52 protein-coding genes and 1 tRNA gene (1 of these 53 running past the window's edge) are annotated in these 57003 nt (G+C 61.4%); 29 read left to right on the top strand and 24 right to left on the bottom strand.

Annotated features, from left to right (window positions below):
• Together FD715_RS15630 and FD715_RS15625 are read left to right on the top strand one after the other, a co-directional pair.
• Positions 1–251: the end of a hydroxypyruvate isomerase family protein gene (locus tag FD715_RS15630; RefSeq protein ID WP_147111752.1), read on the top strand. The gene continues 502 nt to the left of window position 1, outside the view; the window shows 251 of its 753 coding nt (coding positions 503–753); its start codon lies off the left edge, out of view; it ends in the stop codon at positions 249–251.
• A 73-nt stretch (positions 252–324) separates the two neighbouring features.
• A complete protein-coding gene (locus FD715_RS15625) occupies positions 325–552 on the top strand; it encodes a DUF2798 domain-containing protein (RefSeq protein ID WP_147111748.1) in 228 nt (75 codons plus the stop codon).
• A 177-nt stretch (positions 553–729) separates the two neighbouring features.
• Here FD715_RS15625 and FD715_RS15620 read toward each other — a convergent pair whose 3' ends face one another.
• Positions 730–1152 (bottom strand): hypothetical protein, encoded by a 423-nt coding sequence (locus tag FD715_RS15620; protein WP_223274916.1) that lies wholly within the window; start codon positions 1150–1152, stop codon positions 730–732.
• Positions 1153–1169: 17 nt separating this feature from the next.
• The gene (gene polA / locus FD715_RS15615) at positions 1170–3956 is read right to left on the bottom strand and encodes a DNA polymerase I (RefSeq protein WP_147111745.1); all 2787 of its coding nucleotides are present in this window, start codon (positions 3954–3956) and stop codon (positions 1170–1172) included.
• Between the two features lie 103 nt (positions 3957–4059).
• On the opposite strand from polA, the gene FD715_RS15610 reads away from it, so the two are divergent.
• Positions 4060–4809 carry a methyl-accepting chemotaxis protein gene (locus FD715_RS15610; RefSeq protein WP_189799511.1) on the top strand — a complete coding sequence of 250 codons (750 nt, stop codon included), beginning with the start codon at positions 4060–4062 and terminating at the stop codon, positions 4807–4809.
• 114 nt (positions 4810–4923) lie between these two features.
• Positions 4924–5376: a hypothetical protein gene (locus tag FD715_RS15605; protein ID WP_147111740.1), complete on the top strand. Its 453-nt coding sequence runs from the start codon at positions 4924–4926 to the stop codon at positions 5374–5376.
• A gap of 5 nt (positions 5377–5381) precedes the next feature.
• Here FD715_RS15605 and FD715_RS15600 read toward each other — a convergent pair whose 3' ends face one another.
• Positions 5382–5555, bottom strand: coding sequence for a zinc-finger domain-containing protein (locus FD715_RS15600; RefSeq protein ID WP_147111737.1), 174 nt, complete (start codon positions 5553–5555; stop codon positions 5382–5384).
• Positions 5556–5624: 69 nt separating this feature from the next.
• Complete coding sequence (locus FD715_RS15595; RefSeq protein WP_147111734.1) at positions 5625–6092, bottom strand: DUF1203 domain-containing protein; 468 nt, start codon at positions 6090–6092, stop codon at positions 5625–5627.
• A gap of 263 nt (positions 6093–6355) precedes the next feature.
• Here FD715_RS15595 and FD715_RS15590 point away from each other — a divergent pair, with 263 nt between their 5' ends.
• Both FD715_RS15590 and FD715_RS15585 read left to right on the top strand, forming a co-directional pair.
• Positions 6356–9328 carry an error-prone DNA polymerase gene (locus tag FD715_RS15590; protein ID WP_147111731.1) on the top strand — a complete coding sequence of 991 codons (2973 nt, stop codon included), beginning with the start codon at positions 6356–6358 and terminating at the stop codon, positions 9326–9328.
• 10 nt (positions 9329–9338) lie between these two features.
• The gene (locus FD715_RS15585; RefSeq protein WP_223274915.1) at positions 9339–9794 is read left to right on the top strand and encodes a hypothetical protein; all 456 of its coding nucleotides are present in this window, start codon (positions 9339–9341) and stop codon (positions 9792–9794) included.
• An 87-nt stretch (positions 9795–9881) separates the two neighbouring features.
• Here the strand turns inward: FD715_RS15585 and FD715_RS15580 are convergent, their stop codons facing one another.
• Positions 9882–10376 carry a DUF3291 domain-containing protein gene (locus FD715_RS15580; RefSeq protein WP_147111727.1) on the bottom strand — a complete coding sequence of 165 codons (495 nt, stop codon included), beginning with the start codon at positions 10374–10376 and terminating at the stop codon, positions 9882–9884.
• A 118-nt stretch (positions 10377–10494) separates the two neighbouring features.
• Between FD715_RS15580 and gpmI the strand changes: the two genes are divergently transcribed.
• The 3 genes from gpmI to FD715_RS15565 are packed head-to-tail and all read left to right on the top strand — an operon-like array spanning position 10495 to position 14498.
• A complete protein-coding gene (gene gpmI / locus FD715_RS15575) occupies positions 10495–12006 on the top strand; it encodes a 2,3-bisphosphoglycerate-independent phosphoglycerate mutase (RefSeq protein WP_147111724.1) in 1512 nt (503 codons plus the stop codon).
• A complete protein-coding gene (locus tag FD715_RS15570; RefSeq protein ID WP_147111720.1) occupies positions 12003–13127 on the top strand; it encodes a murein hydrolase activator EnvC in 1125 nt (374 codons plus the stop codon). Before gpmI ends, FD715_RS15570 begins: the two co-directional genes overlap by 4 nt.
• Before the next feature lie 6 nt (positions 13128–13133).
• On the top strand, positions 13134–14498 hold the full coding sequence (locus tag FD715_RS15565; protein WP_147111717.1) for a S41 family peptidase: 1365 nt from the start codon (positions 13134–13136) through the stop codon (positions 14496–14498).
• 274 nt (positions 14499–14772) lie between these two features.
• Here FD715_RS15565 and FD715_RS15560 read toward each other — a convergent pair whose 3' ends face one another.
• The 5 genes from FD715_RS15560 to FD715_RS15540 are packed head-to-tail and all read right to left on the bottom strand — an operon-like array spanning position 14773 to position 20177.
• Positions 14773–15861 carry a mandelate racemase/muconate lactonizing enzyme family protein gene (locus FD715_RS15560; protein WP_147111713.1) on the bottom strand — a complete coding sequence of 363 codons (1089 nt, stop codon included), beginning with the start codon at positions 15859–15861 and terminating at the stop codon, positions 14773–14775.
• The gene (locus FD715_RS15555; protein ID WP_147111710.1) at positions 15854–16786 is read right to left on the bottom strand and encodes a 2-hydroxyacid dehydrogenase; all 933 of its coding nucleotides are present in this window, start codon (positions 16784–16786) and stop codon (positions 15854–15856) included. Before FD715_RS15555 ends, FD715_RS15560 begins: the two co-directional genes overlap by 8 nt.
• Positions 16779–17621 carry a fumarylacetoacetate hydrolase family protein gene (locus FD715_RS15550; protein ID WP_147111707.1) on the bottom strand — a complete coding sequence of 281 codons (843 nt, stop codon included), beginning with the start codon at positions 17619–17621 and terminating at the stop codon, positions 16779–16781. The genes FD715_RS15555 and FD715_RS15550 overlap by 8 nt, the downstream gene beginning before the upstream one ends.
• A 10-nt stretch (positions 17622–17631) precedes the next feature.
• Positions 17632–19434 carry an IlvD/Edd family dehydratase gene (locus FD715_RS15545; protein WP_147111704.1) on the bottom strand — a complete coding sequence of 601 codons (1803 nt, stop codon included), beginning with the start codon at positions 19432–19434 and terminating at the stop codon, positions 17632–17634.
• The gene (locus FD715_RS15540; RefSeq protein WP_147111701.1) at positions 19431–20177 is read right to left on the bottom strand and encodes an SDR family oxidoreductase; all 747 of its coding nucleotides are present in this window, start codon (positions 20175–20177) and stop codon (positions 19431–19433) included. The genes FD715_RS15545 and FD715_RS15540 overlap by 4 nt, the downstream gene beginning before the upstream one ends.
• 116 nt (positions 20178–20293) lie before the next feature.
• Between FD715_RS15540 and FD715_RS15535 the strand changes: the two genes are divergently transcribed.
• The 3 genes from FD715_RS15535 (at position 20294) to FD715_RS15525 (ending at position 23097) form a co-directional block, all read left to right on the top strand.
• Entirely contained in the window at positions 20294–21172 is an 879-nt protein-coding gene (locus tag FD715_RS15535; RefSeq protein WP_147111698.1) for an NAD(P)-dependent oxidoreductase, read from the top strand.
• The gene (gene denD / locus FD715_RS15530) at positions 21169–22143 is read left to right on the top strand and encodes a D-erythronate dehydrogenase (RefSeq protein WP_147111696.1); all 975 of its coding nucleotides are present in this window, start codon (positions 21169–21171) and stop codon (positions 22141–22143) included. The genes FD715_RS15535 and denD overlap by 4 nt, the downstream gene beginning before the upstream one ends.
• Positions 22144–22224: 81 nt before the next feature.
• Complete coding sequence (locus tag FD715_RS15525; protein WP_147111693.1) at positions 22225–23097, top strand: hypothetical protein; 873 nt, start codon at positions 22225–22227, stop codon at positions 23095–23097.
• Between the two features lie 6 nt (positions 23098–23103).
• Here the strand turns inward: FD715_RS15525 and FD715_RS15520 are convergent, their stop codons facing one another.
• Entirely contained in the window at positions 23104–23760 is a 657-nt protein-coding gene (locus FD715_RS15520) for a GntR family transcriptional regulator (protein ID WP_147111691.1), read from the bottom strand.
• Between the two features lie 199 nt (positions 23761–23959).
• On the opposite strand from FD715_RS15520, the gene FD715_RS15515 reads away from it, so the two are divergent.
• From FD715_RS15515 to FD715_RS15480, 8 genes are all read left to right on the top strand, one after another.
• On the top strand, positions 23960–24985 hold the full coding sequence (locus FD715_RS15515; RefSeq protein WP_147111688.1) for a TRAP transporter substrate-binding protein: 1026 nt from the start codon (positions 23960–23962) through the stop codon (positions 24983–24985).
• A gap of 101 nt (positions 24986–25086) precedes the next feature.
• A complete protein-coding gene (locus tag FD715_RS15510; RefSeq protein WP_147111686.1) occupies positions 25087–25977 on the top strand; it encodes a TRAP transporter small permease subunit in 891 nt (296 codons plus the stop codon).
• 4 nt (positions 25978–25981) lie between these two features.
• Positions 25982–27604 (top strand): TRAP transporter large permease subunit, encoded by a 1623-nt coding sequence (locus FD715_RS15505; RefSeq protein ID WP_147111684.1) that lies wholly within the window; start codon positions 25982–25984, stop codon positions 27602–27604.
• Positions 27605–27613: 9 nt separating this feature from the next.
• Positions 27614–29113 carry a UxaA family hydrolase gene (locus FD715_RS15500; protein WP_147111681.1) on the top strand — a complete coding sequence of 500 codons (1500 nt, stop codon included), beginning with the start codon at positions 27614–27616 and terminating at the stop codon, positions 29111–29113.
• Positions 29113–30009, top strand: a complete 897-nt coding sequence (locus tag FD715_RS15495; RefSeq protein ID WP_147111679.1) for a phytanoyl-CoA dioxygenase family protein — start codon at positions 29113–29115, stop codon at positions 30007–30009. The genes FD715_RS15500 and FD715_RS15495 overlap by 1 nt, the downstream gene beginning before the upstream one ends.
• A 1-nt stretch (position 30010) precedes the next feature.
• A complete protein-coding gene (locus tag FD715_RS15490; RefSeq protein WP_147111676.1) occupies positions 30011–30898 on the top strand; it encodes an NAD(P)-dependent oxidoreductase in 888 nt (295 codons plus the stop codon).
• A gap of 3 nt (positions 30899–30901) precedes the next feature.
• The gene (locus FD715_RS15485) at positions 30902–31795 is read left to right on the top strand and encodes a DMT family transporter (RefSeq protein ID WP_223274913.1); all 894 of its coding nucleotides are present in this window, start codon (positions 30902–30904) and stop codon (positions 31793–31795) included.
• A complete protein-coding gene (locus tag FD715_RS15480; RefSeq protein ID WP_147111673.1) occupies positions 31792–32670 on the top strand; it encodes a sugar kinase in 879 nt (292 codons plus the stop codon). The genes FD715_RS15485 and FD715_RS15480 overlap by 4 nt, the downstream gene beginning before the upstream one ends.
• Here FD715_RS15480 and FD715_RS15475 read toward each other — a convergent pair.
• Positions 32667–33854: a mannitol dehydrogenase family protein gene (locus tag FD715_RS15475; RefSeq protein ID WP_147111670.1), complete on the bottom strand. Its 1188-nt coding sequence runs from the start codon at positions 33852–33854 to the stop codon at positions 32667–32669. The two genes, FD715_RS15480 and FD715_RS15475, sit on opposite strands and share 4 nt — an antisense overlap.
• Positions 33855–33857: 3 nt before the next feature.
• Positions 33858–35213 (bottom strand): glucuronate isomerase, encoded by a 1356-nt coding sequence (gene uxaC, locus FD715_RS15470; RefSeq protein ID WP_147111667.1) that lies wholly within the window; start codon positions 35211–35213, stop codon positions 33858–33860.
• Positions 35214–35304: 91 nt separating this feature from the next.
• Here uxaC and FD715_RS15465 point away from each other — a divergent pair, with 91 nt between their 5' ends.
• The 6 genes from FD715_RS15465 to FD715_RS15440 all read left to right on the top strand — a co-directional run bounded on the left by FD715_RS15465 (position 35305) and on the right by FD715_RS15440 (position 41989).
• Positions 35305–36342, top strand: coding sequence for a Gfo/Idh/MocA family protein (locus FD715_RS15465; RefSeq protein ID WP_147111665.1), 1038 nt, complete (start codon positions 35305–35307; stop codon positions 36340–36342).
• Entirely contained in the window at positions 36339–37346 is a 1008-nt protein-coding gene (locus FD715_RS15460; RefSeq protein WP_147111662.1) for a Gfo/Idh/MocA family protein, read from the top strand. Before FD715_RS15465 ends, FD715_RS15460 begins: the two co-directional genes overlap by 4 nt.
• Positions 37343–38386 carry a Gfo/Idh/MocA family protein gene (locus FD715_RS15455; RefSeq protein ID WP_147111659.1) on the top strand — a complete coding sequence of 348 codons (1044 nt, stop codon included), beginning with the start codon at positions 37343–37345 and terminating at the stop codon, positions 38384–38386. The genes FD715_RS15460 and FD715_RS15455 overlap by 4 nt, the downstream gene beginning before the upstream one ends.
• The gene (gene uxuA / locus FD715_RS15450; protein WP_147111655.1) at positions 38383–39576 is read left to right on the top strand and encodes a mannonate dehydratase; all 1194 of its coding nucleotides are present in this window, start codon (positions 38383–38385) and stop codon (positions 39574–39576) included. Before FD715_RS15455 ends, uxuA begins: the two co-directional genes overlap by 4 nt.
• Positions 39573–40580 carry a Gfo/Idh/MocA family protein gene (locus FD715_RS15445; RefSeq protein WP_147111652.1) on the top strand — a complete coding sequence of 336 codons (1008 nt, stop codon included), beginning with the start codon at positions 39573–39575 and terminating at the stop codon, positions 40578–40580. The genes uxuA and FD715_RS15445 overlap by 4 nt, the downstream gene beginning before the upstream one ends.
• Before the next feature lie 119 nt (positions 40581–40699).
• Positions 40700–41989, top strand: a complete 1290-nt coding sequence (locus FD715_RS15440; RefSeq protein ID WP_304649944.1) for a nucleotide sugar dehydrogenase — start codon at positions 40700–40702, stop codon at positions 41987–41989.
• Here FD715_RS15440 and FD715_RS15435 read toward each other — a convergent pair.
• Positions 41986–43038 carry an NAD(P)/FAD-dependent oxidoreductase gene (locus FD715_RS15435; RefSeq protein ID WP_189799510.1) on the bottom strand — a complete coding sequence of 351 codons (1053 nt, stop codon included), beginning with the start codon at positions 43036–43038 and terminating at the stop codon, positions 41986–41988. The two genes, FD715_RS15440 and FD715_RS15435, sit on opposite strands and share 4 nt — an antisense overlap.
• Positions 43035–43706, bottom strand: a complete 672-nt coding sequence (locus FD715_RS15430) for a cupin domain-containing protein (RefSeq protein ID WP_147111646.1) — start codon at positions 43704–43706, stop codon at positions 43035–43037. The genes FD715_RS15435 and FD715_RS15430 overlap by 4 nt, the downstream gene beginning before the upstream one ends.
• A 52-nt stretch (positions 43707–43758) precedes the next feature.
• On the opposite strand from FD715_RS15430, the gene FD715_RS15425 reads away from it, so the two are divergent.
• Positions 43759–44388 (top strand): TetR/AcrR family transcriptional regulator, encoded by a 630-nt coding sequence (locus FD715_RS15425; protein WP_147111643.1) that lies wholly within the window; start codon positions 43759–43761, stop codon positions 44386–44388.
• 12 nt (positions 44389–44400) lie between these two features.
• Here the strand turns inward: FD715_RS15425 and FD715_RS15420 are convergent, their stop codons facing one another.
• Genes FD715_RS15420 through FD715_RS15400 form a run of 5 tightly spaced genes read right to left on the bottom strand, consistent with a single transcriptional unit; the run spans position 44401 to position 49218 of the window.
• A complete protein-coding gene (locus tag FD715_RS15420) occupies positions 44401–45168 on the bottom strand; it encodes a LamB/YcsF family protein (RefSeq protein ID WP_147111640.1) in 768 nt (255 codons plus the stop codon).
• Positions 45169–45172: 4 nt separating this feature from the next.
• Positions 45173–46195 (bottom strand): biotin-dependent carboxyltransferase family protein, encoded by a 1023-nt coding sequence (locus tag FD715_RS15415; RefSeq protein ID WP_147111636.1) that lies wholly within the window; start codon positions 46193–46195, stop codon positions 45173–45175.
• Positions 46192–46941, bottom strand: coding sequence for an allophanate hydrolase subunit 1 (locus tag FD715_RS15410; protein ID WP_147111633.1), 750 nt, complete (start codon positions 46939–46941; stop codon positions 46192–46194). The genes FD715_RS15415 and FD715_RS15410 overlap by 4 nt, the downstream gene beginning before the upstream one ends.
• Positions 46942–46978: 37 nt before the next feature.
• Complete coding sequence (locus FD715_RS15405) at positions 46979–48187, bottom strand: winged helix-turn-helix domain-containing protein (protein ID WP_147111630.1); 1209 nt, start codon at positions 48185–48187, stop codon at positions 46979–46981.
• Positions 48184–49218 (bottom strand): LacI family DNA-binding transcriptional regulator, encoded by a 1035-nt coding sequence (locus tag FD715_RS15400; protein ID WP_147111627.1) that lies wholly within the window; start codon positions 49216–49218, stop codon positions 48184–48186. The genes FD715_RS15405 and FD715_RS15400 overlap by 4 nt, the downstream gene beginning before the upstream one ends.
• A 128-nt stretch (positions 49219–49346) precedes the next feature.
• Between FD715_RS15400 and FD715_RS15395 the strand changes: the two genes are divergently transcribed.
• Positions 49347–49423: transfer RNA gene (locus tag FD715_RS15395), tRNA-Arg, on the top strand.
• 20 nt (positions 49424–49443) lie between these two features.
• On the opposite strand, the gene pobA is transcribed toward FD715_RS15395, so the two are convergent.
• Genes pobA through FD715_RS15375 form a run of 4 tightly spaced genes read right to left on the bottom strand, consistent with a single transcriptional unit; the run spans position 49444 to position 55263 of the window.
• The gene (gene pobA, locus FD715_RS15390) at positions 49444–50613 is read right to left on the bottom strand and encodes a 4-hydroxybenzoate 3-monooxygenase (RefSeq protein ID WP_147111624.1); all 1170 of its coding nucleotides are present in this window, start codon (positions 50611–50613) and stop codon (positions 49444–49446) included.
• Between the two features lie 44 nt (positions 50614–50657).
• Positions 50658–51335, bottom strand: a complete 678-nt coding sequence (locus tag FD715_RS15385; protein WP_147111621.1) for a TetR/AcrR family transcriptional regulator — start codon at positions 51333–51335, stop codon at positions 50658–50660.
• Entirely contained in the window at positions 51332–52861 is a 1530-nt protein-coding gene (locus tag FD715_RS15380; RefSeq protein WP_147111618.1) for a trimethylamine methyltransferase family protein, read from the bottom strand. Before FD715_RS15380 ends, FD715_RS15385 begins: the two co-directional genes overlap by 4 nt.
• Positions 52858–55263 (bottom strand): FAD-dependent oxidoreductase, encoded by a 2406-nt coding sequence (locus tag FD715_RS15375; protein WP_147111614.1) that lies wholly within the window; start codon positions 55261–55263, stop codon positions 52858–52860. The genes FD715_RS15380 and FD715_RS15375 overlap by 4 nt, the downstream gene beginning before the upstream one ends.
• A 156-nt stretch (positions 55264–55419) precedes the next feature.
• On the opposite strand from FD715_RS15375, the gene FD715_RS15370 reads away from it, so the two are divergent.
• Positions 55420–56853, top strand: coding sequence for an FAD/NAD(P)-binding protein (locus FD715_RS15370; RefSeq protein ID WP_147111611.1), 1434 nt, complete (start codon positions 55420–55422; stop codon positions 56851–56853).
• Positions 56854–57003 lie beyond the last annotated feature (150 nt).

Genomic DNA, 57003 nt, shown 5'->3' with positions numbered 1-57003 from the left:
TAGGGCTCCAATTCGACAGTTATCATGCGCAGGAGATCACCGGTGATGCCTTGGCTACATTCGAAGCCATGCAACCCCTGATCCGCCATATCCAGATCGGTGACGCGCCGGGGCGCACGCCGCCGTGGACGGGAGATGTAGACTTTCCCGCCCTGTTTGCGGCCATTGATGAGAGCGGCTATGCCGGTTGGGTCAGCGCCGAATACCGGACTGACGGGCGCACGGACAAGACGCTGGATTGGATGCGCTGAATCTGTGCGGCGGTGCAGATTGCGCGCCGTTGCCAATCCGGTATCTCTGGACAGCACAACGAAGGAGCCCGCCATGATCCCTGCCCGCTATGCCCATATCGCGTTCGGCTTTGTTCTGAGCGGGATGATGTCGTTTCTGGTGTCGGGCATTTCGACCTTTCTGACGGTCGGACTGGTGACCGGGTTTGTGGCCCAGTGGATCGGGGCTTGGCTGCCCAGTTGGGCGGTTGCGTTTCCGGTTGTGCTGGTCGTGGCGCCCATCGCGCGGCGGCTTGTGGGCGCCATGACGCGACCGGATTGAGGATTTGTCCCCGCGGGGACAAGCTGTTCGGCGAGTTTATGTGATATTAGCCAGTCTGTTATTGTACTGGCGTTTCAACGCGGTAGAACGGCGCACGCTCCGGTAGCGCAAATTAACCAAGCGAAACGCACCATCGTGCCCGACGGGGCGCGGTTTTCAAATCAGGTGGTGAATGGATCAAGCTGCGGGCGGGATCGGTTGCAGGTCGGGTGCCACGAAACCCGCACGCGCTGCATCTGAAAAGAGCGTGTCCTTGCGGTAGTGGCTGAGCATGATACCGGTGTCGAGCAGGCGGTCGTCCTGCGCGATGAAGCTGTTGAAGGATCGCGCCGCCGCTGCCTTGTTCATGAAGTACCGCACAGCCAGAAGCCACGAGCGTGTGAGCGTTTCGTGGTACTTGTCCGCAGGCACATTGTTGCGCTTCAGAAAGCTGCGCAAAGCGGTGCGCATGCGCGGCACGGCGGTGTCCACGGCCCCCTCGCACAGGTAGACATAGGCCAGCCGCAGGTGGGCGCGGTGATTGAAGTCATCCGGTGTCACCTGCCCTGCTTCGAACCGGTTGCGGAAGGTCAGGTCATCGGGGCTGGGCATCATGGTCATTACTGCGTTCCTTGGCTTCAGTGCGCTTCGGCCCAATTCTGCCCCTGACCTGCGTCCACCGTCAACTTGACGTCCAGATGCACAACGGGGTCGTTGGCGCTTTCCATGACATCTTTGGCCACGCCGATCAGGTCATCGACTGCCGCATCGTCCACCTCGAATAGCAGTTCGTCATGGACTTGCAGCAGCATGGCGGCGGGCAGGTCCTTGATCGCATCCGGCATCCGGATCATCGCGCGGCGGATGACGTCTGCTGCCGTGCCCTGAATGGGCGCGTTGATCGCGGCGCGGGCGGCGAAGCCTGCGCGGGGGCCTTTGGAGGCGATTTCGGGTGTGTGGATTTTACGTCCGAACAGCGTCTGAACGTAGCCGTGTTCCTTGGCGAACGCCTTGGTGTTGTCCATGTAGGTGCGGATGCCGGGGAAGCGTTCGAAGTAGCGGTCGATAAAGCCCTGCGCCTCGCTACGCGGGATGCGCAGGTTGCGAGCGAGGCCGAAGCCCGAGATGCCGTAGATGACGCCAAAGTTGATCGCCTTGGCCTGGCGGCGGATTTCGGGGGTCATTTCATCCAGTGGGACGTCGAACATCTCTGACGCCGTAAGCGCGTGGATGTCGATGCCGTCCTTGAACGCTTGTTTCAGTTCCGGAATGTCGGCGATGTGGGCGAGGATGCGCAGCTCGATCTGGGAGTAGTCGAGGGCGACGAGGGTTTTACCTGGCTCGGAGACGAACGCTTCGCGGATACGGCGCCCTTCCTCCGTACGGATTGGTATGTTTTGCAGATTGGGGTCGGTGGACGCGAGGCGGCCCGTGGAGGCGCCTGCGATGGAATAGGACGTGTGAACGCGGCCGGTTTCGGCGTTGATGTGGTCCTGAAGTGCGTCGGTGTAGGTGGACTTCAGCTTGCTGATTTGCCGCCAGTCGAGCACGCGACCGGGGAGCTCGTGCTCGGTCGCGAGGTCTTCGAGCACGTCGGCACCCGTGGCGTAAGCGCCTGTTTTACCTTTCTTTCCGCCCTCGATCCCCATTTCGTCGAAGAGGATTTCGCCAAGCTGCTTGGGGGAGCCGACGTTGAATTTGCGGCCTGCGAGTTCGTAGATTTCATCCTCAAGCCCCGCCATTTTCTGGGCGAAGGCGTTGGACATGCGGGAGAGCGTGTCGCGGTCGACTTTGATGCCGGACCGCTCCATAGACGCTAGCGTATGGACCATGGGCCGTTCGAGGGTTTCGTAGACTTTGGTGACCTGCACGCGGTGCAGTTGCGGCTTGAACAGTTGCCAGAGGCGGAGGGTGATGTCGGCGTCCTCGGCGGCGTACTTCACAGCGTCTTCAACGGGGACCTGATCGAAGGTCTTGGCCGACTTGCCAGACCCGAGCAGCGGTTTGATCGGGATCGGTGTGTGGCCGAGATAGCGTTCGCTGAGGGTGTCCATGCCGTGATTGTGCAGCCCGCCGTGCATAGCGTAGGACATCAGCATCGTGTCGTCGATGGGGGCGACATGGATGTTCAGACGCGCAAAGATCTTGGCGTCGTATTTCATGTTCTGGCCGATTTTGACGATGCTGTTGTCTTCGAGCACCGGCCTGAGCATCTCTAGCGCCTGCTCCAGCGGCATCTGACCCTCAGCCAGATCGTCCGAGCCAAAGAGGTCATCGCCGCCTTGCTTGTGGGTCAGCGGGATGTAGCAGGCGTGGCCGGGGTTCACCGCCAGCGAGATGCCCACCAGATCGGCGGTCATTTCGTTGAGGCCAGTGGTTTCGGTATCCACGGCAATCCAGCCCCGTTCATAGATCAGGTCGATCCAGGTTTGGAGCTGCTCCGCGTTCTGGACGTGTTCATAGGTGGCCTCTTCGAAGCTGGGCGCTTCGGGGGCGTCCTGGGCCGCAGGAGCCGGTTCCTTGATCTCGGGTGCTTCGACCCCAAGCTGGTCGGCGATGCGCTTGGTGAGGGTGCGGAACTCCATCTCGGCCAGGAAGGGCATGAGTTGGTCGGGCTTGGGGTCCTGCACTTCAAGGTCATCTAGCGTGAAGTCGAGTGGTGTGTTTTCGTCCAACCGTACGAGGTCGCGCGACAGGCGGATCTGGTCGGCGTGGTCGATGAGCGTCTGGCGGCGCTTGGGCTGCTTGATCTCCTCGGCGCGTTCCAGCAGCGCATCCAGGTCGCCGTATTCGTTGATCAGAAGGGCGGCGGTTTTTACGCCGATGCCGGGCGCGCCGGGAACATTGTCGACAGAGTCGCCAGCCAGCGCCTGCACATCCACCACCCGGTTGGGATAGACACCGAATTTCTCGAACACGCCGTCGCGGTCGATACGGCTGTTCTTCATTGCATCCAGCATTTCGACACCATCGCCGACAAGCTGCATCAGGTCCTTGTCGGAACTGATGATGGTCACACGGCCCCCAGCCTCGCGCGCCTGCACGGACAGGGTGGCGATGATGTCGTCGGCCTCGTACCCTTCCTTCTCTTTGCAGGCGATGTTGAAGGCTTCGGTGGCTTGGCGGGTCAGCGGAATCTGCGGGCGCAGGTCTTCTGGCATCGCTTCACGGTTGGCCTTGTACTGGTCGTACATGTCGTTGCGGAAGGTTTGGCTGCCTTTGTCAAAGATCACCGCCACGTGGGTGGGCGCGTCGGGGCCGTGGTTCCCCTCAACATACTTGTAAAGCATGTTGCAGAAGCCCGAGACTGCCCCGATAGGCAGCCCATCCGACTTGCGCGTCAGAGGCGGTAGCGCGTGGTAGGCGCGGAAGATGAACGCCGAGCCGTCGATCAGATGCAGGTGACATCCCTTACCAAAGCCCATGTGATCCGCCCCCTTGTCTGTCCGCGTCCCGGTGATGTGCCACGAATCCCGAAAAGGTAAAAGCACAAGCGTTTTGTTAACTTCGTTTTGCCAGAACGGGCGCATGAGCGCGATGAACCGCCTGGGCGATGTGACTGATGTATTGGGCCAGCAATCCGGGGCAACCGGGATTGCGGCGCGGGTTGAGCTGCTGCGCGCGGTGGACATGATCCGCTCGCATTGCGCGCGGGCAACGTTGTATTGCGCTGCTGGCATGCTGTTTGACAGTCCTGAAGACCGCCAGAAATGCCTGGAGGGGATTCAGCGAGCCATGCCCGGCGCCCATTCGGGGGTGCGCATTCTGGCGGGGGGGCAGCCCGAGCAGGGCATTGATCCCGATGCGCTGAACTGGCTGCGCCAAACGGTGGCTGACATGCCCGAAAGCATTGAGGCCATGCGCACATTCGTCTCCATCGTTACCGATCTGGTCCGCAATTTTGAGCAGGGCACATGTGACACGGACCGGTTGCGCGGCATGACCCGATTTGCTGCGACCGCGTTCAATGAGCACTTTGCCAAGCTGGTCAACAAGTTGAGTGCCGAATTGCACGGCGACCGCGTGGCGCGGCGGGCAACGGCCACCCAGACTGGCAATGACGCCCGCAGCGCCCTGCACGAGATCAGTGAAATATCGCAGAATGTCGGTCTGATCGCGATCAACGCCTCGATCGAGGCGGCGCATGTGGGCGAGCAGGGCCGCGGCTTTGCCATCATCGCGACCGAGATCCGGGAGCTGTCGGAGAAGATCGAGCAGGCCAATGCGCGGGTGCAGACGCAGGTGGATGCGCTGATCCGGCAGGTGATTGATGATTAGCGGCAGGTTGGCACGGATGCGGCCGTGACGGTATCGCCGGCCCCTCCATAGCATGGTCGATCTTCGGAAATGGTGGTGCTAAGCCAAACACGACTTTGCAAGACGGAGGCGCAGATGCGTTGGCTCACACTTTTATCTGTGTTCGTTTTCTTTGCCCTGCCAGCGCGCGCGGATGACAACTGCACGCTCAAGAACAATTATTGCGTACCGTTCATTGGCTGCACGCTTGATGGCCAGGACTTCTATGTGGGCCGCACCTTTGGGCGCGAAAGTGGTGTGCTTGAGGCGCGCGGCCTGTCCGGTGCGACCTGTTCGGGAACGTGGAGGCGCACGGCGCTGGGGATCGGACGCGCAGAGTTTTCCTGTTCCGATGGCATGAGCGGGCGCGCCACATACACGTATTTCGACCGCTCATCCGGGACAGCCAAAGGGCGCGGCCGCACCCAAGGTGGGGATCGGCTGCAATTCTGGGCCGGGCATCGGATCGGAGCATTTATTCTGACGGATGGCGGCCTAGACCCCGACATTGCGGCCTGCGTGGCGCAGGCGATGCGCGCTCAAGGCTGACGCGGTCAGGTGTTCCTGTCAGCATAAATGTATTTGCAATCGCAATAGGGGCACTCGACCCAGCCTGTATCCTCTGGGATCTGCAACCAAACCCGTGGGTGGCCCAACGGCCCCTCGCCGCCATCACATGCGATCCGACGCGTGTGGACAGTCTTGGTTTCCGGCGCGTCGATGGGCATGTTGGCTATCCTTGGCTTGGTGCGCGTGCGGACGCGTTTATGGGCCAACGGGATAACACAGACAAGGGGTTATGGTGCGCGGTCAATGCGCGCCTGATAGCAGTTGTTGCGGGCAGAGCGCACATGGATGTAAGCGACGTCCGGATTGGCAAAAATGGCGGCAATCCGATCGCCCATTTCTGGCATTGGTGTCACCGCGCCGGTGCCATAGATGATCCTATCGTTCGCCCCGTATCCCTTGAGCAGATAGTCCGGCGAAGTGGTCAGAATCGGCGGCAGGTCATCGCCGCCCCCGCGCGGGCAAGGATCGGCACAAAGAAAGATCGGTCCGACCTCGGCGTATGGGTGCGTGCCCTCAAACGGCTTGTGGGCCAACACCAGCATCTCGGCACCTTTTGGCACATTGCGCAGGCAGTGTCGGCACGGGTTGCCGGATCCGTTCGAGATGTGGCGCTCGGGCGGGTTGCCGAAAGCGTCGGGGGCACCAGCGCGGTAGGCCTCAACGACATCGGTAGGCAGTGCAGAAAATGTGGGCATGGTGTGTCTCCTTTCCACGATGTTTCCATTCTTGCCTGACCGGACGCGACCCGAATGATGCGCAACCGTTCTCTGACTCCGCCCATTCGGACCTCAAACACTCCCCCGGCGTGTTTGCCGCTGTGCGGACCGGTCCGAATTCCCTGTTTCAAAAAATCCCGGGGGGTCCGAAGGACGGGGCAGAGCCCCAGAAATTCGACCGTTCAAATGAGAACAAAAAGTGAATATACTGACACCCTGCTGCCACCGAATCTGCTGTTTCCATGTTCGCCGAACTGTCGATCACGTCGAATTTCACCTTCCTCACCGGGGCCTCGCACCCCGAGGAGTATGTGAACCGTGCCGCCCTGATCGGCATGGAGGCGATTGCGATTGCCGACGACAATTCGGTGGCAGGGATCGTGCGGGCGCATACCCAGGCCAAGGTGATTGCCCGCAGCGTTAAGGAGCGGCGCGATTTCGATACTGTGCACGGCCTGATCGGCCCGCCAAGGCCCGCGCATATCCCCGCCCCGCCAAGTGCGCCCATCACCGTAGTCCCCCGCCTGATCCCTGCCGCACGGCTGATGTTTTCCGATGCCCCGCCCATCACCGTCTTACCCATCAACCGGCAAGGGTGGCGGTCGCTCTGCAGGATTATTTCCAAGGGTCGCCTGGATGCCGAAAAGGGCGAGTGCAATCTGCACCTCAGCGATCTTGAAGATTTTGCCGATGGTTTGCATCTGCTCCTTTGGCCACAGGCGCAGACGGTGCAGGGCGGCGCGTGCGATTGGATGCAAACCGCGCGACGGCTGACGCGCCGCTTTGCCGGGAAGATTCACGTGCTCATGCACCCTCGCTATGACGGTCGCGACACGCCGCGCTTTGACTTGATCGCGGACCAGGCGCGCGCACTTGGCTTGCCCACCATCGCCTCTGCCGCGCCGCGGATGCATCACGGCGCGCGGCGCAAGCTCGCGGATGTGGTCAGCGCCATTCGCCTCAAATGCCGCGTCGATGCGCTGGGCCGAGCCGCGCTCAGCAACGGGGAGGGGCGGCTGCGCAGTGAGGCGGAGATGCTGCGCCTGTTCGCAGGGCATCAAGACGCCGTGCACAGGTCCGGTGAATTGGCCGCTCGCCTCGATTTCTCGCTTGATCAGCTGCGATACGAATACCCATCCGAGATCACCGAGAACGAAACCCCCAGCCAGCGCCTCGAACGCCTTGCTTATGAGGGATTGGAATGGCGCTACCCCTCGGGCGCACCGGAAAAGGCAAAGACCCTGCTGCGTCACGAACTCGCCCTGATCGCCAAGCTGAAATACGAACCCTATTTCCTGACCGTCCGTGACATCGTCCACTTCGCCCGGTCCCGCGGCATTCTGTGCCAAGGGCGGGGCTCAGCGGCGAACTCAGTGGTGTGCTATTGCATGGGCATCACCAGCGTCAGCCCCGAGATGGGGACCATGGTGTTCGAGCGTTTTGTGTCCGAGGCACGCGATGAGCCGCCGGACATCGACGTCGACTTCGAACACGAGCGACGCGAAGAAGTGATCCAGCACATCTACAAGACCTATGGCCGGGAACGCGCGGGCCTGTGCGCCACGGTGGTTCATTACCGGGGCAAGCGTGCCATTCGCGAGGTGGGCCGCGCCATGGGCCTGACAGAGGACACCATTTCCGCGCTGTCGTCTCAGCTCTGGGGCTTTTTCTCGACCAAGGGGCTGGAGGCGGAGCGGATGGCCGAGATCGGTCTCGATTTTCGCGACCGCCGCCTGCAGCAGACCATCGAACTGGTTTATGAGATCAACGGCTTTCCAAGGCATCTCAGCCAGCATGTGGGCGGTTTCATCATCACCGAGGGGCGGCTGGACGAGTTGGTGCCCATCGAAAACGCTACGATGGAGGGCCGCACCGTTATCTGCTGGGACAAGGATGACATCGACAGCCTTGGCATCCTGAAAGTGGATGTGCTGAGCCTTGGGATGCTGACATGCATCCGTAAGGCCTTTGACCTGCTTACAATGCATCATCAGCAAAGCTACACTCTTGCGACTCTGCCCAAAGAGGATCCGCGCGTATACGACATGCTGTGCAAAGCCGACAGCATCGGGGTGTTTCAGGTGGAAAGCCGGGCGCAGATGAACTTCCTGCCCCGGATGCGGCCGCGCAACTTTTATGATCTGGTGATTGAGGTGGCCATCATCCGTCCTGGTCCCATTCAGGGCGACATGGTGCACCCCTATATCCGTCGTCGCAACGGGGAGGAGGAGGTCAGCTTCCCCTCGGACGAATTGGGCGCGGTGCTGGGCAAGACGCTGGGCGTGCCGCTCTTTCAGGAACAGGCGATGCAGATTGCCATCGTGGGGGCGGGGTTCACCCCCGATCAGGCGGATCGGTTGCGACGGTCGCTGGCGACGTTCAAAAAACACGGGTCTGTCAGCGAGTTTCGCGCGCTGTTCCTGCACGGCATGCGCAAGAACGGCTATGACGATGATTTTGCCGAGCGGTGTTTTTCGCAGATCGAAGGCTTTGGTTCCTACGGGTTCCCCGAAAGCCACGCGGCGAGCTTTGCGCTGCTGGTCTATGCCTCAAGCTGGATCAAGTGCCACCATCCCGGCATTTTCGCCTGCGCGCTCCTCAACTCGCAGCCCATGGGGTTCTACGCCCCGGCCCAGATCGTGCGGGACGCGCGCGAGCACGGGGTCGAGGTGCGCCCGATCTGTGTGAATGCGAGTTTTTGGGACAACGTGATGGAGCCGGACGGGAAGGGGGGCCTCGCCCTGCGTCTCGGTTTCCGGCAGATCAAAGGGCTGAACGAAGAGGATGCCGAGTGGATTACGGTCGCCCGTGGCAATGGCTACCAGTCGGTGCAGGACATTTGGCGTCGTGCCGGGGTGGGCGTGACGGTGATCGAACGGCTGGCCGAGGCAGATGCCTTTGCCGGGGCGGGCATCAACCGGCGCGATGCGTTGTGGCAGGCCAAGGCCATCGCGCCCGGCCCTGCACTGCCGCTTTTTGCCAAGGATCTGGATGGTGAGGTGGTGGACGAGCCTGCAGCACTCTTGCCCGAGATGACGTTGGGCGAAGAGGTGGTCGAAGATTACGTGTCCACCCGCCTGACCCTGCGCGCCCATCCCGTGGGCCTGTTGCGCCATATCCTGACGCCGGGTGCGGCAGCGGTGGAGGTGTTGCCAGCAACGCAACAGGCCCCTGACCTGTCAAAGATCAGTTTCACCCGTGGCAATCCGGATTGAGAGGATGCGCATGACACTCGACACCTACAAGGCCCGGTCGGGCACATTCATCCCGGTTTGGACGCTCGAAATACAGACACTGCCCGAAGATACAGACCGCATCCTTGATGCGGTCATGGCGGTGCATCCGCTGGGATATGGTCGGTATCAGCGCAATGCCAGCATCTCTGCCGTTGGCATGGAGACCGCGCAGCCCGAGGCCGGGTCAACCACCACAACCCATGTGGACGGGTTCGAGGCGGGCGGGACCGAGACCTATCCCATGGTCGAATTGAAGATTTCCATCGAGCGGGATGTGGCCGTGCTGGAGAAGGTCATGGATGCGGTGCTGGAGGTGCATCACTACGAAGAGCCGGTGATCTTTCTGCGCGAGGATTGGGCGAGCCGTGCCGCCTATGATCCCAATCGCGACAATCCGCATCGGTGGTGGAACAACGGCAGGGGGCTGCCGGAGCGCATCGGCTGAGCGAGGGCCGTTTTCTGACGCAGAAAACGACGCATTTTCCGGTGCACTACTCCGGCTTTCCGCGTCGGAAAGCAGACGGAGACTGCCTCAGTCTCCGGGTGGGGCGAAGCGGTTTTGCAACGTGAATGCGTCGGGCGTCGCACCGTTCTTGCGAAGGTTTTGTAGCCTGTTCCACCCGTCTTCCATTGCCACCCGTGTGCCGCGCTCCGCCCACCACATGACCATCGTCGCACCCTCCGACCGGTCGACCCAGTCGCGCAGGGTTTTCATGCCAGCCCGGTGCAACAGATCGCGGTAGGCAAAGCGGTGCACGGCCTGCGCATCCCGCCAGCCAGCCATGGTGAGGATGTGGAAATTGTCCTCCGTCCGCTCCGTTTGCAGCCCCAGCAGATCGTTCATGCCACCATAACTGCCATCCGGCATTCGGGCGCCGTGGTTGTGCCAGAACAAGCCGTCATCGGCCTTGGCCTTCGCAAAGACCTTGGGCAGCTCGCCAAAGAAAAATTGCGCGTTTGGGTGGCTGGCACTGAACGCACCAAGGGGGCGCACCACGTTCAGGTGCACCAGCATGTGTTTGCTCATCGTCTTCCCCTTCGTACCGCACGAAACCTACTGTCTTGCATCCGTCGGGCAAGTGTTCTTTCCAATGGCTGGAGCGCGCGGTAAAACGCGAACCACCACACCAAAAGGACCCGCAACGATGGCACCACCCAAACCCGTTGTTCTGTGCATCATGGATGGCTGGGGACTGCGCGCGGATGAGGCGGGAAATGCGCCCAAGCTGGCCCGGACGCCGACCATCGACCGGATCATGGAGACGTGCAGCCATGCCACCCTGATCACGCATGGTCCGGATGTGGGCCTGCCGCGTGGGCAGATGGGCAATTCTGAGGTGGGTCACACCAATATTGGTGCGGGTCGTGTGGTGGCGATGGACCTCGGCCAGATTGATCTGGCCATCGAGGATGGCAGTTTCTTTCGCAACCCGCGCCTGATGGACTGGATCAACGCGATCAAGGAGAAAGAGGGGCGCGCGCACCTGATGGGCGTGCTGTCCGACGGTGGTGTGCACGGGCACATCAACCACATGATCGCCGCAGCCAAGGCCTGCACCGATGCGGGCCTGCCCGTTGTCATCCATGCCATCACCGATGGGCGCGATGTGGCCCCCAAATCGGCGCTCACCTATCTGGAAGAGCTGAACGATGCGCTGCCTGCCGGGGCGCGTGTTGTGACCCTGACGGGGCGCTACTATGCCATGGACCGCGACAACCGCTGGGACCGGGTCGAGAGTGCCTTTGCCGCCATGGTGCGCGCCGATGGCCGCATTGTTGAGACGGCGCAAATGGCCATCGAGTCCGCCTATGACGATGACAAGACAGATGAATTCATTCCTGCCGCCGTCATGGACGGGTACAAGGGAGCCAAGGATGGCGATGGGCTGTTCTGCCTGAATTTCCGCGCCGATCGTGCGCGAGAAATCATGGCTGCGATGGGTGACCCGGGCTTTGACGCCTTTGCTCCCGAGGGCCGTCCGGACTGGGCGGGCATCATGGGCATGGCGGATTATTCCGAAGAGCACACGGCCTATATGAGCACGGTGTATCCCAAGCCGGAGATCGTGAACACGCTGGGCGCGTGGGTTGCCAAGGCGGGCCTGCGTCAGTTCCGGTTGGCGGAGACCGAGAAGTATCCGCATGTCACCTTTTTCCTGAACGGCGGGGAGGAGCAGCCGGAGGCTGGCGAGGACCGCGCGATGCCAAAATCGCCCGCCGTTGCCACCTATGATTTGCAGCCAGAGATGTCTTCGGTCGAGGTGACGGACAAGTTTATCGCTGCGATTGAAGAGGGGTATGACCTTATCGTCGTGAACTACGCGAACCCGGATATGGTCGGCCATACGGGTGATCTGGACGCGGCCATCGCGGCTTGCGAGGCGGTTGATACGGGGCTGGGTCGGGTGCTGCCGGTGCTTGAGGCCGCAGGGGGTGCGATGATCCTGACGGCGGATCATGGCAATTGCGAAACGATGATCGACCCGGAGACCGGCGCGCCGCACACGGCGCATACCACCAACTTGGTTCCTGTTGCACTGATCGGGGCCGAGGGGGCGATCAAAGATGGACGCCTTGCCGATCTTGCACCGACGATCCTGCAGTTGATGGGGCTGGAGCAGCCGGTTGAGATGACGGGGCGCAGTCTGATCGAATGAAATGGCTCGCCGCCTTATTGCTGTGCGCATCCGCCCTGACCGCTGTCGCGCAGGAAGACGCGGGGGCGCTGGCGCGTGAGGCGGGTGCACAGCTTGAGGCGGCCTCGGTCCGGTTGGCGGAGGCGGAGACGGCCCGCAACCGTGTGCGGGCGCTGACGGACACGGTTCATGCCTATGAAGCGGGCCTGTCGGCGATGCGTGCGGGCCTGCGCCGGGCGTCTATTCGCGAGGTGCAGTTGCGCCGTCAGTTGCAGGCCCGGGATGCCGAGATCGCCCAGCTTGTCGCGGTTTTGCAGACGCTCACGCCAGACGAGGCGCCCACGGCCTTTCTGCATCCGGATGGCCCGAATGGCACGGCGCGGGCGGGGATGCTGCTCGCGGAGTTGACCCCGGCCCTGAACCAGCGTGCGGCACAGCTGCGCCAGGATCTGAGCGACGTGGAAAGCCTGCGGCTTTTGCAAGAGCAGGCGGCAGCGCAATTACAGACCGGGTTGACCGAGGTACAGACGGCGCGGTCTGCTCTCAATCAGGCGATGGCGGAGCGGACCGACCTGCCGCAGCGCTTTACCGAAGACCCCGTGCGCACCGCGATCCTGATTGCCTCAGCCGAGACGCTGGATGCGTTTTCCAGCGGGCTTGCCAGCATTGCCGAAGGCGATGTCGGCTGGACGCCGCCGGAGATTGATGACCTGATCGGCGAATTTCCGATGCCTGCGCGGGGTGTGATCTTGCGCCGGGCGGGCGAATCTGATGCCGCTGGGATTGCCCGTCCGGGTGTCCTGCTCGCGACCCGTCCGAGCACCCTGGTCAGCTCGCCGACGGCGGCTACCCTACGCTATGTCGGGCCGCTTCTGGACTTTGGCGCAGTGACCATATTGGAGCCGCGCCCGGGCACGCTGATCATTCTGGCGGGGATGGCCGTGAGCTACGGCAAGACCGGTCAGATCATCGCCGCGAGCACGCCTTTGGGCCTGATGGGCGGTCTGCCTGCCCCAAACGCCGCATCAACAGGTGGTGAAGGGGGTAGCGCCGAGCGTTCGGAAACGCTCTATATAGAGGTAAGAGAGAATAATGTGCCAATGGACCCGCTTGAATGGTTCAGCACCGAACAGGATGGATAAGCTGTAATGAAGAAATTCGTGATGGCCGCATTGGGCGGTACGGTGGCAGGTGTCATTGCAACGACGCAGATTGCAGGACCGCTGCTGGCGCAGGAAAAGGCCGCAAATTCAAATGTGTACGAGCAGTTGGATCTGTTTGGTGACATCTTTGAACGCATTCGCGGTCAATATGTGGAACAGGTCGAACCCAGTGAGCTGATCGAGGCGGCGATTGATGGAATGCTGACCTCGCTCGACCCGCATTCGAGCTACCTGTCGCCCGATGATGCCGCGCAGATGCAGGTGCAGACACGTGGCGAGTTTGGCGGGCTGGGCATCGAAGTCACGCAGGAAGAAGGTTTTATCAAGGTTGTGTCGCCTATCGACTCGACCCCCGCCGCCGAGGCCGGGATCGAAGCGGGTGACTTCATCACCCATGTCGATGGCGAGTCAATGCTGGGCCTGACGCTGGACGAAGCGGTCGACAAGATGCGCGGCCCGGTGGGATCCGAGATCATAATCACCGTGGTGCGTGAGGGCGAGACCGAGCCCTTTGACGTCTCCATCATCCGCGACACGATTGAACTGCAGGCTGTGCGCAGCCGGACGCAGGGCGAGACGGTTGTGCTGCGCGTGACGACCTTCAACGACAAGACCACGCCGAACCTGATTTCCAAGCTGGAAGAAGAGGTCGAGGCGCTGGGCGGTATGAATTCCGTGAACGGCTTTGTTCTGGATTTACGTAACAATCCCGGGGGTTTGCTGACCCAGGCCATCCGCGTGTCGGATGCGTTTCTGGAAGAAGGCGAGATCGTTTCGACCCGTGGTCGTGACCCCGCCGATGGCGACCGGTTCAACGCGACGCCCGGCGATCTGGCACAGGGCAAACCGATTGTCGTGCTGATCAATGGTGGCTCTGCCTCGGCTTCTGAGATCGTGGCAGGCGCGCTGCAAGACCACCGTCGCGCGATCGTTGTGGGCACCAAGAGCTTTGGTAAGGGATCGGTTCAGACGGTCATGCCGCTGCGCGGGGATGGGGCGATGCGCCTGACCACGGCGCGGTATTACACGCCTTCGGGCCGGTCGATTCAGGCGTTGGGTGTGAGCCCGGACATCGTGGTTGAACAGCCCCGTCGTCGGCCCGTTGAGGACGAGGAAGACGATGCACCCGCAAGCGCAGTTGGGCCCCGGACCGAAGGGGAATTGCGCGGCAGCCTGAACAACGATTCGCTGAGCGAGGATCAGATCAAGCAGATCGAAGCGGACCGCGCCAAGGCGCAGGCGGCGGCGGATCTGCGGGAAGAGGATTATCAGTTGGCCTATGCCATCGACATCCTGAAAGGGTTGAATGCGCTGGGCCCCCAAGCACGTAACACGGCGAAGTTACGGTAGAACGAACAGAGCGCACGGTGGGGTTAACGCACCGTGCGCTTTTGTGGTTGGGGGCAAAGTGCACATTTTGCGTCTGAAACTGCGTGTTTTGAGCTAGAGGAAATGGGCTGTTTTTGCCGGGTTTTGGCGGAACTGCACATTTTTGGGATCAAACTGCGTGTTTTGAAAACGGCCAGAGGGCCGTTGTCCGGTAACGAACTGTTAAGAGACCGGGGGCCGTTAACGAAGGTTTCTTTTCGATTAAATCCGGGGGATGGCGGGGTGGAACCCCGCCCTACGGTGCGACTTCGAACGGGGTGAGTTTGGGCCAGTCGAATTCTACGCCGATGCCGGGGGTGTTGGGGGCGACGGCGAGGTGATCCTCGATCACCAAAGGGCGTTTCGTGTAGCGGTCGATGGGGAAGCTGTGGACTTCGAGCCAGCCGCCGTGGCGTTGGCTTGAGACGAGCGAGACGTGCAGTTCCTGCATGCCGTGGCTGCAAACCGGGACATTCGCCTCTTGCGCCATTTTTGCGACTTCGAGCCAGCCGGTGATGCCGAGGCAGTTCGAGGCGTCGGGCTGGATGAAATCGACATGGGGCAGGGCGCGGCGGAACTCGTGCAGTGTGTGCAGGTTTTCGCCCTGGGCGGTCTTGATACCGCTGGCTTCGCGGATGGTTGCGAAGTCTTCGAAGTGGTCCGGCTCGATAGGCTCTTCGAACCATTCGATGTCGAATGGTCTCATCGCTTTGGCCATGCTGATCGCTTGATCGGTGGTCATGGAATAGTTGGCGTCGACCATGAAGGTGATGTCGGGGCCTATGAGGTCGCGGACGGCCTTGATCCGGTCCACGTCTTCCGCTTCTGTCGGTTGGCCGATCTTGATTTTGACGGCGTTGTGGCTGCGGGCGAGGTAGGTGCGGATGCTGTCGAGCAGTTTCGGCAGATCGAAGCCGAGGTCGATGCCGCCGGCGTAGGCTTTGCACCGGTCTGATGCGCCGCCTGCGGCCTCGACCAGCGATTGGCCGGTGCCTTTGAGCCGCGCGTCCCACAGGGCGATATCGACGGCGGAGATGGCGAAGGACAGGATGCCGCCGCGCCCGACATAATGCAGGTGTTCGTCCATGGCGTGGGTGAGCTGTTCGACGTTGCCCGCGTCCTGTCCGATCAGGAACGGCGCGAGGTCGTGGGTGATCATCGCTGCCGTGGCATGCCCGCCGCGCCCGCCATTGTAGGTGTAGCCGGTGCCTGTGCGCCCGTCGTCCAGCGTAACCGTCGCCGTGATCAGGTGGAAATGGCTGTGATCGCCGTGCTTGGCATCGACGAGGATTTCGTCGAGCGGCACGGCGAAGAGGCGGGCCTGGACGTCGGTGATCCTAGCCATTGAGGTGCTTGGTTTCCGGCACCGGCGTGATCACGAGGCCGTTGTCGAGATGGCTGATCAGGTTGTCCACCACGAGCGTGCCCATGGCCGCGCGGGTTTCGTGTGTGGCGCTGCCCACGTGGGGCAGGAGGATGACGTTGGACATGGATTTGAGCGCGTCGGGGATTTTGGGTTCTTCCTCGAACACATCAAGTGCTGCGTAGCCGAGTTTGCCGGATTGGAGGGCGGCGACCATGGCCGCCTCGTCAATCACGGAGCCGCGCGAGACGTTGATCAGGGTGCCTTCGGGCCCAAGTGCCTCGATCACGTCGGCGTTGACGATGTGGTGGGTCGAGGGGCCGCCGGGGGTGATGCAGATGACTACTTCGACCGCCTTTGCCATGTCCACGAGGTTGGCGTGATAGGTGTAGGGCACGTCCTTTTCGCTGCGGGTGTGGTAGTGGACGTCGGCGTCGAAGGCCTTGAGCTTGTCTGCGATGGCCTGGCCGATGCGCCCGAGGCCGAGGATGCCGACGCGCCGGTTGTCGGCGCTGCGCGAGAGGGGCGCGTTGCCCTGTGTTTCCCAGTTGCCGGAGCGGGCGTGCGCCTCGTCCGACAGGAAATTGCGGAAGCTGGTGAGCATGAGCATGATCGCGGTGCTCGCCACTTCGGCGTTCAGGACGTCGGGCGTGTGGGTGACGACGATGCCGCGTGCGACGCAGGCGTCGGTGTCAATGGCGTCGTAGCCGACCCCGTAGCTCGCCGCCATTTGTGCGTTGGGGCAGTTGGCCAGGATGTCGGCAGGCACGCCGTCATGGCCGTTCGTCACGATATGGGTGATCGCATCGCCCGGGTAGTCATCGGTGGCCTGATGGATGGTGAAGCGTTGCTCCAGACGGATGCGCATGGCATCGGTGATGCCGCCGATTTGGAGAAGGTCAGGCATCTTGCTTCACCTCTTGTCTTTGGGTGCCGAGGCCGGCGATTTCGAGCTCCATGACGTCGCCCACCTTGAGGTAGGTCTTGGGGTTCATCCCGTCGCCCACGCCGGGGGGTGTGCCGGTGCTGATCACGTCGCCGGGGTGCAGGGTGAAGAGGTGCGATAGATGTTCGATGATCTCGGCCACCGAGAAAATCATGGTGGACGTGTTGCCGGTCTGCATCCGCTGACCGTTGACCGAGAGCGACATGTCGAGTGTTTGGGGATCTTCGATTTCGTCACGGGTGACGAGATACGGTCCCGTAGGTCCGTAGGTGTCGCAGGATTTGCCCTTGGTCCATTGGCCGGTGAGGTTCTGCTGGAATTCGCGTTCGGAGACGTCGTTCACGATGCAGTAACCCGCGACATAGTCGAGCGCGTCGGCTTTGGAGACGTATTTGCAGGTCTTGCCGATGACCGCGCCCAGTTCGACTTCCCAGTCGGTGCGTTGTGAGCCGCGTGGCATGACCACGTCGTCATTGGGGCCGACGATGGCGGAGTTTGCCTTGAAGAACAGGATGGGGTGTTCGGGGATCGGCAGGCCCTGTTCGGCGGCGTGGTCGGAGTAGTTGAGGCCGATGCAGAGGAATTTGCCGATGTTGCCGACGCAGGGGCCGATGCGGGGGGAGCCATCGACGGCGGGTAGGGTGGCGGGGTCGATGGCGCGCAGCTTGTCGAGCGTGGCGTCGTCGAGGGTGGCGCCATGGATGTCGTCGATGTGGCCACTGAGGTCGCGGAGCGTGTCGCCGTCCATGAGGCCGGGTTTTTCGTGACCTGCGTCACCGTATCTTACGAGTTTCATGTCTGGCCTCTTAGTGGTTGTCGCGCGGCATGTGGCGGCGCGAGATGTCTTGGTATTTGGTGGCGCCGCGTAGGGTCATGCCCTCGTCAAAGCGGCCGACATAGTCGCGGAAAATCTCCTGCCATGGGCTTTGGCTTTCGGGGACTTTGTAGCCGCCTGCGGCCATGATGGCTTCGGCGCGGGCTTGGAGGGTGGCATCGTCCACCAGCATGTCGGCGGTGCATTTTTTCAGGTCGATGCGGACCCGGTCGCCGTTTTCGAGCAGCGCAAGGCCGCCGCCATCTGCCGCCTCGGGCGAGGCATTGAGGATTGAGGGGCTGCCGGAGGTTCCGGATTGGCGACCGTCGCCGACGCAGGGCAGCGCCTGGATGCCCTTTTTGAGCAGGTAGGAGGGCGCGCGCATGTTCACGACTTCGGCGCCGCCGGGGTAGCCCTTGGGGCCTGCGCCGCGCATAAAGAGGATGCAGTTTTCGTCGATCCCTTCGGCTTCGTCGTCGATGCGGTGGTGGAAGTCTTCGGGGCCGTCGAAGACGACTGCGCGGCCTTCGAAGGCTTCGGGGTCGTTGGGGTTCGACAGGTAGCGGGTGCGGAATTCTTCGGAGATTACAGAGGTTTTCATGATCGCGCTGTCGAAGAGGTTGCCCTTGAGGTTGATGAACCCGGCTTCGGCCTTGAGGGGCGCGGAAACGGGTTTGATCACCTCGGTGTTTTCGCTGCGCACGCCCTCGCAGTTTTCGCGCATTGTTTTGCCGTTGGCGGTGATGACATCGGGGTGCGGCAGGAGGTCGGCGGCGATGAGCTCGCCGATGACCGCCGGGACGCCGCCCGCGTGCTGGTAGTCTTCGCCGAGGTATTCGCCTGCGGGTTGGAGGTTCACCAGAAGCGGAATGTGGTGGCCATGTTGCTGCCAGTCGTCGTTGGTCAGCGGTACGTCGAGATGTTTTGCGATGCCATTGAGGTGGATGGGCGCGTTGGTGGAGCCGCCGATGGCGGAGTTGATGACGATTGTGTTTTCGAACGCCTCGCGCGTCATGATGTCGGAGGGGCGGAGGTCTTCCCACACCATGTCCACGATGCGTTTGCCGGTCTCGTAGCTGATCTGGCTGCGTTCGCGGTAGGGGGCGGGGATGGCTGCCGAGCCGGGGAGTTGCATGCCGAGGGCTTCGGCCAGCGAGTTCATCGTGGTGGCCGTGCCCATGGTGTTGCAATAGCCGACCGAAGGGGCGGAGGAGGCGACGAGTTCCATGAACCCCTCGCCGTCGATCTCGCCCCGCGCCATCATCTCGCGCGCTTGCCAGACGATGGAGCCGGAGCCGGTGCGTTCGCCCCGGAACCAGCCGTTGAGCATGGGGCCGACGGACAGCGCGACGGCGGGGATGTTGACGGTGGCGGCGGCCATGAGCAGCGCCGGCGTGGTCTTGTCACAGCCGATGGTCAATACGACGCCGTCCAGTGGGTAGCCGTAGAGCGTTTCGACCAGTGACAGGTAGGCGAGGTTGCGGTCGAGCATGGCCGTGGGGCGCTTGCCGGTTTCTTGAATCGGATGGACCGGGATTTCGATGCATGTGCCGCCTGCGGCGACGATGCCGTCGCGGACACGTTTCGCCAACTCAATGTGGTGGCGGTTGCAGGGCGAGAGATCACTGCCCGTCTGCGCGATGCCGATGATCGGCTTGCCGGATTGCAGTTCCTCGCGCGTGAGCCCGTAGTTCAGGTAGCGTTCGAGGTAGAGCGCGGTCATTTCCGGGTTGTCCGGGTTCATGAACCATTTGCGGGAACGCAGGTCTTCTATACCGATTTTCTTCTTGGTCATTGTCCTGACCAGCCTCCATCAATGATGTGGGTATGTCCTGTGGTGAATGCGCTTTCGTCGCTGGCGAGGTAGACGACGAGCGCAGCGATTTCTTCGGCCTTGGCCACGCGGCCCATGGGTTGGCGGGCGACGAATTGTTCCATGGCCTTGTCGTAGCTGCCAAGCTCTTCGCCCAGGGCCTTGACCCGGTCGTGCCAACTGGGGCTTTCGACCGTGCCGGGGCAGATGCAGTTACAGCGGATGCCCTTGGTGATGTAGTCGACCGCGACGGATTTGGTGAGGCCGACAACGGCGGCCTTGGTCGTGCCGTAGATGAAGCGGTTGGGCGCGCCAATGATGGAGCCTAGGGCCGATGACATGTTAATGATCGACCCGCCCCCGCGTTCCAACATCCCCGGCAGGGCGGCCCGGATGGTGCGGTACATGGACCGGACGTTGAGGTCGAAGGCGAAGTCCCACTCATCGTCCGTACTGTCAAGTATGGTGCCGTGGTGCACGAAGCCCGCGCAGTTAAACAGGATGTCAGGTTTCGCGCGCGAAACACCCTCGGCGATGCTGTCTGGATCGCGTGCGTCGAGCGGGAAGGTTTCGATATTTGCGTGCTCAAGCGTGCCGAGGGCGTCGGCGTTCACGTCAGTGGCAAAGACCTTTGCCCCTTCCTCTGCCATAGCAAGTGCGCTGGCGCGGCCGATGCCCTGGCCTGCAGCCGTCACAAGCGCGCGCTTTCCGTCAAGACGGCCCATGTACTCCCCCCGTATCGGATCAGGTGTTGCGCAGACGGCGGGTCTGCGTTTTGCTGTTAGCGTAGGACAAGCCGCGGGTGTTGACCAGACGTCACGGCAATTTCGGAGGAGTGTCGATGGCGTTCGAGAATGTGGCCCTGTTGGGCACGGGGTTGATGGGCTTTCCCATGGCGCGGAATCTTGCCCGTGCGGGTGTGCCGGTGACGGTGTGGAACCGGACTGTTGCGAAGGCGGAGCCGTTGGCCGATGAAGGCGCTGCCGTTGCGGCCAGCACGTCGGCGGCGGTAACCGGGGCCGATGTGATCATCACGATGATGAGTGATGGGCCGACGGTGTTGGCGGTGATTAGTGAGGTGTCGCGGGCGTTGTCCAAGGGGGCGTTGTGGATTGACATGTCCTCGACCAAGCCCGGCGAGGCGCGGGAGGCGCGCGCTGCGCTTGAGAGTTTGGGCGTTGGGTTTCTAGATGCGCCGGTGTCGGGTGGCACCAAGGGGGCCGAAGGCGCGTCGCTTGCAATCATGGCGGGAGGGGATGCTTCGGATTTTGATCGGGCGCGTCCGGTGCTGGAGGTGATGGGGCGGCCTGTGCATGTGGGGCCGACCGGGTCGGGGCAGCTGTCCAAGCTGTGCAATCAGGCGATTGTGGCGGTGACGATTGGTGCTGTGGCCGAGGCGATGCTGCTCGCCGAGGAGGGCGGCGCTGATCCGGCGGCTTTGCGGGCAGCACTCAAGGGTGGCTTTGCCGACAGTACCATTTTGCAGCAGCATGGAGAGCGGATGACGACCGGGAATTTTGAGCCCGGTGGCTTGTCGAAGTTCCAGTTGAAGGATTTGGACAACGTGCTGCACGAGGCCGCGGCCGCCGGTGTGACGCTGCCCATGGTGAGGGACGTGCGGGATCGCTTTGCCCATTTCGTTGAGCATATGGAAGGGGCCGATCGGGATCATTCCGGCCTATATCTGGAGCTGAAGGCACGGCAGGAGGGCGGCGCATGAAACGCATCCTGATCCTTGGCGGCGGTGGCATGGTGGGGCAGAAGCTGGCCCGCCGGTTGGAGATGCACGGCCTGTCCGGTTTTGGTGATTTTCGCGTGACGCTGCATGATCTGGGCTACGCGCCGGATGCTGCGGGCGATGACAAGCGTGTGGGCGACCTGTCGGTGCTGGCCGAGGGCGCGGCGCTGGCCGCGGAGCGCTTTGATGTGGTTTTTTTTCTTGCCTCGATTGTGTCGGGGGAGGCGGAGACGAACTTTGATCTGGGCTGGCAGACGAATTTGACGCCGTTGTGGGCGTTTTTGGAGGCTTTGCGCGCGCAGCATCGGGCGAGCGGTGGGGAATATGTGCCAAGGGTGGTGTTCACCTCATCCATTGCTGTCTTCGGTGGTCCTTATCCCGAGAAGATCGGGGATGAGTTCCTGACCTCGCCCCAGACCAGCTATGGCGCGCAGAAGGCGGCGTGCGAGTTGATGATCCAGGACTATTCGCGGAAGGGGTTCATCGACGGGATGTCGCTGCGCCTGCCGACGATCTGCGTGCGGCCGGGGAAGGCGAATTTGGCGGCGTCTTCGTTCTTTTCCGGCATTATTCGGGAGCCTTTGAACGGGATGGAAGCGGTGTTGCCGGTTGAGGATAGCGTGCGGCACTGGCATGCCTCGCCCCGGTCGGCTGCAGGGTTTTTGGCCCATGCGGCCACGCTGGACACCGAGCGGCTGGAGGGGCGACGGGCGCTGAACTTGCCGGGGTTGAGTTGTACGGTGGCGGAGCAGATTGAGGCGTTGCGGGACGTGGCGGGCAACAACGTGGTTGCTCTGATCAAGCCGCAGCGAGACGAGGCGGTGGCCAAGATCGTGTCGGGCTGGCCGCGGAACTTTGCGTCGGAGCGGGCATTGGCGTTGGGCTTCGAAGCGGAGGAGAGCTTTCGCGAGATCATCGACGTTTATGTCGAGGAGGAGTTGCAGGGCCGGTAGGCTTCGGCGTCGATTTACAGGCCATGCTTTGAACACATTGGTCTCGGATACTTGCAGCGTGTTTCGGAAGGGCGCGCGCCGATGAAGGCTGTCAAATCTGCGGCGTTTGGTGTGTTGGCTGTCTTGGCCGCCTTGCTGCTCTATGTGGTGGTGGCAGGCGGATACATCCTGGCATACTCCGCCGTTTGGTCTGATCGTGGAGAAGCGGCAAGCCAGGCCGCCAAGCGTGAACTGTACGCCGATCCGGGTGCAGTTCAGTTGTATGTCGACAACCGTCAGCAGTGTCGCGGTGCAGAGCGTGAGTATTACTGGATCTGCGGAGTGGTGATCGCGCAGCCGGTGACGGGGCGCTATGGCCAATGTTCTTCGTCAGAGCATCCTATTTATTCTGGGACGCTTGGGCGAGACGTATTGGGCCATCCAATGGACCCTGACACTTTTTCGCAAGGGCTCGAGGTCTCGGGACACGGTATTATGCCAAGCAATGCCGTTTGGTTTGACGATGAACCAGCAGATCGTACTACGCCTTTGCCACTTTTCCCTACTACCTTCGACACGACGCAAACGGGTCGGCAGGTGGTCTGGGCGCGCCAAGGGGATTTGACTGCATTGCTCATCAAGGGCGGGCGGTTCTCAGGATCGCCGGAGCGATCATTTGAGCGGGAGACGCTGGAAGAAATGAACGCGTCGATGCCCAGGGTAATTTTTCGCCACCCTGTCTATCCGATCCTTGTCGACACATACGCGTCAGAACCAGATGCGCGCGATTGGCCCTTGGTCGCGGCGGCGGTCGAGGCTGATTTGGAAGCCTCTGTGCAGTCTTTTGATCCTGGCGCACATTGTGGCGCACCACCTGACACTGTTCAGTTTCGCTTCAACGTGGCGTCTTCTGACAGTCGCATCCGGATCATTCGGGATTGGCAGCGCATCCGGCAAGCGACACCAGACAATTAAGCGCGATCAAGCCGGCTCCACTGTCTCATCTGTCATCAAATGCCGCGCCAAATGATCATGGATCTTTTGCCGAGTCAGCTCCTCATCCCCGGCCATGGCGGCGTCGAGGATCTGTTGATGGTGCATGATGTTGTTGGAAATAAAGTCGAAATCGCGATCTTCGAGCATCAGCTGCTGGCGGAAGCGGCAATAGACGCGGTGGTGTGTGTCGATCAGGGTTTGTGAGCCACAGGCGGAAATGAGTGTCTCGTGAAACTGCGCCTCGGCCCCGAACCACAGGTCGACAAAGGGGGAGCGGTCAGTCGCTGTGTTCAGCCGCATCTCCAGATGGCTGAGCTGGTGGTGGGCGGCTGTGAGTCGTGCCTCCCACGCGACGCCGCCGCGGCGGATGGACATCACCGTGCCTTCAGCTTCGAGCAGGACGCGGAGGTGGGTGAGTTCGTGGATCACCTCGCGCGACTTTTGCGGCACGCGAAAGCCGCGCTGTTCTTGGAACTCGACCAGCCCCAGTGTCGACAGTCGGAACAGCACTTCGCGAATCGTGCTGGCCGAGCAGCCGAATTCCTGGCGCAGATGCTCGGCGCGCACCTTTTGGCCGTGTGCAAACCCGTTGGTCATCAGACGGTAGCGTAGGGTTTCGAAGATGTCGGTGTCATAGGGCATTGGCTGCCTCAAGAGGTCTTGCAGGGCTCTAGCCATAAATCACGAAATCTCGAAATTCCATCAAAATCTCAAAAATCGCCCTAATTTCATTTTTCCTGTTGTCGGGCAGGGGTAACTGCGCTTAGCCTTCCCCTACGACACACCAAGGCAGGCGAACGAACCTGCCACGTGCGCACATATAGATGTCAGGGAGGATGAAATGACATTTCTGAAGAAGGCGGCTTCGGTCGCTGCTGTCGCTGCCGTTGCAGCCTCGACGGCGATGACCGCATCGGCGGAAACCACAAAGCTGCGGATCCAGACGCACTACGCGCCTGAGACCGTATCGGGCCAATTGGCTGGCCAGTACATGCAAGACATCATGGACATGTCGAACGGCGAGATCGAGGTCGAGATGTTCTACTCGTCCTCCGTCGTGAAATCGGTGGAGACGTTTGACGCCGCAGCCACGGGCATCCTGGACTGCGACATGACCGGCGGTGGCTACCAGACCGGCAAGAACAGCGCGTTCCAGTTCGTGGGCGACATCATGGGCGGCTACGACACCCCCTATCAGCAGCTGAGCTGGCTTTATTTCGGTGGCGGCAAGGAAGCCGCGGCGCCGCTGTACAACAAGTATGGCATGGAGCTGATTGGCTGGTGGGTCTACGGTCAGGAGTCGTTCGCGTCGTCCAAGCCGATCAAGTCGGTTGCGGACTTCAAGGACTGGAAATTCCGTTCGCCCCCCGGCATGCAGACCAAGATCTTTGAAAGCCTGGGCGCCTCGCCCATCGTGATGGACTTTACCGAGATCTTTACCGCGCTTGAAACCGGCATCATCGACGGGGCCGATGCCTCGGGTCTGGCCAACAACGTGGGTCTGGGTCTGTATGACATCGTGGGTCACGCGAACTTCCCCGGCTTCCATTCGATGCCGTCGGATCACCTGGCGTGCAACAAGGCCGTGTTTGACGCGATGCCTGCGCACCACCAGAAGATCATGAAGGTTGCGATGGAAGCGCTGGCGCTGCGCACCGCCCTGACGTTCGAGAAGAAGAACGCCGAAGCGGCCGCCCAACTGCGCGAGCAAGGCATCGAACTGCACCAGTGGACGCGCGAGGACCTGCAGGAGTTCCGCAATGCTGCGCAAGCCGCATGGGGTGATTTTGCAGACACGCCCGAAGCCGAAGCGCTGGTGGCGAGCCACCTGAACTACCTGGGTCAACTGGGCCTCGTGTCCAAGTAATCTGACCCAAAAGATCGGCCAGAGCCCCCGTCGGCTCTGGCCCCGCGACAGCCGGTTTGTGGGACTGGTCCGGCTTTTTCAAGTTATCAGGGGGACTAACGATGCAGGTGCGCTCCGGCACTCCGATCGAATGGCTTGTGCCTTTGGCCTTTATCTTCTGCGCCGGTTGGGTGGTCTGGCACATGCCCGCCTTCCTGCTGGACTTTGTGCCGCCCGATACGGAATCGCAGTTCAACCGGCTGGCCGCGCAGTTGCAGCGCAATGACGTCAGCCCCGAGATGGGTGGCCTGTTTGGCGGCTTTGCCGACATCATTGATTGGCTTGCCGTCGTGGGCATGGCTGTTTTTGGTGTCATCGGCGTGCGCACCGTGCAGCGCGCCGGGATGGAGTTTGAAAGCTGGCGCGCCATTGACCGCGTCGCCGTTTTCATCGGGCGCGTGACCATGATGCTGGTCCTGCTTTTGACCCTTGTGATGCTCTATGAGGTTGTGCTGCGCTACATCTTTGAGCGCCCGACGCTGTGGGCGAACGAGACAAGCCTTTGGCTGGCGGGCTTCGTGTTCCTGTGCGCGGGCCTTTATGCCATGCAGCAACGCAGCCACATTCGGATCGTTTTGCTTTACGACGTGGTGCCCCGCTGGTTGCAGCGTGTGTTTGACACCATTTCGACCGTGCTGATCGTCGCCTTTGCCTTCTTCCTGATCTACGGCGGCTATGGCGAGGCGTTTGACAAGTTCTATCGGTGGGAGACCTTTGGCACCGCCTTTGACCCGCCGCTGCCTGCCACGATCAAGCCGACCATTCTGGTCATCATCGGTCTGGTGGCCGTGCAGGCCGTGATCAACCTGATTTCCGACTGGAACAAGGAAGAGGTGCATTACGGCGGCGAGGACTTGGACGAGGAAGAGATCGAGCGCATCAAGGCGCAGGTGGGCAATGAAGGCGTCGGTGACCTTGACGTGACCGGGCGACACGTGAAGGCGAAGGACTAAGCGGATGGACATCGGAACGATTTCACTGGTCCTGATGCTGGGGCTGCTGTTGCTTCTCGCCATCGGGATGCCGCTTGGACTGGCCTCGGCCATCTTGGCCGTGGCGGTGCTGGTCATGCGGTTTGAGCCGGAATTGCTGCTGGCGCCCTGGACCTTTGGCGACGGTGTTTTGACCGGCAGACCGGGTTCGGGGCCGTTAAACATATTAGCGCAACGAATATACGGGCTCTTAACGGACTACGTGCTCATATCCATTCCGCTCTTCATCTTCATGGCGGCGCTGCTGGAGCGGTCTGGTATCGCCAAGGAGATGTATTCGAGCCTGAATGTCTGGCTGAACCGCACGCGCGGGGGCATCGCCATCGTGACGTCGATCATGGCGGTCATCATGGCCGCGATGTCGGGCATCATCGGTGGCGAGGTCGTGCTGCTGGGCCTGATCGCGCTGCCACAGATGTTGCGGTTGGGGTACAACCAGAACCTCGCCATCGGTGTGATTTGTGCGTCGGGTTCGCTTGGCACGATGATCCCGCCGTCGATCGTGCTGATCATCTATGGCCTGATCACCGAGACCTCGATCAAGGCACTGTTTACCGCGTCCTTTATCCCTGGCTTCATGCTCGCGACGTTCATCATCATCTATATCATCATCCGCACGCAGTTGCGCCCCGAAGACGCGCCCCTGCCTGAGCCGGATGAGAACGAGCCGGCGGGCAGTGAGAAGGGCATGCTGTTTCTGGCGTTCCTGACCGTGGTTGTTGCCGGCTTTGCTGCGGCACTGATGCTGCGGGCGATGTTCTTTGAGTTCTCGGGGTCGAACGCCGCTGCGACGGGAGAGCAGGCGCGTTTCGGCACCGCACCCTTCATCACCTATTTCGGTGTGACCCTCGCCGTGGCGCTGGGCCTGATCTTTGGCGTCTTCGGCCGTGCGCGCACGGCGCTGGGCTGGTCGATGGGCAAGGGACTGGTGCCGCCCATCGTGGTGATCGGGGTTGTCATGGGGTCTATCTATGGCGGCATTACCGGCATCACCGAGGCTGCTGGAATGGGCGCGCTCGCTGTGTTCATCATCGCGCTGTTCCGGGGGGAGGCGTCGTTTGACCTGGTGTGGGAATCGCTGATGCGGACGCTGAAGTCGACAGGCACCATTATCTGGGTGACCATCGGGGCGACTGCCTTGGCCGGGGCCTACACCATCGCGGGTGGGCCAACTTACGTGGCCGACTTCATCGTTGGCTCGGAGCTGCCGACCATGGCGGTGATCTTGTTCATGATGCTGATCCTGCTGTTCATGGGGGCGTTCATGGACTGGGTGGGCATCGTGCTGCTGATCATCCCGGTATTCCTGCCTATCGTGCTGCGCCTGCCCATCGAGGAGATCGGCCTCTTTGGTGAGCTGAACCCGCGTCACGTGGCGATCTGGTTTGGGGTGGTGTTCTGTATGAACATGCAGGTGAGCTTCCTGTCGCCACCCTTTGGTCCAGCCGCCTTCTACCTGAAATCCGTGGCGCCGCCGCACATCCAGCTGACCGACATCTTCAAGGGGTTCCTCCCCTTTATCGGGATCCAGCTGATTGCCCTGTCGGTGCTGCTGATGTGGCCGCCTATCGTGTCGATCCTGCTGTAGGAGAACGTCATGGATGCCATTCGCCTTGATCCGTCCGACAGCGTCGTTACGGCAACCCGATCGCTTGAGGTCGGGGCCGAGGTGGAGGGCGTGCGGACCCGCGCGCTGATCCCGTCGGGGCACAAGATCGCGGTGCGGGATATGGCGAAGGGAGAGCCCATTCGAAAGTATGCGCAGGTGATCGGCTATGCAGCAGGGGACATTGCCGCGGGTGATCATGTGCACACCCACAACGTAGAGTTTCGTGGGACCGACGTGGCCTATGAGTTTGCGACGAACCTGCGGCCTGTGGAACCGGCGAGCGGCGATACCTTCATGGGCTATCGGCGCGAGAACGGGCAGGTGGGGACGCGGAACTACATTGCCATCGTGACCTCGGTGAACTGTTCGGCCACGGCGGCGCGGATGATTGCGGCGCATTTCACACCTGAGATGCTGGCGGACTATCCCAATGTCGATGGGGTTGTCGCCTTTGTCCATGGAACCGGCTGCGGCATGGCTGGCGATGGCGACGGGTTCGAGGCGTTGCAGCGGGTGATGTGGGGTTATGCCCGCCATCCAAATCACGCCGGTGTGCTTATGGTCGGTTTGGGCTGCGAGATGAACCAGATTGACTGGCTGCTTGAGGCCTATGGGCTGAAGCAGGGGCCGCTGTTTCAGACGATGAATATTCAGTCCGTGGCGGGGCTGCGTCGGACGGTTGAGAAAGGGATCGAGAAGGTTGCCGCCATGCTGCCGCTGGCCAATCAGGCCAAGCGCGCGCCTTGCCCGGCATCGGAGTTGAAGGTGGCCCTGCAATGTGGCGGGTCGGATGCGTGGTCTGGCATCACGGCGAACCCGGCTTTGGGCTACGCCACGGATTTGCTGGTCGCGCAGGGTGGCACGGGTGTGCTGGCCGAGACACCCGAGATTTATGGGGCAGAGCATTTGCTGACGGCCCGCGCGGTTGATCAGGCCACCGGCGAGCGGCTGCTTGATCTGATCCGCTGGTGGGAGGATTATACCGCCCGTAACAAGGGGTCGATGGACAACAACCCGAGCCCCGGCAACAAGGCCGGTGGGCTGACCACCATTCTGGAAAAGTCGCTGGGCGCTGCGGCGAAGGGTGGGACGACGCCTTTGGCAGGCGTTTACAAGTATGCCGAGCAGGTGCGGGCGCGTGGTTTCACCTTCATGGATTCGCCGGGTTATGATCCAGCGAGCGTGACCGGGCAGATTGCGGGGGGCTGCAATCTGGTATGCTTCACGACCGGGCGGGGCTCTGCCTTTGGCTCCAAGCCCAGCACGACGATCAAGATTGCGACCAATACGGAAATGTATGGTCGGATGATCGAGGATATGGACGTGAACGCCGGTGCGATGCTGAGCGATGGTGTGTCGTTGGAGGAAAAGGGGCGGGAGATCTACGAGTTGTTCCTGCGTGTCGCCTCCGGCGAGATGTCGAAATCCGAGGCGCAGGGGCTGGGCGACTATGAGTTCGTGCCCTGGCAGATCGGGGCGGTGATGTGATGGAATGTCTGACGGCTGAGCAGAAGGCGCATTACGAGGAGCACGGTTATCTGCTGGTTGAAAAGCGGATACCAGATGCGTGGCTGACGAAGATCCGGGATGAGATTGCGCGCTTCGAGGATGAAGCAGCGGGCATGACCGAGAGCAATGACCGGCTGGATCTGGAGGACAGTCACACACCCGAAGAGCCGCGACTGCGCCGGATCAAACTGCCTCATACGATATCGGATGTTTTTCGCGAACTGATGTATTCGGATCATGTCTTGGCCCCGGCCCGTGATCTGGTTGGGCCGAACCTGCGCCTGCACACGACCAAGCTGAACATGAAGTCGGCGGGCTATGGCGCGGCGGTGGAGTGGCATCAGGACTATGCGTTTTACCCTCACACCAATGACGACATTCTGGCCATCGGCATTTGCATCGACGACATGGCCGAGGAGAACGGACCGTTGAAGGTGTTTCCCGGCTCTCACAAGGGGCCGGTTTATGATCACCATGTCGATGGTGTCTTTGCCGGAGCGATGCTGCCGGAGGCGAATGGGCTGGATATGGCGGATGCTGTGCCGCTGACCGGTCCGGCCGGGTCGATCAGCATTCACCATGGGCGGATCGTGCATGGCTCGGCCCTGAACACGAGCGACCGGGCGCGGCGCATTCTGTTTTACGAGATGATGGCGGCGGATGCATTCCCGATCATGGGCAGCATGACAAAATGGGGCGGGATCGAGGACTATGACACCCGCATGCTGTGCGGGGAGCCGACACTGACGCCGCGCCTGAAGGATATCCCGATCCGCATTCCGCAGCCGCAACCGGATGTGCCGATTTCCATCTATGAAATTCAGAAGGGGCTGAAAACGCGCGCCTTTCAAACAATTCCGGCCAAGGAGACATGATATGAGCAAACCGACGATTGGATTTATCGGCCTGGGCCTGATGGGCGGGGCCATGGTGGGGCGGCTGCAGGATCAGGGTTATGATCTTGTTGTCATCGCGAACCGGACGCGGACCTATGTGGATCGTGCGGTGGAGCGTGGCGCAACAGAGGTGACGACCGCCAAGGCCGTGGCCGAAGCGTCGGACATCGTGATGCTGTGCATGGACACGTCCGACAATGTCGAGGCGCGGATGCGGGGTGATGACGGTGTGATTGCCGGACTGAAACCGGGCGCTGTGGTTATTGATTTTGGCACGTCGCTGCCTGCATCGACCAAGGCGCTCGGGGCAGAGGTTGAGGTCGCAGGCGGCACGATGCTGGATTGTCCGATCGGGCGGACGCCGATGCACGCCAAGGATGGGTTGCTGAACCTGATGGGGTCGGGGGACAAGGCTGCTTTCGACAAGGTGAAGCCGGTGCTGGATGATCTGGGCGAGAATGTCTTTCACCTCGGGGCGCTGGGTACGGGGCACACGATCAAGCTGATCAACAATTTCTATGCGCAGGCCTGTGCAAATGCGATGGCGGAGAGCTATGCCATCGCGGATGTGATGGGCGTGGATCGGCAGGGCCTGTATGACGTGATGTCGGCTGGGCCGCTGAAGTCGGGGATGATGGATTTTGTCACGGCCTATGCTCTTCAGGGCGACGATCAGCAGCTTGCCTTTTCCATCAAGAACGCGGCCAAGGACGTAGGGTATTACGCGCAGATGTGTGCCGATGCGGGCGTGCAGTCGATGATGTCGGGCAGCACGCTCGACAGCTTGCGCGGGTCCATTGATGCGGGCCGCGGGGAAGAGATGGTGCCCCTGCAAGTCGATTTCTTCGCCGACCGTTTCAAGGGGTAGCAGGTGGCGATTGCCGCCCATCCGACGGAGGATCGCGCAGCCCTCGGCATCGTGATGACGCTGGGGGCTTATGCGTTCTTTACCCTCATTGATACGTCGGTGAAGTGGTTGTTGTTAGCGGGGTTGCCCGCTTTTCAACTGGCGTTCATGCGGTATTTTCCGCACTTTCTGATCTCGACTGCGCTGTTGCTGCGCAAGGGCGTGCGGTGGTCGAACTTTCAGTCCGCGCATATGGGGCTGGTGCTGCTCCGGGGGTTTCTGCTGGCGTCGGCCACGCTGTTCAACTTCATCACCCTGAACTACCTGCCGCTGACGGTGGTGGGGTCGATCATGTTTTCGGCCCCAATCATCGTTTGCTTCCTGAGCTGGCCGCTGCTGGGAGAGCGGGTGGGGCCGTGGCGCTGGTTTGCGATTGTGTTGGGGTTCACGGGTGTGCTGGTCGTGATCCGGCCCTTCGATGCGAGCTTTCATGCGATTGCGATCCTGAACGTCTACAATGCATTCTCGCTGGCCCTTTACTCGATCATCACGCGCAAGATTTCTGGCGTGGTCGCGGCAGAAACGATGCAGTTCTGGATGGGGGCCTTTGGGGCTGTCACGCTGGCGCCGCTGGCGTGGTGGGTTTGGACCGCGCCCGAGACCGCGTGGCAGTGGGCGCTGATGATCGGTCTAGGCATCTGGGGGTGGGCAGGGCACGAGATTTTCTCGCGTGCGCACGCTTTTGCGCCAGCCAACACGTTGATGCCCTATACATACAGTTTTCTTCTGTATCTGGCGCTTGCCAGTTATCTGGTTTTCGGCGATGTGCCAGATGGTTGGACGCTGTTGGGTGCAGCCATCATCGTCGTTTCTGGCCTGATCATCTGGCGGCGCACGGCACGAAAGGACACGGTATGAAGATTGCGGCTATCGGCGAGGCGATGATCGAGCTTTCGATGCGCGGTGACAGCGCCGATGTGCGGGTCGCTGGCGATACGCTGAACACGGCGATCTACCTGAAACGCACCGCGCCGACGCTGCAGGTGGACTACGTCACCCGAGTTGGAACAGACACTTTTTCCGACCGGATTGTCGCCGCGATTGAGGCCGAAGACATTGGCACGCAGGCCATTGAACGGGATCCGACAAGGACGCCGGGCCTCTATGCCATTTCGACCGATGTGGCGGGCGAGCGCAGCTTTGCATATTGGCGGGACGCGTCGGCGGCGCGGATGGTGTTTGCGACGCAGTCCGGGCCCGACTTTTCAGTGCTTGAAAGCTACGACGTGATCTACACCTCCGCCATCACGTTGGCGATTTTGCCTGCCTCGACCCGCACCGCGCTGATCCGGTGGCTTCGGCTGTTTCGGCAATCGGGCGGCCGCGTTGCCTTTGACAGCAATTATCGGCCGCGCCTGTGGGGTGATCCGGAAGCCGCCCGCGCAGCGATACAAGCCATGTGGGTTTTATCCGACATTGCATTGCCGTCCATTGATGACGAAATGGAGCTGACAGGCGAAAGCGCGCAAGCAGTCGCCGCACGCTTTGTGGCGTTGCATCGCACCGGAGCACTGAAGCGCGGAGCACAAGGGCCGTTGTGCCTGGAGACCGGCACCACCGATGTCTACAAGCCAGCGCAGAAAGTTGTCGACACGACTGCTGCAGGTGACAGCTTTAATGGTGCATATCTAGGGGCCTTGTTGATGGGCGCGCCGCAGGATCAAGCGCTGCGTGCAGGCCATGCGTTGGCCAGCGAGGTGATTGGCCACCGCGGCGCGATCCTGCCGCGCTAGGCACCGATCAAGTCCCGCAGTGCGCGGTCCGGGTGGGCGGAGCTGCAGGCAGCAATCAGTTGCTTGGCATTCGGGTCGTCTAGGGTGCGCCCTCCCGCGACTTCGGCCCGGACAAATGCCACCCATGCGTCTGATGCTGCTGACAGGGCCGGGCTGGGATCGCTGCCACGATCCTTGAGTGTGGACAGAATGCGGATCGGCAGTTTCTGGCTGCCATCCATGGCGATCTGCCTGAGCCTGTGATGCAGGTTCGGGTTTTCAAAACGCTGGATCAGCGCCTTTCGATACGCCTTCGTCTGCTCCTGAACGCCGTCGGGAAGCGTCTTGGCCGCCTCCTGCATCAGCGCGACCGTCCCGGCCCGCAACTCCGGGTCAGCGATGGCATCGTGAACATAGGTGTGGCCGCGCAAAGTGCCCGCATAGGCCAGGTAGGAATGCGCGCCGTTCAGCATCCGCAGCTTGCGCATCTCATGCTGGGCGACGTCATCCACCCATTGCACGCCGGGCCAGTCAGGGCGACGCGCGGCAAACCTGTCTTCGATCACCCATTCTGTGAATGTCTCGGTCGGGACTGCCATAGGGTCGCCTGCCTCTTGCCGGATGGCATCAGTGGTCGCTGGTGTGATGCGGTCCACCATGCAGGAGGGGAAGGTCACACTGGCGTTGAGTGACAGTCTGGCCTCATCCGCAAAGCTGCGGACAGCCTGTTCGAGTTTCTGGCCGTTTTCCGGCAGGTTGTCGCAGCTCAGAACCGTCACTGGCGCGTCGCGACGCGCCAACCCGCGCGCCAAGGCGCCCACCACCGTTTGATCCCCTCCAGCGAGGTCTGCCTGTACCTCGGCTGCGGTCAGGTCCAGCTTGCCCGCTCCGTCGAGGTGGTACGCCTTTTCCGTGACTGTAAGGGTGATCAGGTCGAACCTGTCGGAGGCGATGCTTGCGACTACGGCATCCGGGTCTTCCGGTGCCACGATCATGTTTGTCAGGCAGGTGATCGGTTTGACCTCAGTACCCTTCGCGTCCTTGATCAGGAGGGAATATGTAAAGTCTTGGGCAGCCAGACCATTGCGTATGGCAGGTGAGCGGAAGCTGACGCCGGTGATGTCCCACCCGGATGCGTCCTGGGTGTAGGCGGCGGCGTGGGCGCGGAAAAAGTTGCCGACCCCAAGGTGCAGAATATGCGGCATCGGTTACTCCAACCGGTATGTCTTGCGGGCCAGATCTGTGGCCAGAAGTTGAGCGATCTGGCCCGCCGTTTCGATGGAAAAGTAGCCGCTGTCGATTTGGGTGGCGAGGTGTTGCGCGACGGCGCGGCGCCAGAGATCATGCCGTGCCGGGATCGACAGAAAGGCGCGTGTGTCGTCGTTGAACCCGGCCAGATTGTGATAGCCCGCTGTCTCGACCACTTGATCGAGATAGCGCGCGATGCCAGCGGCACTGTCGTGGAACCACCACGGCGGCCCGATGCGGAGGCAAGGCCAGTGCCCCGCCATGGGCGCCAACTCACGCGTGTACGTTGTTTCATCCAATGTGAACAGGATCAGCGTCAGGCGCGGGTCGTTTCCGACCCGGTTGAGCAGAGGTTCGAGCCCGCGCACCCAATCTACAGCAATGGGAATGTCCGCTCCTTTGTCTGCGCCAAAGCGGTCAAATAGCGCATGGTTGGTGTTGCGTCGGCTGCCCGCGTGCAGCTGCATGACGAGACCGTCGTCGAGTGACATCTGCGCCATTTCGATCAGCATGTGTCCGTGAAACGCATCGGCGTCCGCCATGTTTCCAGACAGTAGCGCTGCAAAACTGTCGGCGGGCCGGTCGAGCCAGATTGTTTGCGGCTGCTCGATAGCGTGGTCTGTAGCCGTGGCCCCCAGCGCCTTGAATGCAGCGCGCCGTGCACGCAGGGCGGCGAGGAACCCGTCATATGTCTCGGTGTCATCCCCCGTCATTGCGCCAAGTGCTGCAACCTCGCTTGCCCACCCTAGGGTGCGCGGGTTCAGCAGCGCATCGGGACGAAAGGTCGGGATGACCGTGCCGGTCCAGCCGTTGTCGCGGATCATGCTATGATGTGTGAGGGGGTCGAGTGCCGCATCAGTGGTTGCCAACACCTCGATCCCCATCCGGTCGAACAAGGCGCGCGGGCGGTTCTCAACATCCGCCAGCCATGTTGCAATATGATCATAGATGGCGTCCGCTGTATCCGATCCCAAGGCCATGTTGCACCCGAGTGTTTCGCGCAACTCGTATTCGATCCAGAGCTGGCTGGGCGTGCCGAGAAACAGATGCCAGTGCGCGGCAAATAGACGGAAGATCGCCCGTGGGTCGCGGTCTTCGGCCGGGACGCCGACGCCTAGCTGATCAAGCGGTACCCCTTGTGAATAGAGCATCCGAAAGACGTAGTGATCCGGGATCACCAGCAGCTCTGCCGGATCAGAGAACGCGGCATTGGTCGCAAACCAAGCCGGGTCGCAATGACCGTGCGGCGACACGATCGGGGCACCTTTGATCCCGTCATAGATCTGTGCCGCTTTCCCGCTCAGTTTCAAAGACATGGCTGCCCCTTTCCCTTTTTCCAGACCCTAGCACGAATGCCCCTTGGCGCACCTTTGAAATAGCGCCACTGTGCAGGGCAGGAGGAACGCAATGGACGTCGTGATGATCGGTGCTGGCATGGTGGCACAGACACATCTTCTGGCGCTGCGGGACAATTCCGCAGGCGCGCGCCTTGTCGGCGTTTTGGGCCGCGATGATGCACGGACGGCAGATTTTTGCACCAACGCGTCCGAGACGTTGGGATATGGCGTCGCGCCGCTTGGTGACCCTGAAGCCGTTGCGAGTACGGGCGCAGAGGGCGCAATCCTGATCACGCCGCCCGACGCGCGGATCGAGTACGCACGCACGCTTGTCAAAGCGGGAATCCCCACGCTGATGGAAAAGCCCGTGGAGCGGACGCTGGATGCCGCGCGGGATCTTGTTCAGCTTTATTCAAAGGCAAATGTGCCGCTTGCCTTGTGCTTCCAACATCGCACCCGAGCTGCCGCGCAACATCTGAAGCAAAAGCTGGATACGGGTGCGCTTGGCGACATCGTTCATGTTGAACTGCGCGTGCCTTGGTGGCGGGAACAGGCCTATTACGATGCGCCGGGGCGTGGCACTTATGCGCGCGATGGCGGCGGTGTGATGATCAATCAGGCGATCCATACCTTGGACCTTGGCCTTTGGCTTGCCGGGCCTGTTGCCGCACTTCAGGCCATGATGCGCACCAGCGCGTTGCATCGCATGGAAGCCGAAGATATCGCCGCGGCCCTGCTGACGTTTCGATCGGGTGCGACGGGTGTGCTGAGCGCGACCACGACCGCTTATCCCGGCGCGGCGGAGAGCATCACGGTGACGACCACACAAGGACAAGCGCATCTGGAGGGGGATCATCTACGTATCGACTGGCTGACGGGTGAGCGAGAGAAGCTTTCGCCTGATGGGGCAGGCGAGACAGGAGGCGGCGCCGACCCGATGGCATTCACCCATGCCTGGCATCAGTCTATTCTCGAAGATTTCGTAATGTCTGTCGCGCAAGGTCGTCCGCCGATTGCCCCGCCGTCCGAGGCGCTGCATGTCCACGCTGTCATCGACGCGATGGAACGGGCAGCGCGCACCGGCACAACAGTTGAGGTGGCTGCATGACATTGAGCTTTGTCGCGCTGGGGCTGGACCATCGGCATATCTACGGCATGACCGAAAACATGCTGGCGCAAGGGGCCCGTTGCCTCGGCTTTTGGACCGAAGGGGATCCTCAGCCGCTGGCGGGATATGTCAAGCGCTTCCCTGATCTACCCCGCTTTGACACACTGAACGCCGCGCTGGCCGCGGGCGCTGACCTGGCGCTGGTGTCGAACATCCCCGCAGACCGTGCCGACGTTGCGATCCGGGCCATGCAGGCCGGGCATGACGTGATGACGGATAAACCTGGCTGCACATCGCTTGACCAGCTTGAGACCATCAAATCTTGCGTGGGCGAGACGGGGCGCATCTGGTCGATCAATTTCTCCGAGAGGTTCGAGGTGCCGTGTGTCACACTGGCGGACGCCCTAGTGCAGGACGGTGCCATCGGGCGTGTCGTGCATACAACCGGGCTGGGGCCGCACCGGTTGAACAGGCCGACCAGACCTAACTGGTTCTTTCAACGCGATAAATACGGCGGCGTATTGACCGACATCGCCTCGCACCAGATCGACCAGTTTCTGCATTTTACAGGATCGACAGATGCGCAGGTTACAATGGCGCATGTGGCCAATCATGCGAATGCTGCCGATCCCGGCCTGCAAGACTTTGGAGAGGTTGCGCTGCGATCCGATTACGCCTCTGGCTACATCCGTGTCGATTGGTACACGCCTGACGCTTTGCCCAACTGGGGTGATGGCCGCCTCACACTGCTGGGCACAGAAGGTTACATAGAGTTGCGCAAATATGTCGACGTTGGCGGGCGGACAGGCACGGATCACCTGCTGCTGGTCAACGGGGACAGATGCGAGGCGATAGATGCGCGGGACGCTGGCCTTCCCTATTTTGCGCGCCTTGCTCACGATATTGCGCACCGCACTGAGACGGCCATGGCACAGGCGCATTGCTTCAAGGTGATGGAGTTGGCCCTGCACGCACAGATGATGGCTGAAGGGGCGTCGTCGTGATCCGGGTTGCCATTCTGGGTGGCGGGATCGGGGCGCAGCACCTTGCCGCCTATGCTCATCTGGATGGCTTTGCAGTCACCCATCTCGTCGATCAGGACGTCGATAGGCGCACCGCCCTTTGCAGAGAGAAGATCACGCCACTGTCGACGGTTGAAGATGCTTTGGCGGCGGATGTCGATCTGATCGACATTTGCCTGCCACCGCATCTGCATGCGCCCGTTGCGATTGCGTCACTTGATGCGGGCAAGCACGTGATATGCGAAAAGCCACTCGCGACGTCGATGGCGCAGGTTGATGCCATTTCAAATGCTGCGGCGCGCACCGGTATGTCGGTCTTTCCCGTGTTTCAGTATCGGTTCGGTCCCGCTTTTGACAAGCTTCAGGCGCTTCAGGCCGCAGGGCTTGTCGGCGCAGCGCGCGCCGCATCGCTCGAGACGCATTGGAATAGGGGTGCAGACTACTACGCGGTTCCGTGGCGTGGCACTTGGGCGGGTGAACAGGGCGGGGCGGTCCTGGGTCATGCCATTCATGCGCATGACCTGCTGACGCGTTTCCTCGCGCCGATTGAGGGCGTGGCAGCCCGGTTGGGCACCATTGTTAATCCGATTGAGACGGAGGACAGCGCGGCCCTGATTTTTGATCTGGAGGGTGGTGCGCTGGCGACAAGCAGTGTGACCCTTGGGTCTGCACGGGATGAAACACGGCTGCGTTTCGTTTACGAACACCTGACAGTGACGTCGCATACAAATCCGTATGCTCCCGGGGAAGGCAAATGGCAATTTGTGGCGCGTGATCCGGCCCGACAGGCACTGGTTGATCAGGTTTGTGCCGATGTCGTGCCAGGCCCGGTTGGGTTTGCCGGGTTCTTACCGGAAGTTGGCAAAGCAATCGAGGGCGCGCCGAACAGTGCAGTCACGTTGGAGGACGGTGCGGCCTCTGTTGCGCTTGTCACTGCGATCTATGCGTCCCATCGCCGTGGTGTGCGCGTGTCCCTGCCGATATCTGCCGATGACCCCATGCGCGAAGGATGGCAACCATGATTGAATGCTGGCGCTGGTTTGGGCCGGATGACCCGACGCAATTATCCGACATACCGCAGGTTGGTGCGACGGGTGTTGTCACGGCCTTGCATGATGTTCCGCCCGGCGAGGTTTGGACGGCGCAGGACATTGCCGATCGCAAGACGATGATCGAGGCGGCGAGTTTGCGTTGGGAAGTGGTTGAAAGCCTGCCCGTGTCCGAGGCCATCAAGACCCAAGGCCCAGATATGCCAGCGCATGTGGCGGCATACATTGACAGCATGACAGCTCTCGCCGAGGCGGGTGTGCGTACGATCTGCTACAACTTTATGCCAATCCTTGACTGGACCCGAACCCAGACCCGTGCGCAGCTGCCCCATGGCGGCACGGCGATACTGTTTGATCTTGCGCAGTTTGCAGCCTTCGATCTTTACATTCTAAACCGCGCAGGTGCTGCTGACGATTACTCGGACGAGGTGCATGAAGCGGCGCGGGCCGCCCTTGCCCCGATGGATGATGCTGCCAAAACGGAGTTGACCCGCACGGTGATCGCGGGACTCCCTGGGGCGAATGATGGTTGGACGCTTGATGACGTTCGTGCGCGGCTGGACACCTATCGCGACATTGATGCAGATGCGTTGCGGCGCCACCTAATTGATTTTCTGGCGGAGGTGGCGCCCGTGGCTGAACGGTTGGGCCTGCGTTTGTGCTGCCATCCCGATGACCCGCCTTTTTCCCTTCTGGGTTTGCCGCGTGTCATGTCCTCGACTGACGACTATGAAGCGGTGCTGAACGCTGTGGATACGCAGGCGAATGGTGCAACGCTTTGTACCGGGTCCCTTGGCGTCGCGGCAGATTTCGATGCGGCGGATTTTGTGCGGCGACTGGGGCCGCGGCTCCACTTCGCGCATCTGCGCAACACCAAGCGGCTCAGCTCTCCTGACCCTGCGCGCCCGACTTTTTTCGAAGCCGCGCACCTGGAAGGCGACACGGATATGGTCGCGACCATATCCGCACTCATGCAGGAGGAAGCACGGCGCCGGGCCGAAGGGCGCGCCGATCACGCCATCCCGATGCGCCCGGACCATGGGCAGGAACTGCTGATGGATCGAGAACGCGACAGCCTGCCCGGCTACCCCTTGATCGGCCGTATGCGCGGTCTGGCTGAGCTGCGCGGCATCATGGCGGCCGTTACGGCGATGCAAGCATGACGCGGATCGGCGTTGCCGGTGTCGGCTTGATAGGACGCCAACACCTTGATGCCATCGAACGGGCGTCTGGGGTCACCGTTGCCGGGGTGTTTGATCCTGCACTGAAGGAAGAAGTGCCTTGGCCAATTGTGAACAGTCTGTCCGAGCTTGCCGCGCAATCGGACGGCGTCATCCTTGCGGTGCCGAACCATCTGCACGCGGACATGGCGATGAAGCTGATTGATGCCGACTGTCCGATTCTGATTGAAAAGCCGTTTACGGCGACCGCCGCAGATGGTGTTGCCGTCGTACAGGCCGCGACGAAGGCGGGCGTGCCGATCCTGGTCGGCCATCACCGGCGCCACAATCCGCTGGTGGTGAAAGCACATGAGATCATCGCCGAGGGCAAACTGGGAACGGTGACGACGGTGCAGGGCACCTGCTGGCTGCCCAAGCCGGACGACTATTTTGCGCAGGCCTGGCGACAGGGGGCCGGTGCCGGGCCGTTGTTCATCAATCTGATACACGACATCGACCTTTTGATGTATCTGTGCGGACCGATTAGCCATGTGCAGGCCATGGAAAGCAGCGCCGTACGAGGTGCGGAGGCAGAGGAGGTCACCGTGGCCACACTGCGGTTTGCCAGCGGTGCACTGGGGACGGTGAACCTGTCGGACGTCGCGCTGGGGCCGTGGAGTTGGGAACTGACCGCAGGCGAAAACCCGGCTTATCCAAAGACCGATCAGTCAAGCTATCTCATTGGGGGTACCAAGGGCAGTCTGTCCCTGCCGAACCTCAGCCTCTGGACACAGAAAGGTGGTCCCGACTGGTGGGCACCCATAAACCAGACGCGTGTGCCGCTGCCCTTGTCCGATCCGTTGAAAGCCCAGATTTTGCATTTCGCAGAGGTCATCAAGGGGAAGGCCGAACCGCTTGTCAGTGGCGCCGATGGCCTGCGGGCCGTTCAGGTGATCGAAGCTATCAAGACCGCCGCAGGCTCTGGACAGGTCGTATCTGTCGGCTGACCTAATCACGCTGTCATCACCTTTTCGAACCGGTGGCTGGGCGGGTGCTGCCTGCCCACCATATTGCGTCGCGTGTGTTGCAGCGCTACGCAAGGCACCGCAACACAAAGGCGCATGACATGACCCAAGCTCCCCTGCCAACCCTGGATGACATGCGCGTGGCCGTGATCGGCCTGGGCTATGTTGGGCTGCCGCTCGCCTTTGAATTCGGAAAGAAGCGGCCGACGATCGGCTTTGATCTGAATGCAGATCGGGTGGCGGAGTTGCAGGCTGGCGTTGACAGCACGAGCGAGCTTGACGATCTGGGCGCGGCCAGACATTTGCGGTGTACCACTGACCTGGCCGAGCTTGCCGACTGCAACGTTTACATCGTCGCTGTTCCGACCCCTATCGACAGTCATCGGCAACCCAACCTTGGCCCGCTTTTGGCGGCCTCACGTACTGTGGGCGAGGTGATCAGCCGGGGCGACATCGTGATCTTTGAAAGCACGGTCTACCCCGGCGCGACCGAGGAAGACTGCCTGCCGCTGGTTGAGGACGTGTCAGGCCTGACGCTCAACACTGATTTCTACGCGGGATACAGTCCCGAACGTATCAATCCCGGCGACAAGGCGCGTCCACTGCCCAAGATCATCAAGGTCACATCAGGATCCACACCCGAAGCGGGGCGTGCCATTGACGCGCTTTACAGCACCATCATCACGGCAGGCACTCATTTGGCACCGACCATTCGCGTGGCCGAAGCCTCCAAGGTGATCGAGAACACGCAACGTGACGTGAACATTGCCCTGATCAATGAACTGTCGATCATCTTTTCACATCTGGGCATTGATACGACGGCCGTGCTGGATGCCGCGACGACCAAGTGGAATTTCCATCGCTATACGCCGGGCCTGGTCGGCGGGCACTGTATCGGGGTTGATCCTTATTACCTGATCGACAAGTCAATCTCCGCCGGACACATCCCCGATGTCATCCGCATGGCGCGCGAGATCAATGATGGTATGGCGCAACACGCCGTTTCACTATTGGTCAAGGCGATGATCCGGGCGCAGGCGCGCCTGCATGGGGGCCGGGCGCTGATCCTGGGGGTCACGTTCAAGCCGAATTGCGCCGACATTCGCAATACCAAAGTCATTGATATGGTGGGCGAGTTGGAAAGCTACGGGCTGCAGGTGGACATTCATGATCCATGGGCCGATGCACAGCAGGTGCAGGCAGAATATGGTGTCGATTTGCTAGACGTGCTGCCGGATAAGAGCGTCTATGACGCCGTGGTCCTGGCGGTGCCGCATGATGAGTTTGTTCACCAAGGTGCGGGGCGCTTGCGGGCATTGCTGGCGGACAAGGGCGTTTTGTTCGATATGAAAGCGGTATTCGGTCCTGATGAAAGCGATCTGCGGCTTTAACTGACCAAGGCTCTGGCCGCCATTGCCGCCGCATGCTCGCCCGTTTCGATTGCGCCTTCGATCAGCCCTCCATGGGTAGCGGACACTTCGGCCCCGGCAAAGAACAGGCGCCCGCCAACTGAACCGGTGGCTGACAGTGCGCCGTAGTTCGGATGACCATGCGGTTGCGTCCGGTCTGCAGGCGTGGCCGTAAGGCGTTCTGCTGCCCAGTCCATCACTGCAGTGCGACGAGGCTGTGCAGCCTTTGGCCCGAACAAGCGTTTCAATTGTGCAAGTGACCGGCGCGTGAGCTCTGCTTGATCCTGCCGGGCGTCGAACGGAAGACTGACAAAGCCGAACAATGCGAATACTCCGGCTTCGGTATCCGACTGGTCGGCAATTTCAAAAAGCGGCCCACGGTGACTGATCGCGCCGCCTGACAGGCCCGCGTCGCGCCAGAAAGGGTCGTCATATTGCACAACCACTTTGGCATGGGCCGCCATCCAAGTCGGCCACCGGACAAGCCCTTGCGCTACTGGCGTCGGCCACGCTGGTGTGACCTTCCACGCAGCGGCGATCGGTCCTGGCACAGCGCAGATTACGACATCGGCTTTCCACGTGCCGGACTGTGTTGTGACCTGTGGTCGCCCGCGCAGGTCGAGCGTATGTACCTCTTGTGTCAGGTGGATAGTGCCCTGTGGCAGGGCAGCGGCCACGCGCTGCGCGAGCGTTTGAACCCCGCTCCGGATGCGAGCAGCATCGGTATATCGTTTGGGGAAGGCGCCACGTTGCAGGTTGCCTTCGGTTTCAAGTACGAAGTCGCCCGTCTCGTCCTGGGGCAGGGTGCTCATGTCCATCTCGTTCAGCAACGCCATGATGTTTGGCTGGTAGGCGGGCCAAATCCAGGCGGGGCCAAGGTCTATACCGCCCTGCGCGACCGGGAGGGTCAGGGCGCGCCCACCGACACGGTCCCGTGCCTCGAGCACAGTAACATCATGCCCGACCTGATGAAGGCGCAGCGCGGCAACCAACCCCGCAAGGCCAGCGCCCAGAACCAGCGCACGTGTCACTGCGTGATCATCTGGCGGAGGTGGCCGGTCTTGGTCCATATGCGTGCGCCTGCCGGTCCGGATGTCATCGTCGCAGCACTGCCCGGCGCCAGACGCATCCAGTCCCGCGGGCCGAGTGTTGTATCGCCGTCAGACACTGCGCCTTCTAGGATCAGGATTTCGGCGCCACCGGGCGCGTGAAACTGGTGGGTGACATCGGGTTGCCAGACCTCAAGTGCAACATGTTCTTGCGCGTCCTCGAACAGGATGGCTGTTTCCACGCCGACGCGCTTCTGGTCTGGCTCGGTTTTCACGGTATTCATATCAACGCGCACGTGTTGCCGGTCTTCGGGGTCGAACTGCCAGAGCTTCACAAAGATCGTCGCGCCGGGTTTCGAACTGGGCGTGTGGCGCGACGTGGGCGGGTTACGCACATATGTGCCCACAGGAAAGTCACCCGCTTCGTCCTGAAACACACCTTCGAGCACAATGTATTCCTCCCCGCCGTCATGGGTGTGCGGAGCAAACGCGCTGCCGGGCGCAAAACGCACAATCGTGGTGGCCCGCGCGACCTCATCCCCGATCCGGTCCAGCATCTTGCGCTCGACCCCGGCAGAGGGGGACTTTCGCCATGGGTTGTCTGCGTTTAGAACGAGTACGGTCTGGGTGAAGTCGGCGTTCAGTTCCATGTTCACTAGCCTTTTATCGCATTGCCTTCCAATAGGTAGGTAATTGACTTGAATGTGCAAGGTAACTGCCCCACTTACCATTCAAAATATACTGTGGAAGTATCTATCTATAGGTAGGTCAGTGGAAACAAAAACGCATCTTCTTGATCAGGCAGAGCACTTGGCGCGCCAGCGAGGCTTTGACGGGTTCAGCTTTGCGGACCTTGCCGCTGGCGCTGATATTCGCAAGGCGTCGGTTCACTACCACTTTCCGTCAAAGGGCGATCTGTCTCTGGCGCTGATCGCGCGCTACCGATCCGTTTTCGTTCAGAGATTGCAGGACATATCCGACAGTCATCCGACAGCAAGCGCGCGGCTCTTGAGCTTTCTTGGGCTCTATCGCACTGCGTCAGACGGGGGGCGCAGCCTGTGCCTATGTGTGGCGCTGTCGGTCACCCAGACAGTGCTGCCAGAAGAGACCACGGCCGAGCTTGCTGCGTTCCACCGGGACGTGACGGCCTGGCTTGAAACCGTGTTTCGGCTTGGGCAATCCGATGGCAGTGTGCAGCAGGTCGTTGATCCGCGCGCGGACGCGCAGGCGGCCATGGCACAGGTCGAAGGCGCTCAAATCATGGCCCGTGCCGCTGGCGACCCAGCGCGGTTTGAGGCTGCTATCGCGACGCTCGTATCCCGCGCCGTCTAGCGAAGGGCTGGGTTAGGCTATCCGGCCTTCAAATGTCTTTACGGCAATCCCTTCGCCCTCCAGCGTGCGGCGGACAGAGGCCGCGATGTCCACTGCTTCGGGCGTGTCCCCGTGGCAGCAGATCGAGTCGATGGGCGTTTCGATCCGTTTGCCGCTTTCGGTGATGATGGCCTGTGCCTGGACCATGTCGACCATCCGTTTGCCCGCGAGGTCAGCATCATGGATGATAGCCCCTGGCTGACGGCGATCGACCAGTGTTGCGTCGTCATTGTAGGCGCGGTCGGCAAAGATTTCGCAGGCAAAGCGCGCTCCGATAGAGCGGATGGCGCGTTCCTGTGCGGTCGCGGCCAGAACCATGATGATCGCGTCGGGATGGGCAGACAGGGCCGCCTCGTAACAGGCGCGCGCCATATCCTCATTCTCGGACGTCATGTTGCCGAGCGCCCCGTGCAGTTTGATATGCCGTACCGTGGCGCCAAGGGCGTTGGCCATGCCGAGGCTTGCGCCCACCTGGCAGCGGATGGAATTCTGCAGAGACTTCAGCGGCATGTCGATGCGCCGCCGGCCAAACCCCTGGATGTCGGCAAAGCCCGGATGCGATCCGATCCCGACGCCCTTCTCCAACGCGATGCTCATCGTTGTCGCCATCACGTCGGGATCACCAGCATGGGCGCCGCACGCGATATTGGCTGAGGTGACGGTGTTCAGCAGCGCAGCATCGTTGCCCATTTTCCAGGGACCAAAGCTTTCGCCCATATCGGCGTTCAAGTCGACTTGCATTTCCTTATCCTTTGTCCAGCGGAGCATCGGTGGCAGAGATTGCACCCCCGACCAGTTGGTAGCTCAAGAGGTCCTGTATCGTGGCGGGATCACGCACCAAAGGCGTTGCTGCCTTGGGTAGCGCTGCCCAGGCAGCGCGCGCCCGGGCTTCGATGGCAGCGCCCTCTTCCAGGCTGACGAACTGAAACTGCAGGGACGCCCCCGCAGGCGCTTGTGCCACGCGCGGCAGATCACATGGCAGAACGGTGCCAATCCGCGGGTAGCCGCCCGTTGTCTGGCTTTCCGCCATCAGGACAAAGGGCGTGCCGTCGCCGGTGATCTGGATGTCGCCGGGTACGATAACCTCACTCACGATGCCGAGCGCCTTGGCTGCGGAGAAGCCTTCGCCATCACTGTCCATGCGGATGCCCTGCCGGTTGGCCCGTGGGTCACGGCGAAAGGTTGTTTGTTCAAACCGTGCCCGCGTCTCCGGTGCGAAATCGTCGGTCTGCATGCTTGGCACGATCCGCACCGTGCCGCCGGTGAACCGGGTATCGCGCGGAAGCGTCAGGCCAATGTCTGTGCGCGTGTCCTGTCCGACGGGCAGTGTATCCCCGGCGGCAATCAATGTGCCCAGCCCGCAGGACTGGTGCGTCGCGCGTGATCCCAGCATGACATCTGTTTCAAAACCGCCGCCGATATTCAGGTAGCCGTAAGTACCCGCCCGTGTAGGCCCGATGCTGAGCAGACTGCCAGCAGGAACACTGTGACTTGCGTTCCACGCCACCGCCGCGCCATCGATCTGGGCCGTCATTTCGGCGCCGGAGAGTGCAATGCGAACATCTGCAGTCGCTTCAAACGTGCCACCGGTGCCGACCATTTCCACAACGGCGAGGTCGGCTGCCTGACCCAATAGCGCCGCTCCTTCGTACACGGCCAACCGGTCGGCCGCGCCCCCGCGTGTCAGACCCTTGGCGAGAAATCCGGTCCGACCGAGGTCTTGTACAGCGACGCCTGGCCCGACTTGGTGCACGTGCAGCGCGGTCATTCCAGCACCGTCCGTGTTGCACCGCCCGTCCCATCGGTCACCTTCGCCTCGATCCGTGCGAGTTCGCGGGCCGAGATGTCGGCGAATTGCACCTCATCGCCCGGCGCGAGAGGAAAGGGCGTGTCCCCGCTTGGACGGAAACACGCGAACGCGCTTTGGCCCACGTGAAGCCAGCCGGTGGGCGTATCCTTTGCAAACAGGCAGATCTGCCGGACCGCTGCCACCAGCGCTCCGGCGGGCACATTCGGCGTAAGCTGTTTCTGTCGCGGGATGTTCCAGGCATCACTCAACGTGCCGAGATAAGGCTGACCCGGCGCAAAGCCCAGCGTCAGAACCCGCAGCCGGGTCGAGGTCAGATCCTGCATCGCGTCGGCTTCGCTGAGGCCCGCAGCTTCGGCAGCTTCACGTAGTTGCGGTGCCCGGTCGCCGCCAAAGACCGCTGGAATGGTCCACAATGCGCGGCCTGCGGGCAGGGGTGCTGCCCCCCAGTTCTGCCTGCTCAGCACGTCTTCGAGCCGAGCGGCGATGTCTTCGAAGCGATGTTCTGACAGATCAATCCGGAAAAACGCTGACACCAGTGTGCTGCTGCTTTCGGCCACCATGTCCCAGTCTTGTCCGTCTATTTCGCTACGAAAGGCGATGGCTGCGCGGTTAGCAGCATCCGTTGCCGTGTCGCCGAAGGTGACAAGCACGCCCTCCAGGCCGACGGATCGGACACGGGGCACATATGTTGCATCAGGGGCCATGAGCGGCAGCGTACGCACTGCGTCTGCGGGTGCAACGCTAAAGCGCTGTGCGCAGCCAGCCATCATCAAATGCGACGTTCGATACACCTGCCAATCGAGATATGCGGTCAAGCTCTGCCTCAAACGCGGCGTGTCGTCCCTTTCCCCAGCGGATCTTGCGCTCGGGCCAGAGGGCACGGACGCGCAAGACGTCATCAGCCCGGTGCGCTTTCATGTCGACGCGGCCTACAACGCGGTCGCCTTCCAGCATCGGGAAGACATAGTAGCCATAGGTCCGCTTGGGCTCTGGCACGAAAATCTCGATCCGGTAGGCGAAGCCGAACAGGCGCTCGGCGCGCTTGCGGTCGCGCAAAGCCGGGTCAAACGGGCTAAGAACGCGCAGGCGCCCGGTCGGCTCACAGTCGCGTGCCAGATCATCGGGCAAGGATGGCCAAGCATAGGCGGGACGCACTGAGCCATCAACGCCCGTTACCTGCACCTCGATAATGCGGCCGCTTTCGAGGGCTTGCGCGCACCACGCTTTGGCCTCTGCCGGGCTGATATGGTCCCAAAACGCTGCCAATTCGCCATGTGTGGCAAAGCCCAGGCGATCCAAAGCTTCGCGGCAGCACCAGTCGATGGTTTCCTCGGCGTCTGGTGCATTTCCGATGGTGCGGGCGTCAAGGACACGTTCGGTCAGGTCGTAATACTTCTGGAAGCCCTCGCGCTTGACCACTTGCAAGGCCCCGCTGCGCCACAGGTATTCGAGCGCGGTTTTGGACGGGTGCCAATCCCACCATCCGCCGGACCCGCGTTTTTCATCTTCACCCACGTCGCCGGAACAGCACGGCCCGCGTTCGCGGATGCGGTCGAGAACGGGTTGAAACTTTGCCTCGAACCCTTCACGGCGCCAGGCGCTCCACTTCTCGCGGAGGCGGGCGGCGTCGCGCTCGCGGCGCAGGTGCCAGTAGGGATAAAATGCCGCCGGGATCACGGCCGCGTCGTGGGTCCAGTGTTCGAACAGGGCGCGGTCCCGTTCATACAAGTTTTTGAGGTTCTTGGTGCGGTAGCGCGGCTTGCGCGAAAACAGGATCAGATCATGCGCGCGCGCGACGGTGTTTATGCTGTCCAGTTGGACAAACCCAAGCTGCGTGATCACGTCCAGCAAAGCAGTTCCGTGCGCCGCCCCCGCTGGAGTGTCCGACAAGCCGTGCCGGTGCAAAAAAACGCGCCGCGCCGCGTGGTTGGTCAGTGTGAACGGCGTCACGCCCGCAAGGCGCGGCGCAGCGTGTCACCGTAGGAAATGGTGGGGGTCAGCGTGATGTGTTTGGGCGCCTGATCCGCGCCTTCGGCATTGCGGTCACGAATAATCTCTGCAGCGGCGCGACCGATTTCAAGTCGGCAGGCATCGGTCGTGGCCAACTGGCGCGGCAGACCCTGCAGCAACTCGACCCCGTTGAACCCGGCAAGCCCGATTTGCCCAGGCACGTCGATCCCTTCATCGAGTAGGTAAAGTAAACCGCCTGCACCGATCATGTCGTTGGAGTAATACAAAAAATCCAGATCGGGGTTCTCGTCCAGCATGGCCTTGGTCATTTCACGCCCCTTGGCCAGCGCCGAACCGCCCTCGTAAAAGTCACGCGCTTCGATTTCGATCCCGGCCTTGGCGAGGCCTTCGGTCAGCCCCTCGAACCGTTTTCGAGCCCGGTGGTCGCGCGGCATGGAGGTGCCCATGAAGCCGATGCGAGAATAGCCCTGCTTCAGAATCGCCTTGGCCATATCGAGGCCCGCCTGGCGGTGCGAAATGCCGACCATGTTGTCGACAGGGTTCCCATCTGTGTCCATGATCTCGACCACGGGGATACCTGCATTCTGCAGCATGGCCTGAGCGGCGTCGGAGTGTTCAAGGCCCGCGATGATCACACCCGAGGGCCGCCACGACAGCATTTCGTAAAGCACGCGCTCTTCCTTGTCGCGCATGTAGTCTGTAACGCCAAAGACCGGCTGCAACGGCGTGTCCTCCAAGACCTGATTGATACCGGTCAGGACTTCGGGAAAAACCATGTTGCTGAGCGATGGCACAATAACTGCCACAAGATTCACGTGCTGCGAGGCAAGCGAGCCCGCGATCTGGTTTGGGACATAGCCGAGGGTCTGCGCCGCTTCGAGCACCTTTTTGCGCGTCGCTTCAGACACATCGCCCCGATTGCGCAGTACTCGGCTGACGGTCATTTCCGACACACCAGAGGCTGCAGAGACGTCGCGCAAGGTCAGCGGGCGGGCGGGGCGATCGGTCAAGGGCAGTCCTTTCTGGCTTTGACCCGAGTTACCGTCAAAACTGCGCAGGATTCAAGTATTTGGACACTCCGAACCATGCTGAAACAGGTGACAAAGCGCTTATAGCACGGTAGGTGCGAAGGACACGCGGCCCCGTGGCTCAACTGGATAGAGCAGCCCCCTCCTAAGGGGCAGGTTGCAGGTTCGAATCCTGCCGGGGTCGCCAAAAATCGTGATGCTTGCGTTTCAGTACGGCAAGCCGACGTAGCTGAGTGCCATGGCCGCCTGCGCTTCGCGGCTGTCGCGCAGAAGGGCGAGTTCTGCCATCTGCATCTTTTTGTCAAAGGCCGTTTGGCCGGGAAAATGGTGCATTAGGGTCGAAAACCACCAGCTGAAGCGCTGGGTCTTCCAAACCCGTGCCAGGGCGCGTTCCGAATACCGATCAATCCCGTCGCTGTCGCCATCGGCGTAAAAATGACGCAGACCCTGGTTCAGATAATGGACGTCCGATGCGGCCGTATTCAGACCCTTGGCACCTGTGGGCGGAACGATATGCGCGGCATCCCCGCACAAAAACAAGCGCCCCCACCGCATCGGTTCACAGACAAAGCTACGCAAGGGCGCGATAGACTTTTCAATGCTGGGCCCCGTGATCAGGGCTTCGGCAGCCTGTGGCGGAATGCGGCGGCGCAATTCGTCCCAGAACGCGTCATCGCTCCAGTTGGCGGGGTCGTCCGAGGTGTCGCATTGGATGTAGTAGCGGCTGAGATTTGCATTGCGCATCGAACATAGGGCAAAGCCGCGGTCTGAATTGGCGTAGATCAATTCGTCATTGACGGGCGGTGTTTCAGAGAGGATGCCAAGCCAGCCAAAGGGATAAACCTTTTCATATTCCTGGCGCACGTTTTCCGGGATCGTCTTTCGGCTGACACCGTGAAAGCCATCGCAACCGGCGACAAAGTCACAGGCGATCTCCCGGTTTCGCCCGTTTTGACGGAAGGTCACTCGCGGCGCATCGCTATCTGCATCGTGGATTACAACGTCTTCGACCTCGAAATGGATGTCGCCGCCTGTCGCATCGCGCGCGTCGTACAGGTCTCGCGTCACTTCTGTCTGACCATAGACCAGAACCGTCGCATCGGTGTGGGAGGCAAAGTCGACGCGAAACATATCGTTGTCGTAGGCAATGAGGGTGCCGTCATGGACGAACCCTTCGGCCTTCATGCGCGTGTCAACGCCCGCCTGACCCATCAGGTCAACGAGGCCGCGTTCCAGAACACCGGCGCGGATGCGGCCAAGCACATGCGCCCGGGATTGCCGCTCGAGCACGACGCTTTCAATGCCTGCCTTGTTCAGCAATTGGCCCAACAGCAAGCCTGATGGGCCGCCGCCGACAATAACGACCTGAGTGCGCATGGCTTCCCTCCCCCGAAGGCTTGTCACAGGTCGCACCTGTTGGGTCAAGGCGAGCTGGCGGCCGCCGTGACGTCCCGCGCGTAGCTGGCGAAAGATTGAATTTCAGCCGCCGTTGGCTCTTTGCCCGTGAACGCCACGAGGTACCCGGGAACCATGGCCAACCGGTCGTCCAGTGTTTCATTCAGGTTCGCGTCATCATACCCGAGCTGCATGTAGTAGATGACGCGGGCACGCGCCGTCGCCTCAAGCGGCGGATAGTCAAAGCGCAGGAACATTTCTGTCAGCGCCTTCAACCGCGCCTCATCCCCTGCTTTCATGACGTCATTCACGCGCGCTGCACGGCGTGCCCAGTCGCGGATTGCAAAGTCGAGCCGGTTGTCAAAGAGCGCGGAATTGATGTTGCAGCGAAAGATGTTGCAGCACGCTTCGGTGATGGTGCGCGCCGGGGCGTTGGCCTGTGCCACCATGGCCGCCGTGTTCGTGCGCTCCCAATGGTCGAGCAGGGCATTGAGCAGATCTGTGCGGCTTTTAAAGTACCAATAGAAACTGGATCGTGAAACATTCATCCCGCTTGCCAGATCCGCCACCTTCACGGATTCGACGCCGCCGGATTTCAACACCGACAGGGCGGCGTTCAACCAATCCTGGCGGGTGACTTTGACGTTGCCGATCAGCGGATCCTTCGCGGGATCGTCACGGTGGAGAACTGGATTTGTCATCAGTTGACCGGCGCGCAGCCGCCAGCTGCTGTCTTGTCGGCAATGTACTTGTGCAGTGCCTCAATGCGGTCGCCGTCGGTCGCAGGCGGGGCGAAGTCGCGAAGGATGCCCTTCCAGATGGCGGTCGCGCGTGCGGTTGCGTCGATGCTGCCGCGCTCTTGCCATGTTCCGAAGTTCGCAAAATCGGCTACGACCGGTTCATAGAATTCAGTCGCATAGCGTTCCATCGTGTGGGCCGCGCCAAAGAAGTGCCCGCCCGGCTGTACCTCTTCAAGTGCGCCAAGCGCGATTTCATCGGCATCGGCAGCCGTTGTGGTACAGAGCTCCGCAATCATTTGAAGCACTTCGACATCCGTCACCAGTTTTTCGTACGAGATCGTCAGCCCGCCCTCCAGCCACCCCGCAGCGTGAAGCGTCACCGTCGCGCCAGCGAGCAGGCAGCCCCATGTCCCGAATTGCGTCTCGTTGGCGGCCTGCACATCCCCAAGGTTGGCCGCAGAGCCGGAAGCACATCTCCAGGGCAGCCCGATGTGCCGGGCAAGCTGCCCTGCTGCCAAGGACGCCTTGAAATGCTCCGGCGTGCCAAAGATCGGTGCACCGGATTTCATGTCCACATTCGACGTAAACGTGCCGTAGCATACGGGGGCTCCGGGATTGACCAATTGGCCCAGGGTGATCGCCGCTAAAGCCTCGGCATGGCTGAGCGTCATGGCGCCCGCAACGGTGATCGGTGCCATCGCTCCCATGAGGGTGAAGGGTGTGATGATGGCCATTTGTCCGTGACGGGCAAAGTCCATCACACCAAGCGCCATTGGGATATCCAACTGGCGTGGTGAATTGGTGTTGATGATGGTGTAGCAATGCGATTGCGCAGCGAAATCCTGATCCGAGAGGCCACGGAAATCGCGCAGCATCTCGAACGATTCCTCGACCTGGCCGGTCCCACGGGAGAAGATAAACGGCAGCTTGTCCGTAAGCTCCATCTGCCCTTTCGTCATCGCGTAATGGCGCAGGTGAATAGGTACGTCCTGTGGCTCAACCAGCGGCGGGATCATGTGCAGCACGTCATAATGCTGCGTCAGTGTGATCAGTTCGCGAAAGTCCTGTTCGGTGCCGGGTCTGCGTCCTCGTTCCAAGTCGGTTGCGTGGGGGCAGCCCGCGCCGGGCTGGAAGATCATCGACCCCAGCTCCATCATCAGATCCCGGTCTGGATTGCCTGCAATAAGCGGAAAGGATTTGGGTGCGGCGGCCAGCGCGGCCTCGACCATCTCGCGCCCGATATGCACCATCTCGGTGCTGTCATCGACGCGCGCTCCGCCCGCCTTGAAGTGTGCCCGCGCTTCGGGCAGCAGCACCTTGATCCCGAGGCGTTCCAGCACATCAAGTGATGCGTTGTGGATGGCTGCGATCCGGTCGTCCGAGAATACGCTCATCGGCGGGAAAGGATTGCGCAGGCTGCGGTAATTGGTGGTGCGCGACTTTTGCGGCGGCGCGCCCCGTCCCCGGCGGCGGCGAGAATGCTCGGTCATCCGCGCATGGCCTGGCCCGCCGGATCATAGGGTGATGGTGGGATCACACGCGCCGCCCGCTCGACCCCGACCACATGCACTTTCAGCTCGGTGCCCGGGTCCGCATAGTCGGTGTCCACCAGTGCCATTGCGAGTGACTTTTGGACGGTGTGTCCATACCCACCTGAGGTCACGAAGCCTACGCGCCCGTCGCCGTTCCAAACAGGTTCGTAGCCGCTCGCATCCGCGTCGTCGGCATCAATTTCCAGCGTCACGAGCCGTTGCGCGGGGCCGTTTCCATCACGCTCGGCCTGCGCTGCGGCCTTGCCCACAAAGGACTTGTCCCAGTCGATCCAGCGGTCCATGCCTGTCATGCTTGGGGTATATCCCTGCGTGAACTCCGCCGACCAGATGCCAAAGGATTTCTCCAGTCGAAGCGACAGCATGGCGTTGAAGCCGTATTCCTGCATCCCGAATTCTGCGCCCGCCTCCAACAGGGTGCGCCGCAGCTTCACATGATCGCCATAGCGGCAACTGATCTCGTATCCCAACTCCCCCGCGACGGACATGCGTGCCACCTTGCCCCGGACCATGCCGACATCGAACGCACCGCAGCCCATGAACTTCAGCGCGCTGATATCCTGATGGCACAGCTTTTCCATCACCTTGCGCGAATTCGGACCGGTGAGGGCGAAACCGCACATTTCCTCTCCCAGATCGCGCACGCTCACGCCGTCGATCATGTGATCATCAAACCAGCGCATGTGCCAGGCACGCAGGTAGTACGACCCCATGATCCACCACGTCCCGTCACCCCAGTTCAGGATGGTCAGATCACCCTTGAGCCGTCCGTCCTCTCCCAGCATCGGCGCCAGCTTGGCCCGACCGGGGGTAGGCAGTTTCGAGGCCATGATGTTGTTCAGCCAGACTTCGGCATTTGGCCCGCTGACCTCGAACCGGGAAAACCCGGTGATGTCGACCATGCCTACGTTTTCGCGCACATTCCGGCATTCCGCGGCCACGATATCGAACGCATTCGAGCGTTTGAGGGTCAGGTTCTCTTCAAACTCGGCCGATGGCGCGAAATAGAGCGGTGTTTCCAGATCCCAGCTTGACCCCCAGCGACACCCGGCAGCGGTCATTGCATCGTGCGCCGGCGCCATTTTCAGAGGACGGCCTGCGGGAAGTTGTTCGTTCGGATAGGACATCACAAACCGGCGGGAGTAGAACTGGCCCGTGGTTTCCTTGATGTACTGCTTGTTCTCGGCGAACTTGCCATAGCGGGCGACATCCATGCCGTAGACATCGGCCTCGGGCTCGCCTTCGATCATCCATTCGGCAAGGCTTTTGCCCACACCGCCACCCTGCAGGAAACCGGCCATGACGGCGCACGCCGACCAATAGCCCTTTTTGCCGGGCACCGGCCCCACCAGCGGATTGCCGTCCGGCGAGAAGGTAAAGGCGCCGTTGACCCAGGTTTTAATCCCCACATTCTCTGCCGACGGATAACGGGCAAAGCCCAGCATCAGCTCGTTCTCGATCCGGTCGAGGTCTTCCTGAAACAGCTCCATCCCGTAGTTCCATGGTGCACCGTCCATGGCCCAGTGCTGGTGCTCAATCTCGTAGATGCCGATCAGGATGCCCTTCTGGTCCTGCCGCATATACGTGAACCCTTCGAGGTCGACGGTCATCGGCATTTCGAAATCATGCGCGGCAACTTCGGGGATCTGGTCGGTGATCAGGTAGTGGTGCTTGAGCGGCGACACCGGCAACTCGATCCCTGCCATGCGGCCCACCTGCTTGGCCCAGAGACCCCCAGCGTTCACCACATGCTCGCAGCGTATGTCACCCTTGTTTGTCTTGACTATCCATCCGTCATGGACCTGCTCCAGCGCCTCGACCTTGGTGTGTTCAAAGACACTCGCGCCCCGCTTTTTGGCGGCTGTGGCGTATGCGTGGACGGTGCCTGTGGTGTCCACATACCCCTCGCGGTCGGCCCACATCGCGCCCAGCACACCGTCCGTTGACATTATGGGACAACGCTCTTGCGCTTGTTGCGGGGTCAGCAACTCGCAATCCTCAATCCCGATGGACTGAAAGACGCGGTACGCCGACTGCAACCATTCCCATCGCTCCGGCGTGCCTGCGAGCGTCAGGCCACCCGTCATGTGCAGGCCGATATTCTGGCCCGACTCTTCCTGGATCTCAGGCAAAAGGTCGATGGTATACGCCTGTAATGCAGCCATGTTCGGATCAGCATTGAGCGCATGTATGCCGCCCGCGGCATGCCAACTTGACCCTGCGGTCAGCACCGATCGTTCGATCAGCGCGACGTCTGTCCATCCCATTTTGGCCAAGTGGTACAGCACCGATGCACCGACCACGCCGCCCCCGATCACCACAACGCGATATTGCGAGTTCATGCCAACCCCCTTGGTTCTCAATGTTGCACGCCGAGCGTCGGACGTACTGGACAGTTCTGTCCAGTACTTTCACGACACTGACATGTTTGGATGCGACCTTTGACCGCCATACGGCAAGAGTTGACTTGGCAGACGCTCTCATGACATGTGCATTCGATGTCCGAAATTGAGCAAGGTTTTCCGCGCCCTAAAGGCGACCGCACCCATGCTATTGTGGGTGATGGCATCACTGCGCTTGCTTTCTTTGAGGCAGCGCTGAAGCGGGACATTGATCACATCGTGGTTGTCGGCAAACAGGCCGGGCAACTCGGACGCGGTGCCGCATATGCCAAGGGTGAACCGGGAACGCCGTGGCGCTTTGCATATCTGCTTAATTCGCCAGCAGATGACATTGACCCGCAATTCGCCAAGTGGCTGGCGGGCCGCTGGGACGCCATCACCGAGAAAATGCAAAATCGGTCGCCGGACTGGTTGGGTGCGGCGGCCACACTGTTGCAGAACGATGATCTTTATGGCGTGAACGCCCCTCGCGAGTTCTATGGCGATTACATGGAAGAGCAGGCGCGCAACCTGATCTCCGACTTCGAAGGTCGAGGGGTAAGTGTCACCTTCATGGATGACATTGCGACGTCGTTGGAAGTGTCGGAAGATCAGGTGGGCATCACCACGCAAAACGGGCGTACACTGAGCGCGCAGTCGGTCGATGTGGCCCCCGGTGGTCCTTCGACGATGCGCATAAAAGGCGACGATGGCCCCTTCAGCGTGCCATCTGTCTTCGGATTCGAAGAACGTATTGCGGAACATATCCGGGCCGGTTCTGAGATCTTTTGCATTGGTGGCAACGCCGCAATGCTGGATGTGTTGCGGCTGTGCCAAAGCCTGATCCCCGAAGATGAACTGCGGTTTGTCGCCTGCGCACCCGATGGCGAGATACCCACACCGCTTGTACCGCGCCTGCCGCGCAAGCTGACTGTTCCAGAGTTCACGAGCGGCCACCACAGCGCCGAGACGTTCTTGGCCGAGGTTCGGCGCGAGATTGATAAAGCACTGGCGGCGGGGGACGAGATGCGCGAAATCCGCGCCGGGTTCCGTGCCCATTTCCTGCAAAATCCCCTGTCGGGCTACCTGCCCGATGTGGAAAAGGCGCGAAAAGTGCCTGGCGCGCTGCGGTTCTGGCTGCGCGGCGGTACGCGCGACACGATCCAGGACATGCACCGCTTTGTACGCAACGGCAAGGCACGCGTGGTCAAAGGGTTGGTGCAGGAAGTCCGAGCGCTGGACAGCGGCGCGGAGGTTGTCGTGACCGATGAAAGCGGCGCCCGCCAGCACATCAAGACAGGGTTCGTCGTCAATTGCGCAGGTGCCGGTCCCGGATCCCGCTTTGACCCATTGACCGAAGACATGTTGGCGCAAGGGCTCTTGTCGCGCAGCCACGTGGGCGGTGGCCTGCAGGTTGGTGCGGGCTGCCAGACATCTGCCCCGCGCATCCGCTACCTGTCGCCCGCCGTCAGTGAGATCGGAGACGAAGTGGTCGCGATGCCGCTTTATGACGCGCATATGCTCAGGTCATACGTCGCCCGCGCGCTCTGAGTAACGCACGGGTTCGGTGAGGTTTCGAACTGGGCAATCTGTTGCTTCACCACATAACAGCGCGAACGAAAAAGCGGCCGTCCACTGGGTAGCGTTGCCAAAGGTTTGTATTTGAAAATTGGTCGGAGTGAGAGGATTCGAACCTCCGGT

The organism is Tateyamaria sp. syn59 (genome assembly GCF_007995245.1).
In the GTDB taxonomy this organism is placed as follows: Bacteria; Pseudomonadota; Alphaproteobacteria; order Rhodobacterales; family Rhodobacteraceae; genus Tateyamaria.
The sequence above is the reverse complement of the archived record's forward strand: the minus strand, read 5'-3'. Positions and strand labels throughout refer to the sequence as shown.

Coding starts and splice junctions, on each gene's coding strand:
- FD715_RS15520 (WP_147111691.1), bottom strand. CDS start 23,760: ATGCCCTATGACACCGACATCTTCGAAACCCTACGCTACCGTCTGATG.
- FD715_RS15545 (WP_147111704.1), bottom strand. CDS start 19,434: ATGACCAAGAAGAAAATCGGTATAGAAGACCTGCGTTCCCGCAAATGG.
- FD715_RS15380 (WP_147111618.1), bottom strand. CDS start 52,861: ATGACCGAGCATTCTCGCCGCCGCCGGGGACGGGGCGCGCCGCCGCAA.
- FD715_RS15570 (WP_147111720.1), top strand. CDS start 12,003: ATGAAATGGCTCGCCGCCTTATTGCTGTGCGCATCCGCCCTGACCGCT.
- FD715_RS15515 (WP_147111688.1), top strand. CDS start 23,960: ATGACATTTCTGAAGAAGGCGGCTTCGGTCGCTGCTGTCGCTGCCGTT.
- FD715_RS15500 (WP_147111681.1), top strand. CDS start 27,614: ATGGATGCCATTCGCCTTGATCCGTCCGACAGCGTCGTTACGGCAACC.
- FD715_RS15610 (WP_189799511.1), top strand. CDS start 4,060: ATGAGCGCGATGAACCGCCTGGGCGATGTGACTGATGTATTGGGCCAG.
- FD715_RS15475 (WP_147111670.1), bottom strand. CDS start 33,854: ATGCCGCATATTCTGCACCTTGGGGTCGGCAACTTTTTCCGCGCCCAC.
- pobA (WP_147111624.1), bottom strand. CDS start 50,613: ATGCGCACTCAGGTCGTTATTGTCGGCGGCGGCCCATCAGGCTTGCTG.
- FD715_RS15590 (WP_147111731.1), top strand. CDS start 6,356: ATGTTCGCCGAACTGTCGATCACGTCGAATTTCACCTTCCTCACCGGG.
- FD715_RS15580 (WP_147111727.1), bottom strand. CDS start 10,376: ATGAGCAAACACATGCTGGTGCACCTGAACGTGGTGCGCCCCCTTGGT.
- FD715_RS15560 (WP_147111713.1), bottom strand. CDS start 15,861: ATGGCTAGGATCACCGACGTCCAGGCCCGCCTCTTCGCCGTGCCGCTC.
- gpmI (WP_147111724.1), top strand. CDS start 10,495: ATGGCACCACCCAAACCCGTTGTTCTGTGCATCATGGATGGCTGGGGA.
- FD715_RS15370 (WP_147111611.1), top strand. CDS start 55,420: ATGTCCGAAATTGAGCAAGGTTTTCCGCGCCCTAAAGGCGACCGCACC.
- FD715_RS15415 (WP_147111636.1), bottom strand. CDS start 46,195: ATGACCGCGCTGCACGTGCACCAAGTCGGGCCAGGCGTCGCTGTACAA.
- FD715_RS15595 (WP_147111734.1), bottom strand. CDS start 6,092: ATGCCCACATTTTCTGCACTGCCTACCGATGTCGTTGAGGCCTACCGC.
- FD715_RS15565 (WP_147111717.1), top strand. CDS start 13,134: ATGAAGAAATTCGTGATGGCCGCATTGGGCGGTACGGTGGCAGGTGTC.
- FD715_RS15525 (WP_147111693.1), top strand. CDS start 22,225: ATGAAGGCTGTCAAATCTGCGGCGTTTGGTGTGTTGGCTGTCTTGGCC.
- FD715_RS15445 (WP_147111652.1), top strand. CDS start 39,573: ATGACGCGGATCGGCGTTGCCGGTGTCGGCTTGATAGGACGCCAACAC.
- polA (WP_147111745.1), bottom strand. CDS start 3,956: ATGGGCTTTGGTAAGGGATGTCACCTGCATCTGATCGACGGCTCGGCG.
- uxuA (WP_147111655.1), top strand. CDS start 38,383: ATGATTGAATGCTGGCGCTGGTTTGGGCCGGATGACCCGACGCAATTA.
- FD715_RS15495 (WP_147111679.1), top strand. CDS start 29,113: ATGGAATGTCTGACGGCTGAGCAGAAGGCGCATTACGAGGAGCACGGT.
- FD715_RS15510 (WP_147111686.1), top strand. CDS start 25,087: ATGCAGGTGCGCTCCGGCACTCCGATCGAATGGCTTGTGCCTTTGGCC.
- FD715_RS15505 (WP_147111684.1), top strand. CDS start 25,982: ATGGACATCGGAACGATTTCACTGGTCCTGATGCTGGGGCTGCTGTTG.
- FD715_RS15555 (WP_147111710.1), bottom strand. CDS start 16,786: ATGCCTGACCTTCTCCAAATCGGCGGCATCACCGATGCCATGCGCATC.
- FD715_RS15550 (WP_147111707.1), bottom strand. CDS start 17,621: ATGAAACTCGTAAGATACGGTGACGCAGGTCACGAAAAACCCGGCCTC.
- FD715_RS15600 (WP_147111737.1), bottom strand. CDS start 5,555: ATGCCCATCGACGCGCCGGAAACCAAGACTGTCCACACGCGTCGGATC.
- FD715_RS15535 (WP_147111698.1), top strand. CDS start 20,294: ATGGCGTTCGAGAATGTGGCCCTGTTGGGCACGGGGTTGATGGGCTTT.
- FD715_RS15480 (WP_147111673.1), top strand. CDS start 31,792: ATGAAGATTGCGGCTATCGGCGAGGCGATGATCGAGCTTTCGATGCGC.
- FD715_RS15625 (WP_147111748.1), top strand. CDS start 325: ATGATCCCTGCCCGCTATGCCCATATCGCGTTCGGCTTTGTTCTGAGC.
- FD715_RS15410 (WP_147111633.1), bottom strand. CDS start 46,941: ATGGCCCCTGATGCAACATATGTGCCCCGTGTCCGATCCGTCGGCCTG.
- FD715_RS15585 (WP_223274915.1), top strand. CDS start 9,339: ATGACACTCGACACCTACAAGGCCCGGTCGGGCACATTCATCCCGGTT.
- FD715_RS15620 (WP_223274916.1), bottom strand. CDS start 1,152: ATGACCATGATGCCCAGCCCCGATGACCTGACCTTCCGCAACCGGTTC.
- FD715_RS15460 (WP_147111662.1), top strand. CDS start 36,339: ATGACATTGAGCTTTGTCGCGCTGGGGCTGGACCATCGGCATATCTAC.
- FD715_RS15440 (WP_304649944.1), top strand. CDS start 40,700: ATGACCCAAGCTCCCCTGCCAACCCTGGATGACATGCGCGTGGCCGTG.
- denD (WP_147111696.1), top strand. CDS start 21,169: ATGAAACGCATCCTGATCCTTGGCGGCGGTGGCATGGTGGGGCAGAAG.
- FD715_RS15465 (WP_147111665.1), top strand. CDS start 35,305: ATGGACGTCGTGATGATCGGTGCTGGCATGGTGGCACAGACACATCTT.
- FD715_RS15425 (WP_147111643.1), top strand. CDS start 43,759: ATGTGCAAGGTAACTGCCCCACTTACCATTCAAAATATACTGTGGAAG.
- FD715_RS15540 (WP_147111701.1), bottom strand. CDS start 20,177: ATGGGCCGTCTTGACGGAAAGCGCGCGCTTGTGACGGCTGCAGGCCAG.
- uxaC (WP_147111667.1), bottom strand. CDS start 35,213: ATGTCTTTGAAACTGAGCGGGAAAGCGGCACAGATCTATGACGGGATC.
- FD715_RS15430 (WP_147111646.1), bottom strand. CDS start 43,706: ATGGAACTGAACGCCGACTTCACCCAGACCGTACTCGTTCTAAACGCA.
- FD715_RS15490 (WP_147111676.1), top strand. CDS start 30,011: ATGAGCAAACCGACGATTGGATTTATCGGCCTGGGCCTGATGGGCGGG.
- FD715_RS15420 (WP_147111640.1), bottom strand. CDS start 45,168: ATGCAAGTCGACTTGAACGCCGATATGGGCGAAAGCTTTGGTCCCTGG.
- FD715_RS15605 (WP_147111740.1), top strand. CDS start 4,924: ATGCGTTGGCTCACACTTTTATCTGTGTTCGTTTTCTTTGCCCTGCCA.
- FD715_RS15375 (WP_147111614.1), bottom strand. CDS start 55,263: ATGAACTCGCAATATCGCGTTGTGGTGATCGGGGGCGGCGTGGTCGGT.